Source organism: Bacteroides sp. HMSC067B03, assembly GCF_001811315.1.
In the GTDB taxonomy this organism is placed as follows: domain Bacteria; phylum Bacteroidota; class Bacteroidia; order Bacteroidales; family Bacteroidaceae; genus Bacteroides; species Bacteroides faecis.
Map to the genome: position 1 here is coordinate 1 of NZ_KV804297.1, position 57,671 is coordinate 57,671.

The following is a 57,671-nucleotide window of genomic DNA, read 5'->3' on the forward strand; positions in this document are numbered from 1 at the left end:
ATTAAAGAAAAGACGGCATCGCCGAGACGCTTACCTAGAATCGCTTCATTTCAGTCTATCCCTCACTCTTTTTGGGGGTATCTCTCATTCCATTTCTTTGCCTTTTACGTAAGTAGTTGCCAAATGGATCTCGCATCTTGGTTGCTGTTTACTTGTTGTTTATATATTATGTTACTTATCTCTATGGCATTTGATACCTTTATTCGTGTGTTATTTTACCGACATCTTCATCGTTCCACCCGGGTGAACCGATCGTTGCACCCTTGTAAACAGGTCTGCGCACCTAGGTAGACATGCTTGTTCACCCGGGTGGAACGATGAAGAACTCCCTTTGAAAATACGACAATAATAGTTGTAAAGCAGGTTATTATAGGGTTGTTTGCATACTATTGAACGGTAAACGAAATGTGCTTAAAGGCTTTTCCGGGAAAGGGAAAGTATATCGGTATGCAATTATCTGGCGGATATCGGAAAGCAGAATGAGATACCCTGTTTTCATGGGCTTGAATTAAATTAATTCCGCCAACAGGTATGTTTTAGTGAGAATGTAGCGGTATTACTAGATAGATATAGAATAAAATTAGTAGCTTTGCTGAATAATTTATTGAACAAAGCTATGATAGAAGTTATGGAGTCCGCTTTACAGAAAGCTGCGGGCGAAGGAATGGATGAATTTATCCAGGTATTTACTGATAAATATAAGGAAATAATCGGTGGTGAACTGACTGCTGACACAATGCCGTTGTTGACAGGTGAACAGCATTCATTGCTGGCTTATCAGATTTTTCGTGATGAAATAATGTTCGGCGGATTCTGTCAGTTGATTCAGAACGGTTATGGCGGATATATCTTTGATAATCCTTTTGCAAAAGTTATGCGTCTGTGGGGAGCGGAAGAGTTCTCTAAATTGGTATATAAAGCCAAGAAGATATATGATGCCAACCGGAAGGATCTGGAAAAAGAACGGACGGATGATGAATTCATGGCGATGTATGAGCAATATGAGGCTTTTGATGATTTGGAAGAGGCATATTTAGATATGGAGGAACAAGTGACAACACTGGTTGCCAGCTATGTAGATAATCACCTGGAACTTTTTGCAAAAATAATAAAGTAAACGATGCAGTATTTTTTAAGTATCTGCATTTATTAATTGTGAATTAGAATTTATATCTTTGCAAACTCTAAAAAATATGTTTATGAAACAAATGAAATTTTTATTAGTAGCTTTAATGACGGTTTTAATGGGGATGTCTGTTACTTCTTGTATGAATGGGGATGATAATACGATATATACCGGACCTGCGTTCGCTAAATGTACAAACTATTTTCCTGCTACATTTGAATTGGCTAATGGGCAGAAATTAGTTGTGAATGAATTGTCAATGCCTAACTTGAATATAGGAGAGATCTATTTCTTTTACTATCAGTTTGACACAGCGCAACAGCCAGGGAATTCTCAGACTCTTGATGTAACACTTTATGCAGGAAGTACTCCGACTTCTATTAGTGCAAAATCTAATGAAGGACCAGAGAAAGCGGCAGATTATAACGAAGCTACTGCACCTTTATATACTTTTAATAGCGATACATCAACTCAGCCGGGAATACTTTTTGATCAATATCTTGTAATTCCTATTATGTATTGGGTAAAAGTAGAGAGTACAGACGAAAAGCAGAAAGAAGAACTTAATAAGCATTCTTTTATACTCACATATGATTTTGATGAATTGGCATCAGGGGCAACTGAACTTGTATTGAATCTTAATCATGTGATTAAAGATGGTTCAGAAGAAACTGTAGATCGTAATAAATATACTTCTACTTATAAGGCATATAATCTGTCTAGTGTTATTTATGCATTCAAACAAGCTACTGGAGTAGAACCGACTAAAATAAAAGTAAATGCAAAGACCAACTCCTCAAAGAATTCTTTGGATGGTGCCGCAAATTCAACGTGGAGTGAAACACTTAAAACAAATTGAACTACAAAGAATTATTTAATATAGCAATGAAATTGATTTCCTCTCCGGCCAAGGCCTGGGAGGAAATTTCTATGGAAGAGGATAGGCGAAAAGTTTTTATGGCTTTTGTCTATCCTATGATTGGTTTATGCGGTTTGTCCGTCTTTATCGGCTCTTTGCTGACGAATGGATGGGGAGGACCGCAAAGTTTTCAAATAGCTATGACCAATTGTTGTGCCGTAGCTGTGGCATTGTTTGGTGGTTACTTTCTGGCGGCCTATGCAATTAACGAAATGGGAGTAAGAATGTTTGGTATGCCTGCCAATGCTCCGTTGACACAACAGTTTGCCGGATACGCACTTGTTGTCCCCTTCTTGCTTCAGATTGTGACCGGACTTTTACCTGATTTTAGAATTATTGCCTGGTTATTTCAGTTCTACATTGTCTATGTAGTATGGGAAGGAGCTCCCATATTGATGCAAGTGGAGGAAAAAGTACGATTGAAATACACCCTTTTCTCATCAGTTTTGTTAATACTATGTCCGACGGTGATTCAAATTGTATTTAGTAAGTTGATAGCCATACTTAATTAATGTGTAAAGATGAAACAACCTTCTGTAAATATCAAGAATAAACGTGCTACATTTGACTATGAGTTGATGGATACCTACACGGCAGGTATCGTATTAACAGGCACGGAAATTAAATCCATTCGTTTAGGAAAGGCAAGTCTGGTGGATACGTTTTGTTATTTTGCGAAAGGCGAATTATGGGTAAAGAATATGCATATCGCCGAGTACTTCTATGGTTCGTACAATAATCATACAGCTCGTAGAGACAGAAAGTTGTTGCTTAATAAGAAAGAATTGGAGAAAATTCAACGGGGAATGAAAGACCCCGGTTTTACTACCGTTCCTGTGCGTTTGTTCATCAATGAAAAAGGTTTGGCGAAACTGGTCGTTGCTTTGGCGAAAGGTAAAAAACAGTACGATAAACGGGAATCAATTAAAGAAAAAGATGACCGCAGAGACATGGCCCGAATGTTTAAGCGATAAGATGGCTTTATAGCGTAATAGTAAGATAAGATCGTGATAGGTCTAAGATAGGCAGAGTGACAATTAGGTGTTAATGTAATAAGGTAAAAATGAAAAAGACAATTTCTCAGATTGTATCCGAGCGTATTCTGATTCTGGATGGCGCAATGGGCACAATGATCCAACAATATAATCTTAAAGAAGAAGACTTTCGTGGTGAACGTTTTGCGCATATTCCCGGTCAGTTGAAGGGGAATAATGATTTGTTGTGCCTGACCCGCCCCGATGTCATTCAAGATATCCATCGTAAATATCTGGAAGCAGGTGCGGATATTATCGAGACCAATACATTCAGTTCTACAACTGTCTCAATGGCGGATTATCATGTAGAGGAATATGTGCGCGAAATCAATCTTGCCGCTATCAGACTGGCACGTGAACTGGCGGACGAATATACGGCAAAGAATCCGGATAAACCGCGTTTTGTTGCAGGCTCCGTTGGACCTACTAATAAAACCTGTTCCATGAGTCCGGATGTGAACAATCCGGCGTTTCGTGCCTTGTCTTATGACGAACTGGCTGCCTCTTACCAGCAGCAAATGGAAGCCATGCTGGAAGGTGGGGTGGATGCCATTCTTATCGAAACCATATTTGATACGCTGAATGCGAAAGCTGCCATCTTTGCAGCCGGACAGGCTATGAAGGTGACAGGAATAGAAGTTCCTGTTATGTTGTCTGTGACGGTATCCGATATCGGCGGACGTACATTGTCCGGACAGACTTTGGAAGCTTTCCTTGCTTCTGTGCAGCATGCCAATATATTTTCAGTCGGATTGAATTGCTCCTTTGGTGCCCGTCAGTTGAAGCCTTTTCTTGAACAGTTGGCTTCGCGTGCACCTTATTATATCAGTGCTTATCCTAATGCGGGCCTTCCGAATAGTCTGGGGAAATATGACCAGACTCCCGCAGATATGGCTCATGAAGTGAAGGAGTATATTCAGGAAGGATTGGTTAATATTATCGGTGGTTGTTGTGGTACGACAGATGCCTACATTGCAGAATATCAGGCACTGATAGCAGGTGCCAAACCTCATGTTCCGGCACCCAATCCGGATTGTATGTGGCTTTCCGGACTCGAACTGCTGGAAGTGAAACCGGAAATCAACTTTGTGAATATAGGTGAGCGTTGCAACGTAGCAGGCTCACGCAAGTTTCTTCGTCTGATTAATGAAAAGAAATATGATGAAGCCCTTTCCATAGCTCGTCAGCAAGTAGAAGACGGAGCTTTGGTTATTGACGTTAATATGGATGATGGTCTGCTGGATGCCCGGACTGAGATGACCACTTTTCTGAATCTCATCATGTCCGAACCGGAAATAGCCCGTGTACCTGTTATGATCGACTCTTCCAAATGGGAAGTGATCGAAGCCGGATTGAAATGCCTGCAAGGCAAATCAATCGTAAACTCGATCTCTCTGAAGGAAGGGGAGGAAGTATTTCTGGAGCATGCCCGGATCATCAAGCAATATGGAGCGGCAACTGTCGTGATGGCTTTTGATGAAAAAGGACAGGCGGATACTGCTGCCCGCAAGATAGAAGTGTGCGAACGTGCATATCGTCTGCTGGTTGATAAAGTTGGATTCAATCCTCATGATATTATTTTCGACCCGAATGTGCTTGCGGTGGCTACAGGAATCGAAGAGCATAACAATTACGCCGTAGACTTTATAGAAGCTACCGGATGGATCAGGAAGAATCTTCCCGGTGCACACGTCAGCGGTGGAGTGAGCAATCTTTCTTTCTCTTTCCGTGGCAATAATTATATTCGTGAAGCAATGCATGCGGTATTCCTTTATCATGCCATCCAGCAAGGGATGGATATGGGAATCGTCAATCCGGGAACTTCCGTACTCTACAGTGATATTCCTGCAGATACGCTGGAAAAGATAGAGGACGTTGTCTTGAATCGTCGTCCCGATGCTGCCGAGCGTCTGATAGAACTGGCGGAAGCATTGAAAGAAACGATGGGCGGTACTTCCGCTCAGGCAGCTGTGAAGCAGGATGCATGGAGAGAAGAATCCGTACAAGAGCGTTTGAAATATGCTTTGATGAAAGGAATCGGTGATTATCTGGAACAGGATTTAGCGGAAGCTTTACCTTTATATGATAAAGCTGTAGATGTAATTGAAGGTCCGTTGATGGATGGAATGAATTATGTCGGCGAGCTTTTTGGCGCAGGAAAAATGTTCCTGCCTCAGGTCGTGAAGACTGCCCGTACTATGAAGAAAGCCGTAGCTATACTGCAACCGATCATTGAATCAGAAAAAGTGGAAGGATCATCTTCTGCCGGAAAAGTTCTGCTTGCCACCGTAAAAGGGGATGTGCACGACATCGGAAAAAATATAGTTGCCGTCGTAATGGCGTGCAACGGTTATGATATAGTTGACTTGGGAGTGATGGTTCCGGCAGAAACCATTGTTCAGCGTGCCATCGAAGAAAAAGTCGATATGATCGGTTTGAGTGGCTTGATCACACCTTCTCTGGAAGAAATGACTCATGTGGCTGCCGAACTGGAGAAAGCCGGACTGGATATTCCTCTGTTGATTGGCGGAGCCACTACTTCAAAGATGCATACGGCACTGAAAATCGCACCTGTATATCATGCACCGGTTGTACATCTGAAAGATGCTTCTCAGAATGCCAGTGTTGCTTCCCGGCTGTTGAATTCGCAGATGAAAGCCGAACTGATTAATGAGTTAGATGCAGAATATCAGGCACTTCGTGAGAAGAGCGGACTATTACGCCGTGAAACAGTATCGTTGGAAGAAGCCCAGAAAAATAAGTTAAACCTATTTTAAAGACTTGTCACAATGAAAAAGATTTTTTCTTTCTTGTGTATGCTCATGGCAATGACTGCTATGATCTCGTGTTCTTCCTCAAAAGAGGAAAAAGGAACAACCGGCACCGGAAATGCCGCTTTGGATAATATCTTTGAGCGTAAGAGCGTGCGTACTTACTTGAATAAAGGGGTAGAGAAAGAGAAAATTGATTTAATGCTTCGTGCTGGAATGTCTGCTCCATCGGGAAAGGATGTTCGTCCCTGGGAGTTTGTGGTTGTTTCCGACCGTGCGAAACTGGATTCTATGGCGGCGGCTCTTCCTTATGCCAAGATGTTGACACAAGCCCGTAATGCGATTATTGTCTGTGGTGATTCTGCCCGTTCTTTTTATTGGTATTTAGACTGTTCTGCTGCAGCACAGAATATTTTGCTGGCTGCTGAAAGTATGGGGCTGGGTGCTGTATGGACAGCTGCTTATCCGTATGAAGATCGTATGGAAGTCGTTCGCAAATATACCTACCTGCCCGAGAATATTCTTCCTCTTTGTGTCATCCCTTTCGGCTATCCTGCAACAAAAGAGCAGCCGAAACAGAAATATGACGAGAAAAAGATACATTATAATCAGTATTAGTAAACAAAAGTTTTGTCTTTTCAATAAATTCCTTACATTTGCGGCTTAATTGATTAAAATCTGATACGCAAATGTTTGGAATAGATGACCCTTTTATAGTCTTGCCATATATCCTCTCAGTGATATGTGTGATTTTTGCTGCCTGGTTTGGGCTGAAATATTGGAATAAGGACGACGATAAAGACGAAACGCGATGAATACATTTACTCTTGGCTTGATTGTGATAGCTTATCTGCTGTCATTGGCCTACCTCGGTTTTTTAGGATATAAGAAGACTACGAATACCAGTGATTATCTGGTTGGCGGACGTCAGATGAATCCGATAGTGATGGCGCTTTCTTATGGTGCTACGTTTATCTCTGCGTCTGCTATAGTTGGTTTTGGCGGAGTAGCGGCTGCTTTCGGTATGGGTATTCAGTGGCTGTGTTTCCTCAATATGTTTGTCGGGGTAGTTATCGCCTTCATATTCTTCGGTTTGCGTACGCGGCGCATGGGAGCAAAACTGAATGTCAGCACTTTTCCGCAGTTATTAGGCCGTCATTTTCGTTCCCGTAATATACAGGTGTTCATTGCAGCCGTCATATTTATAGGTATGCCGCTGTACGCTGCTGTGGTAATGAAAGGGGGCGCTGTATTTATTGAACAGATTTTTCAGATTGATTTTAATATATCTCTGCTGATATTTACGTTAGTCATTGCTGCGTATGTGATTGCGGGAGGAATGAAGGGGGTGATGTATACGGATGCTTTACAGGCAGTTATCATGTTTGGCTGTATGTTGTTCCTGTTGTTCTCTTTGTATCAGGTGCTTGGCATGGGTTTTACGGAAGCAAACAAGGAATTGACAAATATAGCCCCTCTGGTTCCGGAAAAGTTCAAGGCATTGGGGCATCAGGGATGGACCGCAATGCCTGTGACAGGTTCTCCGCAGTGGTACTCATTGGTTACCTCTCTTATTTTGGGAGTAGGAATCGGTTGCCTTGCACAGCCTCAGTTGGTGGTACGTTTTATGACGGTAGAAAGTAGCAAACAGTTGAATCGTGGCGTATTTATCGGTTGTTTTTTCCTGATTATAACGGTAGGAGCTATCTATCATGCCGGTGCATTAAGCAATCTTTTCTTCTTGAAGACAGAAGGAGCTGTTGCTACGGAAGTGATACAGGATATTGATAAAATCATTCCTTATTTCATCAATAAAGCTATGCCGGACTGGTTTGCCGCTTTGTTTATGCTCTGTATCCTTTCTGCAAGTATGTCTACGCTTAGTTCGCAGTTCCACACAATGGGAGCATCGGTTGGTTCTGATATTTATGGTACTTATAAGCCCCGTTCTCGTGGCAAATTGACAAATGTGATTCGTTTGGGAGTACTTTTCTCTATTTTGGTCAGCTATATTATTTGTTATATGCTGCCACACGATATTATCGCTCGCGGAACTTCTATTTTCATGGGTATCTGTGCTGCTGCATTTCTTCCTGCCTACTTTTGTGCATTGTACTGGAAGAAAGCGACGAAACAGGGAGTTATGGCAAGTCTCTGGGTAGGAACTTTAGGCAGTGCTTTTGCATTAATATTCCTTCATCAGAAAGAAGCTGCCGCAATGGGAATATGTAAATTCCTGTTTGGCAAGGATGTATTGATTGAGACATATCCGTTTCCGGTAATTGACCCTATTCTCTTTGCATTACCATTGTCTATACTGGCTATTGTTGTGATTAGCCTTTTGACGGGCAGAAACAAGTAATAGGTATTAAGTAATAAGTATTAAGTATTAGTCGTAGCAGCACAACTGTTGATCCGCATGGCTTAATACTTATTACCTATTTTATCTTTTTTTTGTACGATTCGAACCGGGACTGAATATCACGTACGAAGTTGAACGTTTCTATGCCACGGAAATATCCATTTTTACAAACAGGGTCGGTGAAGTATTCCTCATTACTTTTGAGCAGAATGAAGTTTTCGACATTATCTTTCCATACGAGGTTATTTTTTCCGTATTTTTTCGCTAGTGCCATGGCATCGTAAATATGTCCTAGACCGGCATTGTAAGAAGCCAGTATGAAGTTGAGTCGTTCTTGTTTGTCAGAGATCATATTGAAACTTCGGTCTGTTGCGGCAATGTATTTAACGGCTGCTTTTATACTTTCTTCCGGGTTTTGTTCTTTACCTGCGGGTACGCCCATTGCGCGTGCAGTGGCAGGCATCAATTGCATCAATCCTTTGGCTCCTGCCCAAGATACGGCTGTTGTGTCAAAGTTTGATTCTGTATAGGCGAGGGATGCCAGCATTCGCCAGTCCCATCCGATCTCTTGGGCGTATTTCTTGAATAAATCGTCGTAATGTGATATTTTTCCTTCTTTAAGTGAAAGGATGGGGGAGTGAGGCATCATTTTACTATTCTCGAAGTAACGCTTCATACTTGCCGTATAGGCAGGAGAGGTCATATTTTCTTTATGCCAGTTTGTGGCGGCGGCTGCCAGTTCGGGACTGTCTTTTCGTACAGCCCATGAAGAACGCTGGTCAAAACTGATAGAAAGATTGATATTCAGATTGGGATAGTAAGTTTTATTCAGTTTGGCTAAATCATTATCGGCTACGGTATAGGGAATCTTACCTTGTGCTACCTGGGTGATTAAGTCTTCCGCGGTAACGCTATCTCCCGTTATTTTATGAATATGGATACCACCTCCCAGTTCGTTGTTCAGATTCACGAGGCGATCGTAATATTTGCCTGGTTTGACATATATATCTTTGCCGATAAGTTCCGTTACATCTTTCAATGGTTTATGCTTTCCATTTCCTTGCTGGACGATAACCTGATGGGTGATTATGTCTTCTCCGCAATACAAAAGGCTGTCTTTCCATTCTTTGGTAATCGGCAGGTTGTAGGCGATCATATCTCCTTCGCCTGACTGTAATTTCTGAATCAATTCACGGACATTTCTGGCTACCTCGATTCTGAGTTTCAGTCCCAGACTTTTAGCGAACTGTTCACTGAGTTCGTATTGGAATCCCATTTCCTGTCCGCGATAAATGAAATATGAAGTAGAACTATAGAGTGTCAGCACTACCAGTTCCCCACTGTCTTTAATCTGCGGAAGATCACGTGCCGTTTCATTCTTTTCGCCATGATGTTTGTTCCGGCATCCGAATACACAGCACAAAAGTATAAGAAACAAGGGGAGGATCAGTGTCTTGGCACTCATTCTGAACTCTTTATCTTTCATTCTTCATTTTTCAAATGTTTCTTGATATACATTGTCAATATATCGATAGCTACGGCATTGCTGCCGCCTTCCGGAACGATAAGGTCCGCATAGCGTTTGCAGGGTTCGATGAATTGCAGGTGCATCGGCTTCAGAACGCGGGTATAGCGTTCCATGACAGCTTCCGCTGTCCGTCCTCTTTCGATGACATCCCTTTGGATGACACGTATCAGGCGTTCATCGGGATCGGCATCTACAAATATCTTTAGGTCCATCATATTGCGTAGCTTCTTGTCGCACAAGGCAAGGATACCTTCAATAATGACGACTTCACGAGGCTCGATGTGGATGGTTTCCGGTTGGCGGGTACAAGTCAGATAAGAATAGGTCGGCTGCTCGATGCTTTTTCCTTCTTTCAGCATCATCACATGTTTGGAAAGCAAGCTCCATTCAAAAGCATCCGGATGGTCAAAGTTGATATTCTGACGTTCTTCAACCGGCACGTGACTACTGTCTTTGTAGTATGAATCCTGAGGTAATAGTACTACTTCTCCAACGGGGAGGCTTTCTATTATTTTTCGTACGACGGTGGTTTTTCCGGAGCCCGTTCCACCTGCTATTCCTATTATTAACATCTCTTTATAGTGTTATTTGAACCAAATAGAGTAATTTTGCATTAGTAATGTAATGCATTGACAAGACAAATATAGAAACAATTCATTAAAATAACAACGTAATGGTGAAACACATTGTATTATTTAAGTTAAAAGACGAAGTTCCCGAAGCGGAGAAACTCGTAGTGATGAATAAATTTAAGGAAGCTATCGAAGCGCTCCCCGCCAAGATTTCAGTGATCCGTAAGATTGAGGTCGGACTGAATATGAATCCGGGAGAGGCTTGGCATATAGCTCTCTATAGCGAATTTGACACGCTGGAGGATGTGAAGTTCTATGCAACACACCCTGATCATGTGGCAGCCGGAAAGATTATAGCTGAAGCAAAGGACAGTCGTGCATGCGTGGATTATGAATTATAACCCCCAATAATGAAAATGAGAAAATTAATTTCTTTTCTGCTTTTAAGCTTTGTAGCCTATACATTGCAGGCGCAGATTAAAGATCCGGTAAAGTTTAAAACAGAACTGAACTCTCTTTCTGATACAGAAGCGGAGATCGTGTTTACGGCTGCCATTGACAAAGGGTGGCATGTTTATTCTACCGATCTTGGAGACGGAGGACCTATTTCTGCCACATTTAATGTGGAGAAGAAGTCCGGTGTAGAACTGGTAGGTAAATTGAAGCCTGTCGGCAAGGAAATAGCTACTTTCGACAAACTGTTCGAAATGAAAGTGCGCTATTTCGAGAATACTGCCAAATTCGTGCAGAAAGTGAAGCTGACTGGTGGGGCTTATGCGATAGAAGGTTATCTGGAATATGGAGCCTGCGACGATGAGAGTTGTCTGCCTCCGACAGAAGTTCCTTTTAAGTTTTCGGGTGAAGCAAAGGCCGGAACTACGGCTGCTCCTGTAGCCAAAGCTGATAAGCCGGAGACAAAAGAGGCGGAAGAGGTAACTGCTCCTGCTGCGTCCAAAGACTCTGCTGCGATGATGGAACTGGTTCCTGCTTCTGCTACGGATGCAAATGCCGATATTCAACCTGCTGTAGCTTCCGGTGACCTTTGGCGTCCGGTAATCAGTGAATTGCAGGCACTGGGCGAGGAACATACTCAGGGAGATATGTCCTGGATTTATATTTTCGTGACAGGTTTCCTGGGTGGATTACTGGCTCTGTTCACTCCTTGTGTATGGCCTATTATCCCGATGACAGTCAGTTTCTTTCTGAAACGTAGCAAAGATAAGAAGAAAGGTATTCGTGATGCGTGGACTTATGGTGCTTCCATTGTCGTTATTTATGTGGCATTAGGATTGGCTATCACACTGATATTTGGTGCCAGTGCGCTCAATGCTTTATCGACGAATGCTGTCTTTAATATCCTTTTCTTCCTGATGCTGGTAATCTTTGCCGCTTCATTTTTTGGAGCGTTTGAGATTAGATTACCGTCAAAGTGGGGCAATGCGGTAGATAGTAAAGCGGAATCGACTACCGGTCTGCTGAGTATCTTCCTGATGGCATTTACACTTTCACTGGTATCTTTCTCTTGTACAGGTCCGATTATCGGATTCCTGCTTGTACAGGTTTCTACTACAGGAAGTGTGGTGGCTCCGGCTATCGGTATGTTGGGTTTTGCCATTGCATTGGCATTGCCGTTCACACTCTTTGCTCTGTTCCCGTCATGGCTGAAATCTATGCCGAAGTCGGGCGGATGGATGAATGTGATCAAAGTGACGTTAGGATTTCTGGAACTGGCATTTGCGCTTAAATTCCTGTCGGTTGCCGATCTGGCTTATGGCTGGAGATTACTCGACCGTGAAACCTTCCTCGCTCTGTGGATTGTCATTTTTGCATTGCTGGGTTTCTATTTGCTTGGTAAAATCAAGTTTCCGCATGACGATGATGACAATAAGGTGGGAGTGACTCGTTTCTTTATGGCGCTTATCTCTCTGGCGTTTGCCGTATATATGGTTCCCGGTTTGTGGGGAGCTCCGTTAAAAGCCGTGAGTGCTTTTGCTCCTCCTATGCATACGCAAGACTTTAATCTGTATAAGAATGAAGTACATGCGAAATTCGATGACTACGATTTGGGTATGGAGTATGCACGTCTGAATGGCAAACCAGTGATGCTTGACTTTACAGGCTATGGATGCGTGAACTGTCGTAAGATGGAAGCCGCTGTATGGACGGACCCGAAAGTGAGTGATCTGATTAATAATGATTATGTGCTGATTACTCTGTATGTGGATAATAAAACTCCGTTGACCGAACCTGTGAAAATCGTAGAGAACGGCAAGGAACGTACTTTGCGTACAGTCGGTGATAAGTGGAGCTATCTGCAACGTGTGAAGTTTGGTGCTAATGCACAGCCTTTCTATGTATTGCTGGATAATCAGGGAAGTCCTTTGAATAAGTCTTATGCTTACGATGAAGACATTCCCAAATATATTGAATTCCTGCAAACTGGACTGGAGAATTATCGGAAGGAAAAATAATCCGAAGATATAACTATCAATGAGAAACGGTCTCACTCTGTAGAGTGGGACCGCTTCATTTAAATAGAATAGAATAAAACTAGAAATAATGTTTTTTACATGGGTACTTCCATTACCAGAAGTTTGGTTCCTTTGGTAGCGCGGATAGAGAAACTTTTGGTATCCCATATTCCGATGCCGTCACGTTTGGCCAGATGTTCATCGGCCACGCTGATCTCTCCTTCTATCACAAACAGATAAGCTCCGTTACCTTCCTGATGCATACAATATTCGATGCTTCTTTCCGTATCGAAGTCTCCCATAGAGAACCAGGCATCCTGTTTGATGGAGGCCGGTGTCTTGCCGTTCGGTGAAATGATCAGAGATAACTCGTTCGGTTTCAGCAGCGGACGTATATCGAAATTGTTATATTCGGGTTTCGTATTCTCGATTCGGGGGAATACCCATATTTGCAGGAATTCCAATTGTTCCTCATCGCTGTCGTTATACTCACTATGATAGATACCACTGCCCGTACTCATCACTTGGATATCACCGGGAGTAATCGTTTTCGTATTTTGTACACTGTCGCCATGTCTCAGATACCCTTTCAACGGAATGGAAATTACTTCCATATTTTTATGTGGATGAGTATCAAATCCCATCGACGGGTCTACACTGTCATCATTCAGCACTCGCAAGGCTCCGAAATGGATTCTTTCCGGATTGTAATAGTTGGCAAAACTGAATGTGTGGTGGGTTTTGAGCCAGCCATGATTAAAATAGCCTCTTGATGAAGCTCTGTCGATTACTTTTTTCATAATCTTCCTTTCTTTTTTATAGAACTTTGTTGTGTGCTTTGTTCGCACTTTTATAATAGGACAACAATTAAAGAGTACACAAAGTTCTCGGCCGGAAACTCAATAAGAAAGAAGGTTATTTTTTTATTTCAGAAAAAATACATACGTTTGTAACATCATAACAATACCTTTGTGCCCAAAAGTAAAGAAAATATGTACGCAACAGACACGCTTATGGACGAACGGGAGTTAGTTCTCCGTCTGATAGACGGCGATGAGGATGCCTTTTGCGAACTCTATGCCGCCTATAAGAATCGCTTGCTGTATTTTGCGATGAAGTTCGTCAAATCTCGTGAGTTTGCCGAAGATATTTTTCAGGACGCGTTTACGGTTGTATGGCAAAGCAGGCGTTTTATCAATCCGGATGCGTCTTTCTCCTCCTACTTATATACGATTGTACGCAATCGTATTCTTAATCAGATACGGGATATGGCGAATGAAGATAAGCTGAAAGAGCATATCCTTTCTCATGCGGTTGATTCGGCCAATGAAACGAATAATAAAATATTGTTCGATGATTTGAAGGATGTCGTTAGCCGCGCACTGGAACAATTGACTCCCCGTCAGCGTGAAGTCTTTAATATGAGCCGCGATTTGCAGATGTCCCATAAAGAAATTGCGGAAGCGCTGGGAGTCTCTGTCAATACCGTACAGGAGCATATTTCTGTTTCGTTGAAAGTGATTCGTGCCTACTTGACTAAATATTCGGGTACTTCTGCTGACATACTGCTGATTCTACTTTGTCTGAATTTATAATAAATGTTAATCACACCCTAGCTGTTTCCTGCCTTTGTGTATTACTAATACGAAGGGGAGAAATCAGCACCCTTATTTGAATATATGATGAAAGATACGAAGACAGAAAAAAATAAATTACGTCGCTATCTGGATGATATGTACATCCGGGAGGAAGCATCGCAGTTACTGGAAAGTATGAGAGATGCTGACCATAAAGATATATTGGATGAGTTGTCTGCCGAAGTCTGGGAGGAATCCGTCAGCCAGCAGCCTGTTACTGACTTGGAGCGTGAGAAGTATAAAAAGGAGGCTCGCCAGTTGCTGAAACATATTGAACATAAGAAACGTACCTGGTTCCGTCGGGTAATGACGATTGCAGCCAGTGTGGCGGCTGTAATAGCCATCGTGACAGGAAGTATCAGTTATTTCCGGTATATGAGTGAGCAGCAGATAACTTTCGCTGAAATCTCAACCTCTTTTGGAGAGAAGAAACGGGTGGAATTACCGGACGGAACTATATTAGTGTTGAACTCTTGTTCACAAGTACGTTATCCTGATTCTTTTCAAGGGGATATCCGGAAAGTGGAACTGGAAGGAGAAGGATATTTCAGGGTTGCCCATAATGAAGATATGCCGTTTATTGTACAGACGAAGCGACTGGATGTTCGTGTTTTGGGAACCCGGTTTGATGTAAAATCTTACTCTACGGATGAAATCGTATCGGTAAGTGTAGAGAGTGGCAAAGTACAGGTTGATCTGCCGGAAGCAATGATGCGATTGACTGCAAAAGAACAAGTTCTGATAAATACCGTTTCCGGTGAATATAGTAAGAAGAAGGAAGAACGTGGGGTAGCAGTCTGGATCAAGGGAAGCCTGCGTTTTAACAGTACTCCGATCCGGGATGTGGCAAAAGAACTGGAACGTGTTTATAATTGTCAGATAACCTTTGCTTCCGGACAGGAATTTGATAATCTGATTACCGGTGAACATGACAATAAGAGTCTGGAGTCCGTACTTAAATCCATCGAATTTATCAGTGATATCAATTATAAGAAAGAAGGCAGGAATATACTTCTTTATAAAAAATGAGAATTAAAAAATAGATCAATGTTTAACCCGTTAATAAGGACAGAATGAAAGCATCACCCTCATAGAAACTCCCTAAAAAGATAGAAGCACTCCTAAGGAATGCTTCTATCCGCAACCCGGACGGATATTCATTCGCTTCGACCCAAATGAATAACGTATCGCACGTTGCTTGTTTTTAATAACTTTAGTCAATTACTAAAACGCACAAATTTATGAATAATCTTCTTATTTGTAAAGGAAAAAGTAGAAATAGCTGCTCGTTTTTAGCTTTTTTACTATTCACCTTCCTTTTAGTTGCTCCGACTGCTGCTCAGACATTGAAAGAGAACAACATTACGCTCCGTGTACAAAACGAGCCGGTAGAAAATGTTTTCAATAAAATCAGTGAACAGACCAACTTTAAATTTATCTACGATCAGGAAACGGTAAATAACGCTCCGCATGTTTCTTTTGATGTAAAAAACGCTACGCTTAAACAAATTCTGGGAGTGATAACTACTCAGTCAAAACTTTATTTCAATAGGACCGATAATACAATTGCTGTCAGTAAACAGCCGCTTAAAGAAGAAAGCGCTCAACGTACACGTACCGTTCAGGGAGTAGTCGTAGATGATAAGGGAGAGCCAGTTATTGGTGCCAGTGTCCAGATCAAAGGAGAGGGCAGTGGTACGATTACCGATATGGACGGACGATATTCGTTGATGAATGTACCGGAATCGGCTACATTGACAATTTCCTATATTGGCTATAAGACCGTCAGCCTTTCTGCAAAAGATAAGAATACGGCTAAGATTACGTTGACCGAAGACAGCAAGATGATCGATGAAGTAGTAGTGGTAGGATATGGTGTACAGCGGAAACGGGATGTGTCTACTTCCATCTCTTCCGTGAAAGCCGAGCAGATTGCGGAGGTTTCTGCTTCCGACTTTCGTCAGGCATTAGCTGGAAAGATGCCGGGAGTGCAGGTGACTCAGCCGAGCGGTGACCCGGAAGGAAGTGTCAGTATCCGTGTTCGTGGTATCAGTACAGTCAATGCGGGGAGTGATCCTCTCTATATCATTGACGGTGTACCTGTGGAGCGTGGCTTTGCCAATCTGAATAATAATGATGTCGAGTCGGTAGAGGTACTTAAAGATGCTTCGTCTGCTGCGATTTATGGTAGCCGCGGATCAAATGGTGTAATTATTATCACTACCAAACAAGGGCAGTCGGAAAAAATGAAAGTACAATATGATGGATATTATGGTATCCAGAGTGTTTCGAAAAAACTTCCGATGTTGAATGCTTATCAGTTTGCGGAGTTTGCCAAAGACGGGCATGATAATTCTTATCTGGATGCTAATCCCGATGGTTCGCCCAATGACCCTAATGGTATGCGTCCGAATTCATGGGAACGGATTCCTACAGAACTTTTTCCTTATCTGAACGGCGATCAGGGATTAACGGACACAGACTGGCAGGATGCAATTTTCCGTAGTGCGGCTACAACCAGCCATAATATTTCTATCTCCGGCAGAGGAAAGACCGTTGGTTATTTTATTTCTGCTAATTATTATGATAAAGAAGGTATTATCATCAATTCTGATTTCAAGAAATATAGCATGCGTATGAATCTGGACGGAAAATATAAAAGACTGAAATTCGGTCTTAATTTCTCTCCTTCTTATTCGACTTCCAATCGGGTGGATGCTTCCGGATCGAATGGTATTGTTCAGTCGGCCTTGATGATGCCTCCTGTGTGGCCGGTATATAATTCCGACGGTAGTTATAACTATCAGGGAAATGGCTATTGGAGAATTGGCAATGACTATCAGCACAATGCGGTATTAAACCCTGTGGCAATGGCCAATCTGCAATCGGACGTAGTAGACCGTATGGCAATTGTAGGGAAAGTCTTTGCCGAACTGGAACTTTTCAAGGGACTTACTTATAATATTTCTTTCGGTGGTGATTATTATGGTTCTCATAATGATCAGTATCGTTCGTCAGAACTACCCTTACTGGGCCAGAAATATTATGATATCAAGTCGAACCCTACTGCATACAGCTCCTCCGGTTTTTATTTCAATTGGCTGATTGAGAATAAGATTAATTATAATACAGTGATTAATGAAGATCATTCGATTAATGCGGTTCTGGTGCAATCTGCACAAAAAGAAACTTATAAAGGAGATAATGTGACGGCTACCGATTTTCCGAATGATTATATACAGACGATCTCCGGTGGAACAGTTATAAAGGGGGCGTCTGATAAGACCCAATGGTCGATTGCTTCCTATCTGGCTCGTGTGCAATATAGTTATAAAGGTAAATATATGGCTTCCGGAGCTATTCGTGCGGATGGTTCTTCCCGTTTCGGAAAAAATAACCGCTGGGGATATTTCCCGTCCGCATCATTGGCATGGAGAGTTAGCGGGGAGGATTTCTTCACGAAGGCGAAATTTCTCTCCTTTGTAGATGACTTGAAAATCAGAACCAGTTATGGTGTCACAGGTAACTTTCAGATAGGCAACTACGATCATCTGTCATTGATGGCTCTTGATAATTATATACTGGGTACGGGTAACGGGCAACTGGTACAAGGCTATAAACCCAATACTATTAAGAATGATGATTTAAGCTGGGAAAAGAATGCAATGGTCAATGTCGGTGTGGACCTGCAAATGTTCAAAGGATTATTGGGGATAACAGTTGATTACTATAATACCAATACCTCCAATATGTTGCTGAATGTTCCTGTTCCTCATCTGACCGGATACAGCACTGCCCTGATGAATATTGGAAAAGTAAATAACCGTGGTTGGGAAATAGCCTTGACATCTCAGAAAAATTTCACCAAAGACTTTGGGTATTCTTTTAATGCCAACTATGCTACGAATACCAATGAAGTAAAAGCTCTTGGTCCGGGAAATGCTCCCATTATCTCTACCGGAAGCGTAGATCATGCTTATTATATCACAAAAGTAGGCGAACCGATCGGATGTTACTATTTGCTGGTGCAGGACGGTATCTTTTCCAACGAAGAAGAATTGAAGAAATATCCTCATTTCAGCAATACTCAGCCGGGAGACTTCCGTTTTGTAGATGTGGATGGAGACGGTGTGATGGACTTGGACAAAGACCGTACAATAGTAGGTAACTATATGCCCGACTTCACCTATGGATTTGGTGGTAAAGTATGGTATAAAGGCATTGATCTTGACTTTAACTTCCAGGGAGTTTACGGTAATGAGATTCTGAATCTGAATCGTCGCTATATTGATAATCTGGAAGGAAACACCAATGGTACCACGATTGCCCTGAATCGCTGGAAAAGTGCGGATAACCCCGGAAATGGTCAGGTGAACCGTGCCAACCGCAAATCGAAAGGTTATAATGGCCGTACTTCAACCTGGCATCTGGAAGATGGTTCTTATTTGAGATTGCAGAATGTAACGTTAGGATATACTTTGCCTCAGAATCTGACACGTCGTTTCTTTGTGGAGAAGTTGAGAGTCTATGTCTCCGGACAGAACCTTTGGACATCTACCAACTACGGTGGATACAATCCGGAAGTAAATGCACGTCCGAGCAATTCACTTTCGCCGGGTGAGGATTACGGAACATATCCGCTGGCGAAAACTTTCTTGTTTGGATTAAATATAACACTTTAGTCATCCTTAAAAAATATACGGTATATGAAAATATATAGACAAATCCTATTCTTGGCAACTGCTTTTGTATCAGTGGCCTGTACAGATAGCTTTTTCGACTTGGAGCCAAGTAGCAGTGTGCCTACAGATAAAGTATACAAGACAGCAGACGATTTTAATGTAGCAGTGATCGGCTGTTATTCTAAATTGCAGGGACAGGTTTCCTACTTCACGGAATGCTGCGAATATCGGAGTGACAACCTGTCGTTGAGTGCTCCTACTGCCGGAACACAAGACCGTTATGATATAGATCAGTTTGCGGATAAAGCCTCTAATGGAATATTGGAATCCGCCTGGGCGAATTTTAATAACGGAGTATATCGCTGTAATTTGGTATTGGACAAAATAGACGCAGCTGACTTTGATGCTACGTTGAAGAAACAATATAAAGGGGAAGCGCTTTTCGTGCGTGCTCTTACTTATTTTAATATGTATCGCTTGTGGGGTGGAATTCCGATGACTGATAAAGTGGTGACGGTGGCTGAAGCTCTTAAAATCGGAAGAAGCTCAGAGCAGCAGGTCTTTGATTTTCTTACCGGCGATTTGAATCAGGTTATCAATGAGAATATGTTGCCTTCTTCTTATACGGGTACTGATATGGGACGTGCGACCTCCGGTGCTGCAATGGCATTGCTGGGAAAGATTTATCTGACTTTCCATAAGTGGACAGAGGCACGCAATGTTCTTTCGCAACTGATAGGCAGATATTCTTTGATGCCCACACCGGATAAAGTCTTTGATGTCGATAATAAAATGAACGATGAAATCATTTTCGCAGTGCGCTTTAATAAGGACGTTGAGGGTGAAGGACATGGCTATTGGTTTTCAATTATCAACCTGACAGATGATACTAACCAGACAAAGGCTTTGAAGGAGTGCTATAAAGACGGTGATAAACGCAAAGACCTGATCACTTATGTGAAAGTAGAAGATAAAGTCTGCGTAATGAATAAATTCAAGGATTTGAAAAGTGCGACATACAATACCGTCGGTAACGATCAGATTATTCTTCGTTATGCCGATGTACTGTTAATGTATGCCGAAGCACTGAACGAAATCAGCTATAGCAACTCTCAGACTTCTGATGCAATGGTTGCTTTGAATGCGGTACATACCCGTGCCGGCTTATCTCCGGTTCAGATTACGGAACTGGCAGATCAGGATAGTTTCCGTAAAGCCATTATGCTGGAACGCCAACAGGAATTTCCTTATGAGGGACACCGTTGGTTTGACCTTGTTCGCATGGGAGGTGCCAAGGAAGCTATGAAAGCGGAGGGACATACAATTCAGGATTTCCAGTTTCTGTATCCTATTCCTAAAACGGAATTGGAAAGAATCAACAATACTGAGTTGTTGTGGCAGAATCCGGGGTATTAATATGGTTAAACTTAAAGAATTCAGACGATGAAAAAAATAATATATAGCTTGTTGTTTGTCATTACGGCAGTTTGTGCAGCTTGTGACGAAGAACTGCCAAAAGCAAGTTTTGATTTATATGAATTAAAGACGCTTACGGCAACGGCCGGAGATATGAATGTGGCACTTTCCTGGGAAGCATATCCGGACGCCCGTCCTGATGAATATCTTATTAGCTGGACTTCGGGCTCTTCGGAAGCGGAAGGAGGGCAAATGACTGTGGAGGCTGAGGCTTCCGGTGCAACTGTCAGTGATCTTGTCAATGATGTTGCTTATACATTCTCCGTACAACCTCGCTATACCGGAGGACTGGCGAGTAAGCGATCTGCTTCTTGTACGCCAAAGAATGCAAGATATCCGGTGACTGGTCTGACTGCGTCAGCGGGAGACAAGAAAGTCCGGCTGAGATGGAAGAAGCCTGCCAGCGAACGGTTTACGAATTATCAGATTACCGTAAGTCCCGGCAATCAGGTTATCAAATTGGATGACACAACATTGGAAGAATATATGGTTGAAGGGTTGACTAATGATCAGGAGTATAAGTTTGATGTTGTTTGTATTTATCCGATGGGGAATTCTGTTTCGGCGGAAGCGGTGGCTACTCCGGGAATTATTTATCCGGTAGCAGTCAATACGGAATTGGTTGTCTGGGAGTCTGCTGTCTTTGCTTATAACGATATGTATTTTACTGGTGGCAATGTTAAATCCGTCAGCTGGGATTTTGGTGATGGTACTGCTTCTGCTGAAGCGACTCCATCGCATGCTTTTGCTGCTACTGGAACTTATACAGTTACTATTACAGTAACATATACGAATAATACGACGGAGTCAGGAAGTGTGGAAATTAATGTTGTCGGATATAAATGGGATAGTCTGAATCTGAATTTTAACGGATTAACAGGATATGTCAAGACGTCCAATCCTGTATTCTCCCCAGATGGAAAGACGATGTATATTCCGACTTCAACGCCTGCCGGGCATTTGTTTGCCTTAGATGTAGTCAGCGGCGAATTCAAATGGGTATTTGCCATTGATAAAATAACTTATGGCGGCGGTGCATTAGTGGGGTCTGACGGTACTATCTATCAGTGCGTGAGAGATGCTTCTATCAAGAATGTGTATGCCATAAATCCGAATGGTACTCAGAAATGGTCATTGCAATTAGACGGACCGATAGGTGCGTTCCCTGCTTTGTCTGCTGATGGTGTACTCTATTGTTTGACTAATAAAAGTACGTTATATGCACTCGATGTTGCGAATGGTGCGATTAAATGGCAACAATCTCTTGATGGGACAACAGGCAGTGCAGTGGCTATTGATAGAAACGGAAATATCTATGCAGGTACCAGTGAAGCTATTTATGCTTTCAGCGCAAATAAGGAAGAACTTTGGAAACTCAGTGGTGTCAATGTGACGGAGCAGGGAACTTTTGCTTTGAATGGCAACACGCTTTACGCAACTTTGAAGTCAAAGGCTGGACTTGTTGCTGTTGATATCACGAACGGAACCAAAAAATGGACCTATCCGACAACAGGCGGTGATGCTTATTTCCCTATCGTAGATAAGAAAGGTGTTGTTTACTTTACTGAAAAAGGCTCGCAAACAGTTTACGCCGTAGACGCTGACGGTTCAAAAGTATGGGTGAAGAAGGTAAATAATAACCTGAACTACAGTGGTGCTGCGTTGAGTACAGATGGTGTTCTTTATATCGGAACGCAGTCAAATAATAAGATTTTCGGACTTAATACGGCAGATGGAAGTACTGTTTATGAAGAATCTGTGGGTCAACAGGTAATGGCGTCCGTTTCGATTGGTCCGGACAAGCGTCTTTATTGTGGTACTATTGGAGCGAGCAATATAGGTTCTATAAAAGCGTTTGACATTAATAAAACGTTGGAAACAGATTCCTGGAGTATACGGGGTGGAGATATTCAAGGTACAAACCGACAAAAATAAACGGTGATGAGAAAATTGATTTTTATCGCATTTATGGTGATGTCTGTTTGTGGATATGCACAGAAATATGAAGTAGGTACTACGACAGCAGTGTGGAAAGCACCTGCTGCTGCCGATTTCCTTCATGCAAAAGCGACTGGTGTGAAGTATGTCGAGGTGGCCTTTAATCAATGTTATAGGGGAGTTCCTGTCGATGAAGTGATTCCACGTATAAAGGAAATGAAAGCGAAGATAGACAGTGCGGATATCGAAGTCTGGTCTATTCATCTTCCTTTCTCCCGAACGTTGGATATCTCAGTTCTGGATGATCGGTTAAGGAAGGAAAATGTAGATTTTATGGCAGAGATGATAGAATTGTGTGCCATGTTTCAACCGACTTGCCTGGTTTTGCATCCAAGTTCGGAACCGATAGCCGATAGTATTCGGGCGCAACGGATTGCCAATGCTTCGGAGTCTATTGCTTATCTGAAGAAATATGCTGATAGGATTGGCGCTCAACTTTGTATAGAGAATCTGCCCAGAACCTGTTTGGGAAATACTCCGGAGGAACTTATGAGGATTGTCGGAGATATCCCGGACGTAAAAGTGTGCTTTGATACAAATCACTATACCAAAGGCACGACAGAGCACTTTGTGGCAATAGTAGGTAGCCGTATCGGCACTATACATGCTTCAGATTTTGATTTGGTGAACGAATGCCACTGGCTTCCTACACAGGGAAATATAAAATGGGGAAAGTTGATGCACGATTTGGAGAAGACCGGATATAAAGGCGTTTTCATGTATGAAGCGACGAAGGATCACGAAAATAATAATGTGAGACCTGCTCTTGAACGGATTGCAGAGACCTTCGATAAAATAATTGATGACTATAAAACACTGAAATAATATGAATAATATAAGAAGAATACAATATTTCCTGTTTTGCCTGCTGGCAATAGGACTTGCAAGTTGTAGTGACGATGATAATAATGATAAGAAGACCGGGTACGAAGGAATTCTTACGGAACTGGCAGCAAAGGTAGATGCCACTACCCAACAGTTATGGGGAACTTCTCCATTAATTGTAAATACTGAGCGTGCCGATGCTTTGAGCACTATTCAGGGATATGCCGATAAATGTCTGGATGACTATTTTATCAGTTTTCTGAATGGTTTTGATCAGGCAAGTATGAGTATGGAGAAGAGTGAACCGATCTTATACTATTACCGGAGTGCTTTTGACCGGGTGATGGACGGAATTAAAAACTCCAAAGTAGAGAATGGCACAGCAGAAATCTGGTTGCTTTATAACATGGGATATATAGTTAAGACTCCTTCCGGATGTTTTGCTATTGATATTTCTCATCGCTGGGCGAAGGAACTTGCACCCTATATCGACTTCCTTTGTGTGACGCATAAGCATTCTGATCATTATAGTACAGATTTGATTCAGGCGATGTTTGATTTGGGTAAGCCGGTATTATCCAATTATTTGAAAGACACCACTTATCCCTACACGGCAAAGGGAGATAAAGATTATGAAATAGGTAAATTTAAAATCCGTACTTGTATTACCGATCATAATAATTCCGGATTATCCAATTTCGTAACTATCTTCCAGATAGACTGTGGAGATGATGCTGGAAATTTCGTCTTTATGCATGTCGGTGATTCCAATTTTAAACCGGAACAATATACAAACATTGCGCCACATGTCAATGTCTTGATTCCCCGCTATGCTCCTAATGCGCTGACTGAGAATAATATTTTAGGTACCGGAGCGGGACAGGTACAGCCGGATTATGTTCTGTTATCTCATATTCTGGAAATGGCTCATGCAGGTGTTGATGCATCCAGATGGTCATTGGACATGGCATTAGAACGGGCGTCCAAGATTAACTGTGACCAGACCTATGTGCCTATGTGGGGAGAAAAGATGGTCTGGAAGAACGGTAAGCTGAACTAATAATTTTAATATTTGAATTTATGAAACGAATTTATAACTTTATATTGCTTTTATGCCTGGTGCAACTGGCTGTTGCCCAAAATAGGATTGCGGAAATCAGAGAAAACCTGTTAGGAAATTATTCCGATAGAGTGTTGGTCGTTTCTCATCGTGCCGACTGGCGAAATGCTCCCGAAAATTCATTGCAAGGAATACAGAATTGCATTGATATGGGAGTGGATATGGTAGAAATAGATTTGAAGAAGACCAAAGATGGTCACTTGGTCGTCATGCATGATAAGACAATTAACCGTACAATGACGGGAAAAGGAAACGCTGAGGATTATACACTGGCAGAACTGAAAGCAATGCGACTTAAAAATGGAGCAGGCTGTAAAACCAGACATCAGATTCCTACTCTCGAAGAAGTTATGTTACTTTGCAAAGGGAAGATAATGGTGAATATCGATAAAGGTTACGATTATTTTCAGGAAGCTTATGCTGTACTTGAAAAAACAGGAACAATTGACCATTGTGTAATTAAAGCAGGACTCCCCTATGAACGAGTGAAAGCAGAAAATGGTGATGTACTTGATAAGGTTATTTTTATGCCTATTGTGAATCTGCACAAAGAAGGAGCGGAAAAGATAATCAATGATTATCAGTTGCACATGAAACCAACTGCTTATGAACTGGTATTTAATGATGATAATGAAGAAATGCTTCGCTTGATCAGGAAAGTACGTGATAGTGGTGCCAAGCTTTTCATTAATTCTTTGTGGCCTGAACTTTGTGGAGGTCACGATGACGATCGCGCGGTAGAACTACACCAACCGGATGATAGCTGGGGATGGATTTTGAATCAGGGGGCTAAGCTGATTCAAACAGACCGCCCGGCATTATTACTCGAATATTTGCGTAAAAAGAAACTGCACGACTAAAGATATTCCTTCATGTTGAAACATCTTATAAATTTTTACAAGGTCTCTTCACTGGGACCTTGTAACGAAGACGTTATGTCTTCATCCGGCAAGCGTCGGTTGAAATATCTGCAATGGTCTACCTTTCTTTCGGCAACTTTCGGATACGGTATGTATTATGTTTGCCGGTTGAGCTTGAATGTAGTAAAGAAACCGATTGTAGACGAGGGAATCTTTTCTGAAACGGAACTCGGAATAATCGGTTCGGTGCTGTTCTTTACGTATGCGGTGGGTAAATTTACGAATGGATTTCTGGCAGATCGAAGTAATATAAATCGTTTTATGACTACCGGCCTGCTTGTTACCGCATTGATTAATCTTTGTCTCGGTTTCACCCATTCATTTATTTTGTTTGCTGTTCTTTGGGGAGTCAGCGGCTGGTTTCAGTCTATGGGGGCTGCTTCGTGTGTAGTCGGACTTTCCCGTTGGTTCACGGATAAAGAACGTGGCTCTTATTATGGCTTTTGGTCCGCCAGTCATAATATTGGTGAAGCACTGACATTTATAATTGTAGCATCTATTGTTAGTGTTTGTGGCTGGCGTTATGGTTTCTTTGGGGCAGGTATGGTAGGATTGCTGGGGGCATTAATCGTATGGCGTTTTTTTCATGATAGTCCCGAAAGTAAGGGCTTTCCTCCGGTCAATGTTTCGAAAGAAAAGAAAACGATGAGTGCTTCTGAAACGGCAGATTTTAATAAAGCTCAACGGCAGGTTCTGACAATGCCTGCTATCTGGATACTTGCTTTATCAAGCGCATTTATGTATATCAGCCGATATGCGGTAAACAGTTGGGGAGTTTTTTATCTGGAAGCACAGAAAGGATATTCCACTTTGGATGCCAGTTTTATTATTTCCATTAGTTCTGTTTGTGGGATTATCGGCACCATGTTTTCCGGTGTAATTTCTGATAAACTGTTTGGTGGCCGGCGTAATGTTCCGGCTTTGATTTTCGGACTGACGAATGTTTTAGCATTATGTTTGTTCTTATTAGTGCCAGGGGTACACTTTTGGCTCGATGCTGTGGCAATGATCCTCTTTGGACTGGGCATCGGAGTACTGATTTGTTTCTTAGGTGGGCTGATGGCTGTTGATATTGCTCCTCGCAATGCTTCGGGAGCTGCTTTGGGAGTTGTTGGGATTGCCAGTTATATCGGAGCCGGGCTGCAAGATGTCATGAGCGGAGTTTTGATTGAAGGACATAAAACGATCCGGAATGGGGTAGAGGTTTACGACTTTACTTATATCAATTGGTTTTGGATCGGATCGGCTATATTGTCGGTATTTTTCGCTTTATGGGTGTGGAATGCGAAGCAAAAATAAAGCATTGATTATCAGTGGAGTATAAAATAGGTACTTTTTCTTTTAAAGGAACGGGCTCTTGGTTTAAAACCAACGACCTGTTCCTTTAAAACCAACGGGGTGTTTCTTTTAAAGGAATGAGCCTTGATATTTCAGAATTATTTCAGTATCATAATTTTTCTTTGCGGGAGATTTATTATCTTTGTACTTTTAACCCGGTAATCGATGAGTAGAATATTTGCAATTAATAAAATACTGCTGTTTGCGCTATTGGCTGGAATGACTTCCACTGCATTTGCACAAAGCGATGATTTCACTACATGGACTAAATTCAAAGTGAACTATAAGATCGATCCCCGATTTTCACTTTTAAGCAATCTGGAGTTTCGGACAAAGGATGACGTAGGTAGAATGGACCGTTTGGGATTGACCATTGGAGGCGAGTATCGGGCTTATTCATTTTTGAAACTGGAAGCCGGATATGAAACTCATTTCCGGAATTTGGGAGATTCGGAATGGAAATTCAGACACCGTTATAACTTTGGAGCAACTGCAAGTTTTCAATATCAGTGGTTGAAAATTGCTTTGAGAGAAAGGTTTCAGCAAACTTTTGACCGTGGAGATTCAAAAGCTCGCCTTCGTTCCCGCTTAAAATTAGCTTATGCACCTGAAAAAGGAATCGTTTCCCCCTACTTCTCAATTGAAATTTATCAAAGTTTGGATGATGCTCCTTTTTGGAGAGCAGATCGTATGCGTTATCGGCCTGGAGTAGAGATAGCTTTGGCTAAACGATGGGCGTTAGATGTTTTTTATTGTTATCAGTATGAGTCTCCAAAAGGTAAACATATTGCCGGGGTAGAAATAGGCTATTCTTTTTGAAAATGTTAGATTACTAATATAATAATGTGTAAGCCTATTTGGTTTTGAAATATCCCTGATTCATAAAGTGCTACTAATTTGATACTTATGAATGAATATAAATATTATTTAAGAAAATGAAGTATTGGTTGGTTTATGATTTATACTTTTGCTTTTGACATTTCAGAATGAAATGTTGGAGTTGATGATTCTCCAGTCGCAACAGACGTGTTGTGTGGAATCTCATAACTGAAAGTGAATACTTCCTCTTATGTCCTTCTTTCTGCCCAATCAAAGATTTCTTATTATTTATATTTAAATAAAGAGGACATGAATATTTTGTTTAGAATGGAAAAAGGAATCGCTGTATGTCTTTTTTCTTCTTTTTTTGTATTAGCATGTGTAAGTCATATTCCGGGAGAGAAAGCTGCAGTCAGCAATGGAGATATTCCATTGAAATTTACTGCTGATATTCATGAAGCGACATATACACGTGTTGCTGGCAATGGCTTTGAAGAGAATGATGAAGTGGGAGTATTTGCCCTTGTAGGGTCCTCCACCATGAAGGAAGAACGTTATGCGGATAATTTGCGTTTCTTTCGTACTTCCGAAAAAGTTTTTGAGTCCAGTGAGCCGATTTATTATCCTGATGATGAGGTAACATTACGTTTGATCAGTTATTATCCTTATCAGGAAGAGGGAGTGAATATGGGAGAAAGTACGATGTCGGTGGCGGTAGAAACAGATCAAAATCTTTCTGCCGGCTATTTCTGCTCTGATTTTCTGGTTGCTTCTCAAAATCTGCAATCAGCTCCTAAAGGAGCCATCGCCCTGCATTATGATCACAAATTCTTCAAATTAAAAATCGCTTTGGTAGGAAAGGAAGGTGAAGAATTGCAGGGTATACTGGATGCTGACCCAAAACTTTCTGTTTGTGGTTTTTATACTAAGGCGATTTATGATTTCCAAAAAGAAACTTATTCCGCTTTTTCTAATGAGAAAAGCATTACTCCTGCCGGAAAATGGGAGATACAGGGAGATCGGTTGAGCGGAAAAGAAGTAATCCTTATTCCGCAGGAAACCACTTTGGGCTATCAATATATCGTATTGGATGTTGGAGGTAAGATATATACCAGCCCATTGCCCTCTTCATTGCAGTTGCAGAGTGGTAAGCAGAGTGAGCTGGCGATTTCCTTCATCCCGACCGAAGATGTTTTGATAAGTAAAGTCGAAGGAGAAATCAATAGTTGGGAAGATGGAAATACAGGGCAGTCCGGGTCCGAAGTCTTCCATAATTATGTGGATGTGTCAAAATTGGTATTTGATGATTCGAAGGTGTATAAAGTGTTGAGTGCTGGGCAGCAGGTAGCAGAAATATGTAAAGAATATCTGGTGACCCCTGATTTTTCTTCACAGGCAATTGTCGTTTATCCGATGAAAGATAACCATGCGGTTGACTTATCCAAGGGAACGGTAGTACAATTGGTCGGACATGCAGATAAAGTGCACGGCGGAACTGTAGCGTGGGATTTGAAAGAACATTCATTGAAATATACTCCTGGAAATCAGGCTGCTCGAAGTAAGGTGTATATTTTGCCTGACGGACAAATTGCATTGTCTATGCCTGAAGAAATGTTGCCCGTATTGGCCATGAAAGATATAATGCGTGATGTGCGTGGGAGTAGTATTCACAATTACCCGATAGTGAAAATTGGTACGCAGTATTGGATGGGAAGTAATCTGAAAACATCATTATATATAGATGGAGAAGAAATTCCGAAACTGGAGATTATGAATGCCGGAGCGACAGGTTATCTATTGTCTCAAACAGATAAGAGTTATTATTTTTATAGTTTTGGAACAATTGTCAGTAATAAGCTGCTTCCTGTGGGGTGGAATATGCCTGATTGGAATGATTGGAATATGCTGAAAACTTATTTGAGCAATGATGCCTCTTTGTTGAAAACCGGGACATGGAAAGCAATAAGCACCGGTGCCGGTGCAATAGTAGGAACTGCTACCAATCTCACGGGTTTTGATGGATATCCGGTAGGAATGTATGCCGGCAAGTTTCAGTCTGCCTATGAAGGAAAATATCTTTCTTATTGGACTTTGAATGAAGCAGGGACAGATGCGGATGAGAAAATATTCTTGTTGAGAAGTGATAAAAACGAAATAGCAGAGGGAAACACCGGGTTGGATAAAGCTTACGCCATCCGTTGTATCCGAAAGTAAATCGTGGAAAATTGTTCTTCTTTTTTATATTTTGCTTATATTTGGGAAGTGAAACTTAAATAGAAGTCATAGATTATGAAGAAAATAATAAATCCCTGGAAAGGGCTGGAAGGGTACAATTGCTTTGGTTGCGCCCCTAATAATGAAGCCGGAATAAAGATGGAGTTTTATGAAGATGGCGACGAAGTGGTAAGTATCTGGAAACCCCGTCCTGAGTATCAGGGATGGATCAATACCTTGCATGGTGGTATTCAGGCTGTTCTCATGGATGAAATCTGCGCTTGGGTGATACTTCGTAAATTGCAGACAACGGGAGTAACTTCAAAAATGGAGACTCGTTACCGCAAGTCGGTCAGTACTACTGATTCCCATATTGTGTTGCGTGCTTCTATTAAGGAAGTCAAGCGGAATATTGTGATTATTGAAGCTAAGTTATATAATAAGGATGGCGAAGTATGTACCGAAGCGGTTTGTACGTACTTTACGTTTTCGCACGAAAAGTCGAAAGATGAAATGCACTTTGATAAGTGTGATGTAGAGCCGGAAGAGATATTATCTTTAATTTGAAATAAAAACTGAACTTTTTGTGATAAATGTTTGGAAGTATCAAACGAATGCTTTACTTTTGTCGCATTAAATAAAAGAAATATGAAATATACAGTTGCACATCATCATCATCATTTTCCTAACGAATAACTCGGTGGGCGTGATTGATAGTGTGTATAACTCTATAAAGATAACGAAGGCTTACCGAATACGGTAAGCCTTTTTTTATTTCTGAATTGTTCGAATTGTAAATCATAAAATAATAAATAAAATCATGTTAAGAATCGCAGTACAAGCCAAAGGACGTCTCTTCGAAGAGACTATGGCACTTTTAGGAGAGTCGGATATTAAAATCAGTACAACGAAGCGCACCTTGTTGGTGCAGTCTTCTAATTTTCCTATCGAAGTTTTATTTCTTCGTGACGATGATATCCCGCAAACAGTAGCTACCGGTGTAGCTGATTTGGGAATTGTCGGTGAGAATGAGTTTATGGAGAAAGAAGAGGATGCAGCAATCATAAAGCGATTGGGATTCAGTAAGTGTCGTTTGTCACTGGCTATGCCCAAAGACATTGAGTATCCGGGATTGTCTTGGTTCAATGGTAAGAAAATAGCAACGTCTTATCCGGTTATTCTGAAAAACTTTCTGAAAAAGAACGGTGTAAATGCGGAAATACATGTTATAACAGGTTCGGTAGAAGTATCTCCGGGCATCGGACTGGCTGATGCTATTTTTGATATTGTAAGTTCCGGTTCTACATTGGTCAGCAATCGTCTGAAAGAGGTGGAAGTCGTGATGAAATCTGAGGCGCTGTTGATTGGTAACAAGAACATGACTGATGAGAAGAAAGCGGTGTTAGAAGAACTTCTGTTCCGTATGGATGCTGTGAAGACTGCTGAAGATAAGAAATATGTATTGATGAATGCACCGAAAGACAAACTGGAAGAGATTATCGCTGTATTACCGGGTATGAAGAGTCCTACCGTTATGCCGTTGGCACAGGAAGGCTGGTGCTCTGTTCATACGGTATTGGACGAGAAACGTTTCTGGGAAATTATAGGAAAATTGAAAGGGCTTGGAGCAGAAGGTATTTTGGTATTGCCCATTGAAAAAATGATCGTTTAATTATTATGAACTCTGAATTCTAATTTGACCGATGAAATTAATTAAATATCCATCCAAAGAACAGTGGGCAGAACTCCTGAAACGTCCGGCATTGAATACCGAGAATCTGTTTGATACGGTTCGTGCCATTATAAATAAGGTGAGGGCAGAAGGGGATAAGGCTGTTCTGGAATATGAAGCTGCTTTTGATAAAGTGACTTTATCTTCTCTCGCAGTGACTACCGAAGAAATAAAGAAAGCTGACGAACTGGTGAGTGACGAACTGAAGGCTGCTATATCTCTGGCTAAAAGAAATATTGAAACTTTTCACTCTTCCCAGCGTTTTGTAGGTAAAAAGGTAGAAACAATGAATGGAGTGACCTGCTGGCAAAAAGCAGTGGGTATTGAAAAGGTAGGTCTTTACATTCCGGGAGGAACAGCACCGCTCTTTTCAACAGTACTGATGTTAGCTGTTCCCGCTAAAATTGCAGGATGCAAGGAAATTGTACTTTGCACTCCTCCGGATAAGAATGGAAATATCCATCCGGCTATTCTTTTCGCTGCACAGTTGGCGGGAGTTAGTAAAATCTTCAAAGCAGGAGGTGTGCAAGCCATTGCTGCAATGGCATATGGAACGGAAAGTGTTCCCAAAGTCTATAAAATCTTTGGTCCGGGAAATCAATATGTGACGGCTGCCAAGCAGTTGGTAAGTTTGCGTGATGTAGCGATCGATATGCCTGCCGGTCCTTCTGAAGTTGAAGTACTGGCCGATGCATCTGCCAGTCCTGTTTTTGTCGCTGCAGATTTGCTTTCGCAGGCTGAGCACGGAATTGACAGCCAGGCTATGCTGATAACTACTTCTGAGAAACTTCAGATGGAAGTGATGGAAGAAGTAGAGCGGCAACTGGCAAAATTGCCCCGTCGGGAAATTGCAGCGAAGTCTTTGGAAAATAGTAAGCTGATTCTTGTAAAAGACATGGACGAGGCATTGGAGCTGACAAATGCATATGCTCCCGAACATTTGATTGTAGAGACCGAAAATTATATGGAAGTTGCTGAGAGAGTAACGAATGCCGGTTCTGTTTTCTTAGGTTCCTTGACTCCTGAAAGTGCCGGTGATTATGCGTCCGGAACCAACCATACTCTGCCGACAAATGGCTATGCAAAAGCATATAGCGGAGTAAGTCTGGATAGCTTCATTCGAAAAATCACTTTCCAGGAGATTCTTCCGGAAGGAATGAAGGCGATTGGACCGGCTATTGAAGAGATGGCGGCAAACGAGTTGTTGGATGCACATAAGAATGCCGTTACTGTTCGTCTGAGTTCCTTGAAATAAAATGATCAAGTAGTGACCGTAATAAAAGAAATCATATATGAAAACATTACAAGAACTGACTCGTCCGAATATCTGGAAGTTAAAGCCTTACTCTTCGGCACGCGATGAATATAAAGGAGTGACAGCCTCTATTTTTCTGGATGCAAACGAAAATCCATATAATATGCCTCACAATCGTTACCCTGATCCTATGCAATGGGATCTGAAAAAACTGTTGGCAAAAATAAAGAAAGTGGCACCCGAACATATCTTTCTAGGCAATGGAAGTGATGAAGCCATTGATCTGGTTTTTCGTGCTTTTTGTGAGCCGGGAATAGATAATGTCGTTGCTATTGATCCTACTTATGGTATGTATCAGGTTTGTGCGGATGTGAATAATGTGGAATATAGGAAAGTCTTATTGGATGATAACTTTCAGTTTTCGGCAGATCAGTTATTGGCAGCTGCAGATGATCATACTAAAATGATTTTCCTTTGTTCGCCTAATAATCCGACAGGCAATGATTTGCTCCGGTCTGAAATAGAAAAGCTTCTGAAAGAATTTGAGGGGCTGGTTATTTTGGATGAGGCTTATAATGATTTTTCGGAAGCACCGTCTTTCTTGGAAGAGTTGGATAAATATCCGAACCTGATTGTATTTCAAACCTTCTCTAAAGCTTGGGGATGTGCTGCTATCCGTCTGGGAATGGCATTTGCGTCTGTAGATATTATCGGTATTCTGAGTAAGATCAAATATCCTTATAATGTCAATCAGCTCACGCAACAGCAAGCAATAGCCATGCTGCATAAATATTATGAGATAGAACGTTGGATAAAAACATTGAAAGAAGAGCGTGATTATTTGGAAGAAGAATTTTCAAAGTTGCCTTGCACTGTCAAAATGTTCCCTTCCGATGCAAATTTCTTTTTGGTGAAAGTGACAGATGCTGTGAAAATCTACAATTATTTGGTTGGGGAAGGAATTATTGTGAGAAATCGCCATTCTATTTCCCTTTGCTGTAATTGCCTGCGTGTAACGGTAGGTACACGCGTCGAGAATTATAATCTTATCGCTACTCTCAAGAAATACCAAGTATAACTTATGAAGAAGAAAGTCTTATTTATAGATAGAGATGGTACCTTAGTCATAGAACCGCCTGTAGACTATCAACTCGATTCGTTGGAGAAATTAGAGTTTTATCCGAAGGTTTTTCGTAATCTGGGATTTGTCCGTAGCAAATTGGATTTTGAGTTTGTGATGGTGACTAATCAGGATGGATTGGGAACCTCTTCTTTTCCGGAAGAGACCTTCTGGTCTGCTCACAATTTAATGTTGAAAACATTAGCAGGAGAAGGGATTACCTTTGATGATATTCTGATCGACCGCAGTTTTCCGGAAGATCATGCACCGACTCGTAAACCGCGTACCGGAATGTTGACGAAGTACATCGATAATCCGGAATATGATTTGGCAGGAAGTTTTGTAATTGGTGACCGCCCTACCGATGTCGAATTAGCGAAAAATTTAGGTTGTCGTGCTATCTATTTGCAAGATTCAGTGGCTGGTTTGCAAGAAAAAGGATTGGAAGAGGTATGCACACTTGCTACTACGGACTGGGATCGGATTGCTGAATTCCTCTTTGCGGGAGAACGGAAAGCGGAAGTTCGTCGTACTACTAAAGAAACAGATATTTACGTGGCTCTGAATCTGGACGGAAATGGAAATTGCAACATTGCTACCGGACTTGGTTTCTTTGATCATATGCTTGAACAGATAGGCAAGCATTCTGGTATGGATCTGACTATTCAGGTAAAAGGAGATTTGGAAGTAGACGAACATCATACCATTGAAGATACTGCTATTGCTTTGGGGGATTGTATCTATCAGGCTTTGGGAAGTAAGCGTGGAATAGAACGCTATGGTTACGCATTACCTATGGATGATTGTCTGTGTCAGGTATGTCTGGACTTTGGAGGTCGCCCTTGGCTGGTATGGGATGCGGAATTTAAACGTGAGAAAATAGGGGAGATGCCCACGGAGATGTTTCTTCATTTCTTTAAATCGCTTAGTGATGCTGCAAAAATGAATCTGAATATCAAAGCAGAAGGACAGAATGAGCATCATAAGATAGAAGGAATCTTTAAAGCGCTTGCACGTGCCTTGAAAATGGCATTGAAAAGAGATATTTATCATTTTGAGCTCCCGTCGAGTAAAGGAGTATTATAACTATCTTATGAGATTGCTGTATGATAGTCAATAATAAACGAATCTGGCTTAGTTTATTTATCGGGATAGTGGTTTCTTTTTCGGCTTTTGGTCAGAATATGACTGCTGAAAAGATAGCTGTTCCCGGTAGTAAACTGGATAATTTATATAAGATAGACTCGGGCGTATATCGTTCGGAACAACCGTCGGATACAGACTTTAAGGCTTTGGAGAAATATGGTATTCGTGAAGTGCTGAATCTCCGCAACCGGCATAGTGACGATGATGAGGCGGCAGAAACAAAGATAAAACTTCATCGGCTAAAAATGAAAGCGCATTCAGTCAATGAAGAACAACTGATAAAAGCGTTGCGCATTATCAGGAACCGCAAAGGCCCGATCGTTTTTCATTGTCATCACGGTTCCGATAGGACAGGGGCGGTGTGCGCTATGTATCGTATCGTATTTCAAGGAGTATCCAAGCAAAAGGCTATTCAGGAAATGACCGAAGGAGGCTTCGGTTTTCATCGCATTTATAAGAATATCATTCGTACCATTGAGAAGGCTGATATAGAACGTATCAAAAGAGAAGTATTATAATCTTGTGACATTTTTGATTTTCCCCGTATAATACTTAGAATAAATACAAAAATGTCACAGAAGAAAGAATATGAGTGATTATAAATTCTCAATTTCTTTGAGCCAAATCGCTGAACTTGCGTCACTTGGCATCCGCCAGTCGCCTCTCGGACTTATAGAAATACTACCCACTTTGGGACCGTCGGGCAGACAAGAACGCTTGAACTGCTGATTGAAGAAGCGTCGGAAGAAAGTGGACAACCATTTCTTGATCGTTTCTTCATCATATACTCCTTTGAAAGCAACATTAGCTAAATAGAAAATTTTCGAAGGACGGAATCCAAACCGCATAAAATAATAAAGGAAAAAATCATGCAATTCATAGGGGCCTACCAAGTCTTCAGTCTTTTGCTTGATCTCGCCGTTTTCATCCGCAGGAATCAGTTCCGGACTGATTGGCGTATCCACAATGTCCAGTAAAGTCGCTTTGGAAGTATCATCCACTCCATTTTCTGCCACCCATTGTACGAGGTATTTCACTAATGTTTTAGGAATGCTTGCATTGACGCCATACATTGACATATGGTCACCATTGTATGTAGCCCATCCCAATGCCAGTTCCGATAAATCGCCGGTGCCTACGACCATACCCCATGTCTGGTTGGCAATATCCATCAGTATTTGTGTACGTTCGCGTGCCTGAGAATTTTCGTAGGTGACATCGTGTACATTTATATCATGGTTAATGTCCTTGAAATGCTGGATACATGCTTCTTTAATACTGATTTCACGAATGGAGATACCTAAAGATTTCATTAAGTCCAATGCATTATTATAGGTACGGTCGGTAGTGCCGAAGCCAGGCATGGTAATTCCTAAAATATCTTTTCGGGATAATCCTAGTTTATCAAAGGTCTTGACGCAAACTAATAATGCCAGCGTAGAGTCTAGTCCTCCGGAAATTCCGACTACAGCTGTTTTTGCTCCGGTGTGTACCAGGCGTTGTGCCAGACCGGCTATCTGAATAGAGAATACCTCTTCACAACGTTCATTTAGCTCTTTCCCTTGTGGTACAAAAGGATGTGGATTGAATTTACGCGTTAAAACCAGCTCTTTGCTATTAACAAATTCTGTTGCAATAGAAATTTTCTTTTTATCTCCAAGATTTCCCTGATTAGCAGCAAAGGTCGTATTAATTCTACGCTCAGCTCGTATACGTTCCACATCGATCTCACTGATAATCAACTGCTCCTGCATGCTGAAACGTTCGCTACGTGCCAAGAGTGTACCATTCTCATAGATTAATCCGTTTCCTGCAAAAACGACGTCTGTAGTAGACTCCCCGAATCCACAGGATGAAAAAACATAACCTGCTATGCAGCGGGCAGATTGCTGGCTGATCAGTGAACAGAGATAATGATTCTTTCCAATACCTTCATTGTCAGCAGACATGTTAAAGATAATTTCAGCTCCTTGCAGGGCTAGTGAGGAACTGGGGGGAATGGTCGCCCACAGGTCTTCACAGATTTCAACTCCAAAAGTTGTATCTGAAGTCTCGAAAATTAAATTGGCTCCTATTGGAATTATTTGTCCGCATAGACGTACGGTATTTTCTGTCAACTGAAGTGCGGAAGTAAACCATCGTTGTTCGTAAAACTCTTTGTAATTAGGCAGATAAGTTTTAGCTGCAACACCTAACACTTTTCCTCTTTGAATTACGACAGCAGCATTTATCACTGTTGAGTTTGCGATAACAGGCATACCGACGATAGAAATAATATCTAATTGACGGGTGTTGTTTAAAATCTGCATTAATCCCATTTCTGCTTCTTCAAGCAAAATTTGCTGTCCGAACAGGTCTCCACAGGTATATCCGGTAATGCTCATTTCCGGAAATACAATGACTTGCACTCCTTTGCCTTCGGCTATTGCAATCAGACTCTCTATTTTCTCTACATTGAATTTGCAGTCAGCCACTTTAACGTGTGGCACAGCCGCAGCTACTTTTACGAATCCGTAATTCATCTTGTACCTTATTTATATATAGTGGGTGCAAAAATAGGAAATATAATTGGAATTTTGTCTTTTCAGTAGTGAATCCTTAAAAATCACTCTTATAGATAGTTTTGCTAACTGTTGTTTAGACAATTAATTGATCTGACAATTTGAAATCTATTTTATGCCTATTTTGATATATATTCTTTGTTACACGTGAATTTTCGATAATATTTGGTTAAATAAACGATAAAAGGATATATAGAGGAAATTTAGTATAAAAAATGCGACTTTTAGTTTCTTTCATTTAACTTTTATAATTATATTTGTAACCGATATAAAGCAATTTTATAGGTTAATAACACCTAAACAAACGATAAGCACTAATATTTTATAACATAAGAGAGATGGATAGACACTTATTTAGCATTGACGCAGCAACAACACAAAAAATCTATTTAGACATTTGGCGTAATATTAAGAACCAGCCGAGTTAACTTATCCTATCCTAATTTATTAGAGATTAATAAAATAGCCTATTCTGAGGTGGTGGAAAAGGTATGCCTTCAAATCATCTCGAGGGACGGGTGTATTATTACTTCATGCGTGAAGATAATGTACCGAATTCTTGTTTGTAGATCATTCTATAAAAATAAATCAATTTCATTAATTTAAATTCAAGTATCAAAGATGAGAAAATCAATTCTCTTGTTTGTACTCTTTGCTCTACTGAATATTCCTCTTATGCTATTTGCACAAGGTGGATATAAGGTAACAGGACATGTCGTTTCGGCGGAAGATAACGAGCCGATGATTGGTGTGTCTATATTGCAGAAGGGTACTACAAATGGTGTGATTACCGATATTAATGGTAATTACACTCTTGAGATTAAGGGGACAGCAAGTACTACCTTGTCGTTTTCTTACATCGGTATGCAATCTCAGCAACATGAAGTCAATGCCCGAACAGGCACACTGAATGTTCGTTTAGTTTCGGACGCCGCATTAATAGATGAAGTAGTGGTAGTGGCGTATGGAACTCGCAAAAAAGGAACGATTGCCGGTGCCGTAGCTACCGTGAAAGCGGAAAAAATGGAAAATGTACCGGCAGCAGGCTTCGATCAGTCATTACAGGGACAGACACCGGGCTTATCTGTAATTTCCAACTCGGGAGAACCTAGCAAAGCGGCTGTTTTCCAGATTCGAGGCACTAACTCTATCAATTCGGGTACGGCTCCGTTATTTATTTTGGATGGCGTACCAATTTCCAGTGCTGATTTTAATACAATTAGTCCGGGAGATATAGAGTCTATTTCGGTGTTGAAGGATGCTTCTTCAACTTCTATTTATGGTGCCCGTGCTGCAAATGGTGTAGTTGTTATCACTTCTAAACGTGGATTGGCAATGGATAAGGCGAAAGTGACCTTGCGTGGGCAATGGGGATTTTCACAATTGGCGTCGGATGATAACTGGATGATGATGAATACTCCGGAACGTATTCAATTTGAGAAAGAAATAGGTTTGGACGCAGGAAAAGACTATAACTTACTTTCTCGTACTGATGTCAATTGGTTGGATAAAGTATTCAATGATCGTGCTCCGTTGCAGAGCTATGAATTATCTGTAAATCGTGCAACTGATCGTCTGAACTACTACGTTTCAGGGGGATTTTACGATCAGGATGGTATTGCTCAAAGTTCAACTTTTCGCCGTTATAACATGCGCACCAATGCGGAGGTGAAAGCTAGTAACTGGTTGAAGATAGGAACTAATACAATGATGGCTTATGAAGAAGTGTCGCAGGCTGAAGAAGGAGATATGGCGCTTTTTTCTCCTATTTCCGGTTCACGCTTTATGTTGCCTTACTGGAATCCTTATAATGCGGATGGTTCTTTAGCTTCTGAAAATAATGGAACTTGGAAAGGAATAGGGCAGAATCCTATTGAATGGATGGCGAATAATCCTGTAAAACATGAAAAATACAAGTTATTGTCAACTGTTTTTGCAGATGTTACTCCTCTGAAAAATTTGACGATTCACGCGCAGTTTGGTGTTGATTATGCGCATTCTACATCTTTCATGCAATCTTATCCAAGCTATCTTATAAATAATAAGTCAGGTCGTGCAGGACGAAGCACGTCTGATATGCTTAATTTGACTGAAACTCTTACGGCAAATTATCGTTGGGCATTGAATGATGATCATTCTTTTAATTTTTTATTGGGACAAGAAGGTGTAGATTATCGTTCTGCCGGATTTCAGGTGGTTACGAGAGGACAGACCATTGACCGATTAACCAATATAGCTTCTGGTACTCGGGCATCTTCGTGGCAAGATGCCAGTACTGCCTATTCTTATTTATCACTTTTCTTCCGTGGAGAATACAATTATAAGGATTTGTATTATGCGGAAGTTGCAGCACGTACGGATGCTTCTTCCCGTTTTGGTAAAGACCATCGTTGGGGTGCTTTTTGGTCGTTAGGGTTTATGTGGAATATCAAAAATGAAGTTTTTCTGAAAGATGTGGAATGGTTGACCAATGCACAGATAAAATTGAGCACCGGTACTTCTGGTAACTCAACTATCCCTGATTACGATCATCTTGCGCTTGTTTCGGGAAATGCCAATTATTACGATCAAGCTGGTATTTACCCTATGCAGAGTGGAAACGAAGACTTAGGCTGGGAGCAGACTTGGGCAAATAATGTGGGCCTGAGTTTAGGACTCTTTAATCGTGCTAATGTAAATATCGATTTTTATCATAAGAAAACTACCAATATATTAATGTCTGTTCCCCAATCATACGCTGTAACAGGTGAAGGCAATCGTTGGGAAAATATTGGTGCTATGATGAATAGGGGTATTGAAGTAGCGATAGATGGTGATATAATCCGTATGAATGATTTTACTTGGAATCTTAGCGCTAATTTCTCATATAATAAGAATAAATTGCTGGAACTCTACAATGGGGTAGAAGAGTATGTAAACTCAACGACAGGTTTGAAGTATATGGTCGGGCATTCTGTGACTGAGTATTTCTTGAATCGTTATGCTGGTGTGAATCCGGCTAATGGCGATGCTCTATGGTACACTGCTGACGGAGAGCTGACAACGGAATTTCGCGAAGATGATAAAGTGATGACTGGCAAGACTTATGAATCTCCGTGGGCTGGTGGTTTTGGAACTACTTTCATTTGGAAGGGTATTTCCTTGTCGGCACAGTTCAGTTGGATGGCTAAGCGTTATGTGATGAATAATGATCGCTTTTTCGAAGAAAGCAATGGAATATATAGTACTTACAATCAGTCTAAGCGACTATTGTATAATCGTTGGAAAAAGCCTGGTGATATTACGGATATTCCTCGCTATGATGTACCAGCACAACTTGATGATCGTTTTCTTGAAAACACTTCATTTCTTCGTTTGAAAAATTTGACAGTGGCTTATTCACTTCCGCAGTCGTTGCTGAAGAAAAGTAATTTTTTCGCAGCAGCACGTGTCTACTTACAAGGACAGAATTTGCTGACTTGGACTGGTTTTACAGGACTTGACCCGGAAGTTGCAACTAATGTTTATAGAGCTCAATATCCGGCTTCACGTCAATTTACTTTAGGTGTTGAAGTTTCATTCTAAATAGTATACTAAAGAAAGATGATTAAGAAATTTAAATTATATATCCTGTTGGTTGCCGTGGCATTTTCCACCGTTTCTTGTTTGGATAAAATGCCTGATGACTCAATTCCTTTTGATGAGTCTATCCGGACGGTAGATGATGTGAATCTGGCAGTGATAGGTATCTATGATACATTCAAAAGTAGTGCCTTATACTCTGGAAATCTTACGTTGTTGCCTGATCTACAGACTGATTTTGTGTATGGGGTAAATGGAAATACGAATACTTACGGAGATATCTGGCGGTGGAAAGATATCCTTGCTACCAATACAAGTATTGAGGCGGTTTATGCCGCATTATATAATGTTATCAATCGTTGTAATTTTCTGCTCGATCGTGTAGACAGAGTCAGAAGAAATACTACTGATGATGACGACTTGGATCAGATTGACCAATGTTGTGGTGAAACTTATTTTGCCCGTGCACTTGCTTACTCGGAATTGGTAAAACTCTTTTGTAAGGCATATGAGAGTGATGAGGACGCAGCCAATCAGTTGGGAGTTATCTTGACCAAACATTATTTGGGAGATGAAGAAATGAGGCGTGCTTCATTGAAAGATTCTTATCAGTTTATTCTTGAAGATCTTGATCGTGCTGCTGAGTTGTTGGCGTTGGACAAGAACTACAATCCGTCTACTGATGGTGCATTGTTTAATAGTGCTATCTATTTCAATGAATACACTGTTTACGCTCTGCGTGCACGTGTAGCTCTCTATATGAGAAAGTGGGATGAAGCTATTAAGTACTCTAGTAAAGTAATAGACAGTGATTATTTTCTTTTGTCCAGTTGTACAAAAAATATTTCTAGTGGTGTCAGCTATTATAAGTATATGTGGACTAACGATCTTGCTACTGAAGTCATTTTTAAAGTTGGTTTCACTGTCAATTCTTATGGTGGTGCTTTAGGGCAGATCTTCTTTAATTATGACTACAGCACTTTCCGTCCCGATTATGTACCAGCAGCTTGGGTTATTAATTCGTATGATAATAATGACTTACGTGTGTCCACTTTCTTTCAGACATACACTACCGGTTATAGTCATGGTCTTTCCTGGCCTTTGCTGATAAAGTATTTTGGTAATGAAACATTCTATGACACTAAAATTCTTCATGTTTCTATGCCGAAAGTGCTTCGTCTATCAGAACAGTATTTAATACGTGCTGAAGCTTATGTACAACAGGCGCAACCTGATTATGGTCGTGCCGGAAAAGATATTACTGCTTTACGTACGGCACGGTATTCAACTTATGGTGGCTCCACATCTCTGACGGCTTCCAATGCGATGGATGTCATCGAGGCTGAACGCGTAAAAGAACTCTATATGGAGGGTTTTCGTCTTCACGATTTAAAACGTTGGCATAAGGGATTCGAGCGTAAGCCACAAGACCAGTCATTGGCAAACGGTAGTAGCTTGAAAGTAGAGGCTGACGATCCTTTGTTTGTATGGCCTATACCGCAGCACGAATTGGACGCTCCGGGTTCGCAAATCCAACCCAATGAAAGTAATAAATAAGATTAAAAGCATACGATAATGAAGAAATTATTAATAGGATGTATGGCAGCCATTGCTGCTCTGATAGCTCTTTCCGGATGCGATCAGGACAAGGTGTTATACAACGGGTCCAGTTATCTTATGTTTTCTGACACGCTTTATACTTATGCCGTGCAAGAAACGAATGAGATATTTAAAGTTCCTGTCTCTGCTACTAAATCCGTTGACTACGACCGTACTTTTGCTGTTGAGGTAATAGACCGGGAAAGTAACGCTGTTGAAGGTAAACATTACAAGATTTTATCGAATACCGTTACCATCAAAGCTGGTGAAATGAGTACTAATGTAGAAGTACAAGGTATTTATAAGAATATAGGCATTACTGATTCGCTGGGTTTTGCTTTGCAGCTTGTGATTCCCGAAACCGAACAGTGGAGTATGTATGGAAGTGAGACAAAAGTGGTGATGCAGAAAGTTTGTCCATTTGATATCAAAAACTTTACCGGATTTTGCAAAGTCACTTCTACTTATTTGTCTTCGGACTACTATCCGAAGAAAGTGGACTTGCGTTTGATTACTTCTGATATTGTAGAAGGCAAAGAAAATACGATTGCTATACATGGCCTGTACTTTGACGGTTATGATACGGAAATCAGTTTTAATCGGGATGATGTTTTGGAACCATTGGTTGAAATGGAGAAAGATCAAGTTTGCGCTACAACGGGAGAGGCTTTCAATACGATTCATGGTGATGGTAAGCTACGGATTAGTCAGCCTACTGCTTATACTTCTTTCTATAGTACTAACGAGAATTTTGTCTTCCAATATGCTACGCTAAGTGTGAACAATAAGGACGGTTCATTATATGGTGTAGTGGGCACATTCATTAATATTATTGAATGGATAAGCAAAGCGGAAGCAGAAAAATTAAAAGAACAAGGATATTAAAAAAATAAGTAATATAAATAGATATGAAAAAGTTTAGTTTAAAACCACTGGGAGATTCCGGCATGAAGGTATTATGCAAGAGTTGCTTCTTTATTGGCTTGCTCATGACTTTTAGCCTGACGGCATGTTCGGATGACGATGATGATACGGTAGCTCCGGTATTCCCTGAAAAGCAGAATATCGTCTGTAATGCCGGTGAGAAAAAAGAATTCACTTTTACAGCTAATACTAACTGGAGTTTGGCATCTTCTGCTATTTGGTGTAAGTTTCAAACCAATGATACAGAAGAATATATTGTATCTGGAACTGCCGGAACACAAACGGTAACAATTATAGCTACTGATGACAATCAGAAAGTGGATAACATAAGCGTGGCCAAATTGGAGTTAACAATGGGGGCTCAGACAATTGTAATTGGAGAAGTGACTCGTTCGGCTGTGGGATATGAACTGAAAATATATGATGAGGAAGGTAATGAGATTCAAGAACTTAATGTGGGATATCAAACTTATGCTTCATTTAAAGTAAAAGCTAACTTCCGTTTTGCTGCCACTAATTTACCGGGATGGGTCGATCTGGAAGGAAATGCACTTGTGGGGGCAGTTGATCAAGAAATAAAGGGCGGTCTAAAAATTATAGAAGATGAGAACCGAGAAAAGTATCCAGTTAAGGCTAGTGAGCAAAATGTAATTACATTTTCAGATGAAAGTGGAAAAGCGTTCTATTCTTTTCCTGTTTTTTATAATGGTATGACTCCTGAAAAAATTGATATCCAAACTCCAACAAGTTATGCGACTAATTGGATTGTATCAATGGACGGAAAGACGTTTACTCAAAAAAGTACAGGAGGTAGTACAGGTGATGCAACTATTCAAAAAAGAATGCCGTTTACCATCAAAACTTTGAATGACGATTATGTGCTTGTTTATATGGAAGGATGGGAAGATATGGGAGGTAATAAAAATATTTCGGAAATAGATGCCTCTATGTTATGGATGCAATGTGATGGTGAGAAAGGTAAGATAAATCTTATGATTGATGAATATAGTCCTAATACATCTTGGGGAGAACCTGAGTCTAGAACTGGCTATGTTCTTGCATTCTCACGTGCTGAATATGAAGATATCAAAGATAATTTGGAAGAAACTATCGTTGAAAATGGAGAAATAGCCTACAAATATGAACAGAGAAATCTTTTAATTGCTTTTATACAGAAAGAAGTGAAAGAAGAGACTGAAGATAAAAGTTTTAAAATAAAAAAAGGCGGATGGGAAGATGTTACACCTAGTAAAACGACCGACCAGTCTATTCTGGAATTACTCAAAGGAAACTATTACATTGATGATGTTTATTCAATATCTGCTAATGCAGGGGAATATTTCTCGATTTATCCACTATTATCAGAAAGCGAATGGAGTGGTACAGCCTATGTCATTAATACTAGAGATGAAAATGTAACTGTAAATACAGAAGTGTCAATGGATGGGGACGGAATGTATTTTGGAATCACATTGCCTAATTCTTTTGAGGAAGATTTAATTGTTGTTTTTAAAGGCACTGATATGCTCTTTAAGAAAGCTTTGGTGATTACTCCTGCCTATTAATTAATTTAGATAGTCAAGTAAATGAATTTACATAAATTATATTCAATATTCTTCCTACCTCTTATTGTCAGTTTACTGACAATAGTGGTAGCGACAGGATGTTCCGATGATGATGAGGCACTGCAAAGTCAATATGGCTATGTGCAGTTTAAACTCTACAAGAGTACCTCTTTTGATAAAGGGACAGTTACCCGTAGTGTGACAGATAAACTGGAATCATTGTCCAGTGCACAGAAGATAATGGTTGTGATGACGCATAACGGTACAACCGTTTCACAGACTTTGCCTTTGAACGCATACAATGCGAACAATGCGGAATATGGTCTGCGTAGTGATAAATTGCAGTTACTGGCCGGTACTTATAAGATTATCGGTTATTATCTGTATGACAAACTCGACAAAGTTTTACTAGCCGGACCTGCTGGAGAAGATAATGAATTTACTGTTGTCAGTGGCGGGCTTCAAGAACAAACGCTGACTGTAGATGCCGTATCACGTGGAACTGTTACTTTTAAATTGACCAAAGAAGGACTAAGTACACGTGCTGCCGGTGAATATCTGTTCAGCAATATTCGTTTTATTGACGTTACAGTGATGAATACTTTCACTCGTGTAACTACGGGACTCAAGGGCATGAAAGTCACTTACGAAGAAGATTCTAAAGAAAATCAGAATCCTGATAATGTCAATGATAAGTATATGGATATAGGTGTGGCAACATGTGACTCTGCTGTATGGCTTCCTGCCGGTACTTATCAGGTAGTGGCATATACTACTTATTCACAGAGTGGTAGCACAAAACCGGAATTGGAAACGCAGTCTGTAAGAGGAGAACCCTTTATCGTAGAAGATAATAAATTGACCGAAGATGCCAATGTTCCTATTCAATTGAAAGAAACCGCAGAGTATATAAAAGACTATAAGGCTTTGAAAGCTATCTGGGAAGCATTAGATGGCAAGAATTGGAAATACAATAGTGGTATAGTGGATAACACTGTTCACCCTTCGAACTGGAACTTTAACAAAGAATTAGACATGTGGGGAGACCAGCCAGGTGTTGACTTGGATGCTAATGGACGTGTTACAGGACTTTCACTTGCAGGATTTGGTGCCAAAGGTAGAGTGCCTGATGCGATTGGGCAACTGACAGAATTGAAAACACTTGCCTTCGGTACTCATGGTGAGACGTTGAGTGGAAGACTATTCGGTGAAGATAAGTTGGCTCCGGATATGACTGAAGAACAGAAGCAGAGAATACGTATGCATTACAAAAGAATGTTCCTTGATTACGATCCTCGTCTGAACATGTCAGAGCTACTTCAAGATGGCATAAATCGCCATCCGAAATTGCAACCGATAAAGAAAGATAACCGTATAACATTGAAGGATACACAAATTGGTGGCCTTACTAATCGTATCACATTTATTTCAAAGGCTGTTCAACGATTGACTAAGTTACAGAACCTTTATTTGGCTAATTCGCCTATTACTTACGATAATATTGCGACCGATTGGGAAGATGCTACTTCAGAATATGCTAAACAGTATGCAGATGAAGAGTTGAGTTGGAGCAATCTGAAAGATCTGACAGATGTAGAGTTGTATAATTGTCCGAAGTTGACACAGATTCCTGAATTTGTATATGATTTGCCGGAGCTGCAATTATTGAATGTTGCTTGTAATAAGGGGATTAGTGCTGATCAATTGACTGCTGACTGGAAGAGATTAGCTGATGATGAGGATACAGGCCCTAAGGTTCAGATTCTTTATTTAGGCTATAATAATCTGGAAAAATTCCCGGAATCTGAGTCTTTACGAAAGATGGTAAAACTTGGTTTGCTTGATTGTGTGCATAATAATGTAAATCACCTGGAAGCTTTCGGCACAGATGTTAAATTGTCTGACTTAATGTTGAGTTATAATCAGATTGAGGAGATTCCGGATGAGTTTTGTGCATTTACAGATCAGGTTGAAGGCTTAGGCTTTTCTCATAATAAGTTGAAATATATTCCGAATATTTTCAATGCGAATTCGGTATATGTTATGGGATCTGTAGATTTCTCATATAATGAAATAGGTTCGGAAGGTAGTAACATAAAATGCTCGATGGACCAATATAAAGGAATTAATGCCAGTACGGTAACTTTGTCATACAATAAAATAAAGAAGTTCCCTACAGAATTGTTTGCGTCTGGTTCTCCTATTTCAACTATTGACTTGAGTAACAACCTAATGACATCGATTCCGGAAAACTCGCTTAAACCGAAAAATGGAAACTATAAGAATACGTATCTGCTGACTATTATCGACTTACGGTTCAATAAATTGACAAGTCTGTCCGATGATTTCCGGGCAACGACTTTGCCTTATTTAAGTAATATGGACGTTAGTTACAATTGCTTCTCCAAGTTCCCGACACAACCGTTGAATAGTAGTCAATTGAAAGCTTTTGGGATTCGTCACCAACGTGATGCGGAAGGAAATCGTATTTTGCGTGAATGGCCGACAGGCATTACTACTTGTCCGAGTTTGATCCAGTTACAAATAGGCTCGAATGACATCCGTAAAGTAGATGAAAAGTTGACACCGCAACTTTATATATTGGATATCGGAGATAATCCGAATATATCTATTGACGTGACTAGCGTATGTCCTTATATTGAGGCAGGCATGTATGTGCTGATCTATGACACTACGCAGGATATTCGTGGTTGTGATGCTTTGGGTATTGAACGATAATTATAAAAGATTCTATTAATGAAATATATTATAAAAATAACATTAGGACTGGTGCTTTGTGCGGGGTTTGTAACCTCGTGCAAAGATGACGATGAACCGGGAATCGATGGTATTACGGTAGATAAAGAAGAAATTACTATTGGTGCCGAAGGAGGAACGGAGAAGATTGCTGTTTCGTCCAATACTCAATGGGTGACACGTGCATCGGAGCCTTGGATTGCCATTTCTCCGGCAAATGGTATCGGTTCAGCGGTATGTGATCTTGCTATAGATTCTACCCTGATGAATACAGCACGTACTGCGCAGATACGTTTTTCTGCAGATGGACGGGAATCCAAATTGGTCACGGTTACACAGTTCGGTTTTGGCAAGCAAATCTTGGTGAGGGAACCGGAGGTGAAAATCCTTAGTTCAGATACTTATAATAAGCGTCATTTCGAGGCCATTATCTCTACTAATATTGCATTCAAAATCGGCAGTGTGGATTATTTTTTTGCTGAAGAAGCGAACATGAGTGATGAGGAAAAAGAGGAGGTAAAGGGTGAGCGTAGTGATTGGTTGACATTGCCGAAAGATAAAGATTTGGAGATGGACTTCGATAGGGGAGCACGCCCACGTACTATAAAAGTGGATTTTCGTTGGGGGATGAACGTAGCTCCTTATACCCGTGTGGCAAAAATAAATTTGGTTCCAGTTAATTCTGAAGACAAACTGGTAGATGATAATGGCAATAAAATAGATGCGGTAGTGTTGACTGTAACGCAAGAAAAGGCTATGAAAATTGAAGATAATCGTGCGGGGGACTCATTGGCAATTATCACTATCAATAGCAAACTTCAGTCTATGATGTCTTTTGATACTAGTGAAAGCATGCTGAACTGGGATTTTGTGACGCTTTGGGAATCAACAGATAAAGAAATAAAGAGTGGTGAGCTTCCTGCTGAAGCTATTGGACGTGTACGTTCTGTTAGTTACGCTATGATTGATTTGCAGGATGGTGAATCATTGCCAAGAGAAATTCGTCATTTGAAATATCTGGAGTCATTCTCGGTTCAGAGTAATGGTAATAGGCAGCTACGTACTATTTCTTTGGGAGAGGAAATCTGTGGATTAGAATACTTGAAAAATCTAACGATATTCTCTGTAGGTATAAATACCCTTCCGGAGAGCTTTATTAAATTAGGCAAGAAGTTGGAAAATCTGGATCTGACAAGTAACAACTTCCCGACGTTATCGGTGGTTACAAATATTGTGAACGAAGATAATTTCCCGAATCTGAGATACTTATCATTAACCGGATGTCGTGCTACGGAAACATTGAGAGATTTGAGTTTGGTTGATGGAAACAATCAATATAACGGTAGAAATATTGGTTTGCATGTGGACATTTCTCAAGGTCAAGAACAAAGGACAGCATTCTTGAAATTGCTGACATGGGATAAATTGATTTCGTTGGAATTGGCTTATAATTTCATTGAAGGAGAACTTCCAACGGATGCAGAGGTTACAGCTGCATTGATGGCTGCAGGAAAACCTGTATCTTATCAGAATGATGATTTCTTTAGTGAAGAAGAATTAGCTGCTACTCCGTCTGTTTTCCTTGATAAGATATCAAGTGATACTTGCCAATGGTTGTTAACGACTGACAATCCGGTTACATATCTGGAGCAATCTCCAGTGAGAGGACAGGATATTCCACGTGTATTACCATTTGCCCGTGAAGTTCGTCTTAATCTGAACTTCCTGACTGGTGAAATACCGAACTGGATTTTATTCCATCCTTATTTTGCATATTGGAATCCGATAAGTTTGGTTTTTAATCAGCAAGAAGGGGGTAAAAATACAGCAGGAAAGACAGTTGGATTTAATAATGTAGACCTCGTGAACTATGATTATTCTTATTATTATGGAAAGAAAGATCCGGGTACAGATCAAAAAGTCGACGGTGTGGCCTATCCATTGTATTACAGAAAATTTGTATTATCGGAGACTACAAATTAAGATAGCGTGAAACGAATATCATTAACAAGAATAATTTTAAAAAGGAACAATGAAGAAAAAATTCTTATATACAGCACTGTTTGCCTTGATGCTGGCTGCGTGTTCGGAACAAGAACTTACTGAACAACCGTCTACCCCTATAGGGGGGACGGAGGTTCAGCTTCCGACTGATGTCACTTCCGGTGAATTGCTGATTAAATTCGATCCTGCAATGAGCGAAATCCTCGACCGGACTCTCAAAGTTGCAACCAGAAGTGGTGGAGCTATGACTCGTTCCGGGATTCCATCTACTGATGAGGTACTGGATATTCTGGGAACATATCATTTTGAACGTATATTTCCGGTAGATGCAAAGAATGAGGAGCGCACTCGTGCTGCCGGTCTGCATTTGTGGTATCGTGTAAAGTTTGATGAAAACACAGATTTACGGGAGGCTGCTAATCGTCTTGGTAAACTGGGTGAAATATCAAAAGTACAGGGGAATGGGCACATTCAACGTGCTTATAAAAAACAAAATTACCGGAGCTATATTAGCGAGAGTGCTTTACAACAGAAAGTAGCTTCGCGTGTTGTAATGGCAGGAAATTCTTTTTCAGATCCGGGGCTTGCTACTCAATGGCATTATGCCAATAGTGGAAGTAATCTTTTTGATTATCAAAATGAATTGGGAAACGGTTCGGAAATAGGATGTGATGTCGGTTGTATGGAGGCTTGGAAAAAGTGTACAGGCGATCCGTCTATTATTGTTGCTGTGCTGGATGAAGGTGTCATGAATACTCATCCAGACTTGGCAGGTAATATTTGGGTGAATGAAGGAGAAGAACTTTATGCCGATACTGATGCTGATGGTAACGGATATAAGGATGATAAGTACGGCTATAATTTCGTAAGTAATACAGGAATTATTTCATGGACGGAAGCAAGTGATACGGGACATGGAACACACGTTGCCGGAACTATTGCCGCTATGAATGGTAACGGTATAGGTGTTTGTGGAATAGCCGGTGGTGATGGTTCTGAAAACTCTGGTGTGAAGCTGATGTCATGTCAGGTGTTTTCAGGTGATGCAGGGGTTACGTTGGATGCTGAGGCTAGAGCCATCAAGTATGCGGCTGATAATGGTGCTGTAATTCTACAATGTAGCTGGGGGTACAATTCTTCCCTGGCTAGTATAATTGAAGGATATACTCCTGGCCCGGGGTCAGAAGAAGAGTGGGAGAGTCTTTATCCGTTGGAAAAAGAAGCATTGGACTATTTTATTAATAATGCCGGTTCTCCCAATGGGGTAATTGACGGAGGGCTGGTTATTTTTGCTTCTGGCAACGAATATGCAGGAATGCCTGCCTTTCCAGGTGCTTATTCCAAATGTGTATCGGTAAGTGCGGTAGCAGCCGATTTTACTCCGGCTTCTTATACCGATTATGGGAAAGAAGTGACTATTTCTGCTCCCGGTGGCGATACGGAATATTATAATCCGGTAGGAAAAGATGATCCGGAAAGCTGGACAGATGGTATATATTCCGGTTCAATTCTTTCTACGTGGATACAAAACGGTACTGCTGCTTATGGATTTATGGATGGTACGTCCATGGCTTGTCCACATGTGTCAGGAGTTGCGGCATTGGGATTGTCGTATGCTGTTAAACAACGCCGTCACTTTAAAGCAAGTGAATTTATTGAACTGTTGAAGGCATCTACAAAATCGCTGGATAGCTGGTATGGTAATGGTAAAGTGAAAACGTATTATCGTAATCATCTGTCTGCCGGAGCTTCTCCCACAAGAGTGGAGTTGTCGAAATACATAGGTAAAATGGGGGCCGGACTGGTTGATGCCGGAATGTTACTGAATAATATAGAAGGCAGTGGATCAGACATGGTAGTGCCGAATATATATGTGGCAGAAAGTGCAACATCGACTCTCGATCTTGCCTACTACTTTGTAAATGGTGAAACATTAACCTATACTTGTACATCAAGTGATCCTGCTATTGCTACAGTAACTGTAAGCGGTACGCTGATGAAGGTGTCCGGTGTAAAAACTGGTGCGGCTCGTATTGTAGTGAAGGTAAGCAACGGAAGCGAACAGACCATAACCGTCACTGTTCGTAAGAAGGCCAATGATAACGGTTGGATGTAACTTTGATATTCGATGAAACCAATTACTTGGATACGGTTGTTTTTATTCTGTGTGGTCGTCGGATCATTCCGGGTGGTTGAAGCCCGGGATGTCCGTTCCATGCTACAGGAGAAAACTGATACGCTGATAAATCCGCCGTTGATGAAGCAGGGGGAACAAATCCTGCGTTTTGACAAGACTGTGCTGAATATTGGGACAATGACTGAGGATGATGCTCCAAAGATTTATCATTTCACATATACTAACGTAAGTGATAAAACGATCAATCTGACTCATGTAAGAACAACCTGTGGATGTACAGTGGCAGATGTTCACACCGGAGAAATACTTCCTGGTGAATCGGGCGTTATTGCACTGACTTACAATCCGAAAAACCATCCCGGGACGATAGATACGAATGCTTTCGTTTATTTGTCTCTTTCGGACAAAATGCCTGTGGCACGCCTCACTTTGACAGGTAATGTGTTGCCCGGAGCGGATGAATGGGGACGTTATCCCTACGTGATGGGGAAACTGAGGCTGAAGCAGAACCGGATTGAATTTAGGGAGATAGCGTTTGGAAAACATGCTTCGGAACGAGTCCTGTGTGGTAACAGCGGAGATCAATCATTGCATTTGACGGCCCTCGGCCTTCCTGCATTTGCTGCTTTTCGCACGGAACCGGAAGTTATCAGCCCGGGTAGTGAAGCTGACATAGTGGTCACGATAGATACCTCTTTGATTCCTGCAGAAAAGGTTGGTTCGTTTACCTTTCCTATTATAATAGAAGGAGTGGATGGTCAACAGACTGACCGAACATTGAATATTAAAGTAAACTATATTAAGTAATGATAAAAATAAAAAGAAGACATGAAGAATATTCTTAATTTAATGGCTCTATTCGCATTCGTGCTTTGTTGTGTGTCTTGTGATGACGATGAGAAGGCAGAGATTCCTACATTACCGGTCACTGCTGCCAACTTGAATGGAACTTGGCAACTTGCTGAATGGAATGGACAGCCTATGACAGAAGGTACATATTGCTATATAACGTTTAATCGTAGGGAGCTAACCTTTGAGATGTACCAAAAGTTCGATAGCATGTATGCACGCTATATTACTGGTAGTTTCAGTCTTGAAAATGATCCTTATTTGGGATATGTTATCAGTGGAGAATATGATTTTGGTAATGGGGACTGGAATCACGATTATATTGTCACCGATTTGTTGGAATCCGGTTCTATGATTTGGACTGCAAAAGACGATGACAACGATGTGAGTAAATATGCTCGTTGTGAGAAAGTTCCTGAATCAATAATAGAAGAAGCTAAGGCAGATAAAGATTAAGGTGGAAGCAGGAATATATTAATGTATAAAGGTCATCTTTCGAAAGATGGCCTTTATTGTTTGAATGAATTTTGTAATATATATCTGCAAAAAAGTATTGAATTTATTTGGAAATGATATTGGGACTTTCTATATTTGCATCGGATTTATAATTGTAATGAATACAACTTTGAAAAAGAAGGAGAACTTATGAAACCATATGAACGATTGTTAGAGCATAATATAAAGCCTTCTATGCAGCGCATAGCGATTATGGAATATTTAATGAATCATCCGATTCATCCATCGGCTGATGATATCTATACAGCGTTATCTCCTTCCATGCCGACGCTTTCGAAGACAACGGTTTACAATACTTTGAAATTGTTTTCGGAACAGGGGGCTGCTCTGATGCTTACGATTGACGAGAAAAATACAAATTTTGATGCAGATACTTCTGTTCATTCTCATTTTCTATGCAGACGTTGCGGACATATTTACGACTTAAAATGTCCGGAGGCGGTGAAGAAAGTTGAAAGTTTGGAAATGGATGGTCATCAAGTAACGGAAGTTCATTATTATTATAAAGGTATATGTAAGAATTGCTTGAGAAAAGATAAAGAAACACGTATTGACTAATTAATTTAAAATTGAGAAGAAAATGAAAAAATTTAGATGTACTGTATGCGGTTACGTTTATGAAGGTGACGCAGCTCCTGAGAAGTGTCCATTGTGTAAAGCTCCTGCAAGCAAGTTCGTAGAAGTTGTTGAAGTAGAAGGTGGTGCATTGTCTTTTGCTGACGAACACGTTATCGGTGTTGCAAAAGGTTGTGACGAAGAAATGATCAAGGATCTGAACAATCACTTCATGGGTGAATGTACTGAAGTAGGTATGTATTTGGCTATGAGCCGTCAGGCAGACCGCGAAGGTTATCCTGAAGTTGCTGAAGCTTTTAAACGTTATGCTTGGGAAGAAGCAGAACACGCAGCTAAATTTGCAGAATTGCTGGGTGACTGTGTTTGGGATACAAAAACTAACCTGCAAAAACGTAAAGATGCTGAGCAAGGTGCATGTGAAGATAAGAAACGTATCGCAACTCGTGCTAAGGCTTTGAATCTGGATGCTATCCACGATACTGTACACGAAATGTGCAAGGACGAAGCTCGTCACGGTAAAGGTTTTGAAGGACTTTACAACCGTTATTTCGGAGATAAGAAATAATAAAGCCTTATAAATAACTTTTAAAAGGTCTGTATTCTAAAGTGAATGCAGACCTTTTTTGTTTATATTTGCCTATCAACATTTAAATACCACAGTTATGAGAAAAGTACAACTATTTTTAATTTGTCTAGTATTGTCGGCTACTGCTTTTGCTGCTGATAAAGTAATTAAATTGCCAAAGCCGAATTTGAATCGTGCAGGTACTGTCATGAAGGCATTGTCCGAACGTCACTCCGCTCGGGAATATGCTTCGAAGGCATTGAGTCTTGCTGACTTGTCGGATTTGTTATGGGCTGCTAACGGCATCAATCGTCCGGACTCAGGAAAGCGGACTGCCCCGTCAGCTATGAATAAGCAGGATGTGGATGTATATGTGATCTTGCAGGAAGGTAGCTATCTGTATGACGCAAAGAATCATCAGCTGAATTTGGTTGCTGAAGGTGATCATCGTGGAGCAGTGGCAGGAGGGCAGGCTTTTGTGAAAGTGGCTCCGGTATCTTTGGTATTAATTAGTGATGTTTCTCGTTTGGGTGATGCCCGGAAAGCACAGACTCAATTGATGGGAGCTGTAGATGCAGGCATTGTTTCGCAGAATATTTCTATATTTTGTTCAGCTGCTAAATTGGCTACCGTTCCGCGTGCATCAATGGATGCTGCTCAATTGAAGAAAGTTTTGAAACTGAAAGAGAGTCAGATTCCTTTGATGAATCACCCCGTAGGATACTATAAATGACACTTATCTGGTATCTAAAAATAGTGACGCTATCCCGACCGGATAGCGTCACCATCTTTTTTCTTTATTTCAGTAGAAATTCATCGATCGCTTTCTTATAAGTCGCTTTGTCTGCGGCTCCTCGGAAAAGCTGTGGATCTCCTTTCATAGGAATGAATACAAACAAAGGAATACTTGTTGCGTTAAACAGGGCAGCTAATTCTTTCTGTTTATCTACATTTACTTTGTAGATTGTGATCTTCCCTGCATATTCCTTTGCCAATTCTTTCATGATCGGGGCTGTTTGACGACAGGGACCACACCAATCAGCATATAAATCTATAATGGCGGGTTTATCACCTTTGTATTTCCATTCTTTGGATTTCTCATAATCGAAGACGTCTTTCAGAAACATTTCCTTGTTCATGACGACAACTTCACCGTTACCTGTTACTTCTTGTTTGCCTTGATTGGTATCTGGTTTGTCATTGAAAGCGTATACGATAACGCTCAACATGACAAAAGCTACCATTGCTAATACTTTCTTCATTCGCTGTTTTCTTTTTTATGCATAATTTTGTTCGATGACTCCTTTTAATTCGCTGCTGTGAATAACTCCGGAATGTCTCCACACGGGTTCTCCATTTTTGAACAAAATAAAAGTCGGAACTGCCTGTATACGATATTTAGTGGCCAAATCCTCATGTTGGTCAACGTCTATCTTTACTATACGGGCTTTATCACCTACCATTGTTTTCAGTTCTTCTAAAACTGGTTTCATCGCTTTACAGGGGCCACACCATTCTGCAAAAAAATCAACTAAAACTGGTACCGGTGACTGTATTAAATCTTCAAACTTTTCCATAATCTTTCCTTTCTTAAATTTAAATATCAGTCTTTGAAGACTGCAAATATAATTTCTATTTTAATAATATAACGTGAAAATGCGGTTTTTGTTCATAAAATAGTAATTGCAGAGTCATCTTAATGTAATCTGGAAAAAGGAACTTTGCGTAACAAAAAACAAATGAATAAGAAATAAACTAATAACAATAGCCTCATGAAATTTTTATTTATTGTACAAGGTGAAGGTAGGGGACATTTGACGCAAGCTATCACTCTTGAAGAAATGTTGTTGCGCAATGGACATGAAGTGGTGGAGGTATTAGTTGGCAAGAGTTCATCACGTACGCTGCCCGGATTCTTCAACCGGAACATTCATGCACCGGTCAAACGCTTTATCAGTCCGAATTTTCAGCCTACAGCAGATAACAAACGGGCTGATCTAAAGAAAAGTTTTGCTTATAATTTACTACGTTTTCCGGAATATTTTCGTAGTATGTGCTATATTAATCAGCGGATTAAGGAGACGGGGGCGGAAGTAGTGATCAACTTCTACGAGCTTCTGACGGGACTTACCTATGCACTCTTTCGTCCCTCCATTCCGTATGTTTGCATTGGACATCAATACTTGTTTTTACATCAGGATTTTGACTTCCCGGATAAAAGTTCCATTCAATTATGGATGCTGCGTTTCTTTACCAGGATGACAGCTTTGAGATCCTCGAAGAAACTGGCTCTCTCTTTCAAAGAAATGGACCAGGATGATGAACAACATATTGTAGCGGTTCCTCCCTTGATTCGTCAGGAAGTGACGGCAATCCAGGCAGAAGAAGGAAACTACATCCATGGATATATGGTGAATGCTGGTTTTTCCGATAGTGTGGAGCAGTTTCATGCAATGTATCCGGAAGTACCTTTGAAGTTTTTCTGGGATAAGGCGGATGCGGAGGAGGTGACCCGGATTGATGAAACGCTGAGTTATCATCAGATAGATGATCTGAAATTTCTAAATGGGATGGCCGGGTGCCGTGCTTATGCCACTACTGCCGGATTTGAATCAATTTGTGAAGCGATGTATCTGGGTAAACCTGTACTAATGGTTCCAGCACATATCGAACAGGATTGCAACGCATATGACGCAATGAAAGCAGGAGCAGGTATAGTCAGTGATTCTTTCAATTTGAAATCTCTGCTTCGTTTTGCCGGTTCGTACTCTCCGAATCGTAATTTTGTTCGTTGGGTACGTAGTAGTGAACGTCGCATTATTATCGAACTGGAAAAACTTGCTGCATCACAATCAGCAGTAAATTCAATACCAACATTTACTAATTATTTACCGATATGAAATTGAATAAGACAGATTATGTGCTTGAACGTGCGTCAGACGGCGGTTACTATGCCTGGTTGACTGTAAACATGCAATGCAATGCTTATGGA

General features: G+C 40.8%; 47 protein-coding genes (1 of these 47 running past the window's edge). 41 read left to right on the plus strand and 6 right to left on the minus strand.

Annotated features, from left to right (window positions below; all coding sequences use genetic code 11):
- Positions 1-616: 616 nt before the first annotated feature.
- The 8 genes from HMPREF2794_RS05230 (at position 617) to HMPREF2794_RS05260 (ending at position 8,212) form a co-directional block, all read left to right on the plus strand.
- Positions 617-1,117, plus strand: coding sequence for a DMP19 family protein (locus HMPREF2794_RS05230; protein WP_032841243.1), 501 nt, complete (start codon positions 617-619; stop codon positions 1,115-1,117).
- 82 nt (positions 1,118-1,199) lie between these two features.
- Positions 1,200-1,985 carry a hypothetical protein gene (locus HMPREF2794_RS05235; protein ID WP_070751099.1) on the plus strand — a complete coding sequence of 262 codons (786 nt, stop codon included), beginning with the start codon at positions 1,200-1,202 and terminating at the stop codon, positions 1,983-1,985.
- 26 nt (positions 1,986-2,011) lie between these two features.
- Positions 2,012-2,557, plus strand: coding sequence for a Yip1 family protein (locus HMPREF2794_RS05240; protein ID WP_008760494.1), 546 nt, complete (start codon positions 2,012-2,014; stop codon positions 2,555-2,557).
- Positions 2,558-2,566: 9 nt separating this feature from the next.
- Positions 2,567-3,019, plus strand: a complete 453-nt coding sequence (smpB, locus tag HMPREF2794_RS05245) for an SsrA-binding protein (protein WP_008760495.1) — start codon at positions 2,567-2,569, stop codon at positions 3,017-3,019.
- A gap of 89 nt (positions 3,020-3,108) precedes the next feature.
- Positions 3,109-5,856 carry a methionine synthase gene (gene metH, locus HMPREF2794_RS05250; RefSeq protein ID WP_070751073.1) on the plus strand — a complete coding sequence of 916 codons (2,748 nt, stop codon included), beginning with the start codon at positions 3,109-3,111 and terminating at the stop codon, positions 5,854-5,856.
- A gap of 12 nt (positions 5,857-5,868) precedes the next feature.
- Positions 5,869-6,468 carry a nitroreductase family protein gene (locus HMPREF2794_RS05255; protein ID WP_070751075.1) on the plus strand — a complete coding sequence of 200 codons (600 nt, stop codon included), beginning with the start codon at positions 5,869-5,871 and terminating at the stop codon, positions 6,466-6,468.
- Between the two features lie 71 nt (positions 6,469-6,539).
- A complete protein-coding gene (locus tag HMPREF2794_RS29895; RefSeq protein WP_008766705.1) occupies positions 6,540-6,665 on the plus strand; it encodes a symporter small accessory protein in 126 nt (41 codons plus the stop codon).
- Positions 6,662-8,212 (plus strand): sodium:solute symporter family protein, encoded by a 1,551-nt coding sequence (locus tag HMPREF2794_RS05260; protein ID WP_055269222.1) that lies wholly within the window; start codon positions 6,662-6,664, stop codon positions 8,210-8,212. Before HMPREF2794_RS29895 ends, HMPREF2794_RS05260 begins: the two co-directional genes overlap by 4 nt.
- A 76-nt stretch (positions 8,213-8,288) precedes the next feature.
- On the opposite strand, the gene HMPREF2794_RS05265 is transcribed toward HMPREF2794_RS05260, so the two are convergent.
- Complete coding sequence (locus HMPREF2794_RS05265; protein WP_070751101.1) at positions 8,289-9,677, minus strand: MltF family protein; 1,389 nt, start codon at positions 9,675-9,677, stop codon at positions 8,289-8,291.
- 17 nt (positions 9,678-9,694) lie between these two features.
- On the minus strand, positions 9,695-10,312 hold the full coding sequence (gene udk / locus HMPREF2794_RS05270; RefSeq protein ID WP_008760501.1) for a uridine kinase: 618 nt from the start codon (positions 10,310-10,312) through the stop codon (positions 9,695-9,697).
- A 101-nt stretch (positions 10,313-10,413) separates the two neighbouring features.
- Between udk and HMPREF2794_RS05275 the strand changes: the two genes are divergently transcribed.
- A complete protein-coding gene (locus HMPREF2794_RS05275; RefSeq protein WP_008760502.1) occupies positions 10,414-10,713 on the plus strand; it encodes a Dabb family protein in 300 nt (99 codons plus the stop codon).
- 15 nt (positions 10,714-10,728) lie between these two features.
- The gene (locus HMPREF2794_RS05280) at positions 10,729-12,783 is read left to right on the plus strand and encodes a protein-disulfide reductase DsbD family protein (protein ID WP_016267980.1); all 2,055 of its coding nucleotides are present in this window, start codon (positions 10,729-10,731) and stop codon (positions 12,781-12,783) included.
- Between the two features lie 95 nt (positions 12,784-12,878).
- Here the strand turns inward: HMPREF2794_RS05280 and HMPREF2794_RS05285 are convergent, their stop codons facing one another.
- Positions 12,879-13,583, minus strand: coding sequence for a pirin family protein (locus HMPREF2794_RS05285; protein WP_010537476.1), 705 nt, complete (start codon positions 13,581-13,583; stop codon positions 12,879-12,881).
- A 192-nt stretch (positions 13,584-13,775) separates the two neighbouring features.
- Between HMPREF2794_RS05285 and HMPREF2794_RS05290 the strand changes: the two genes are divergently transcribed.
- The 17 genes from HMPREF2794_RS05290 to HMPREF2794_RS05370 all read left to right on the plus strand — a co-directional run bounded on the left by HMPREF2794_RS05290 (position 13,776) and on the right by HMPREF2794_RS05370 (position 35,583).
- Positions 13,776-14,378, plus strand: a complete 603-nt coding sequence (locus tag HMPREF2794_RS05290; RefSeq protein WP_008760504.1) for an RNA polymerase sigma-70 factor — start codon at positions 13,776-13,778, stop codon at positions 14,376-14,378.
- Positions 14,379-14,462: 84 nt separating this feature from the next.
- Entirely contained in the window at positions 14,463-15,449 is a 987-nt protein-coding gene (locus HMPREF2794_RS05295) for a FecR family protein (RefSeq protein WP_008760505.1), read from the plus strand.
- A gap of 212 nt (positions 15,450-15,661) precedes the next feature.
- Positions 15,662-19,102 (plus strand): TonB-dependent receptor, encoded by a 3,441-nt coding sequence (locus HMPREF2794_RS05300; RefSeq protein WP_070751077.1) that lies wholly within the window; start codon positions 15,662-15,664, stop codon positions 19,100-19,102.
- Between the two features lie 24 nt (positions 19,103-19,126).
- Positions 19,127-20,518: a RagB/SusD family nutrient uptake outer membrane protein gene (locus HMPREF2794_RS05305; protein ID WP_070751079.1), complete on the plus strand. Its 1,392-nt coding sequence runs from the start codon at positions 19,127-19,129 to the stop codon at positions 20,516-20,518.
- 27 nt (positions 20,519-20,545) lie between these two features.
- Positions 20,546-22,513 carry an outer membrane protein assembly factor BamB family protein gene (locus tag HMPREF2794_RS05310; protein WP_010537480.1) on the plus strand — a complete coding sequence of 656 codons (1,968 nt, stop codon included), beginning with the start codon at positions 20,546-20,548 and terminating at the stop codon, positions 22,511-22,513.
- Positions 22,514-22,519: 6 nt separating this feature from the next.
- Positions 22,520-23,401: a sugar phosphate isomerase/epimerase family protein gene (locus HMPREF2794_RS05315; protein ID WP_055269218.1), complete on the plus strand. Its 882-nt coding sequence runs from the start codon at positions 22,520-22,522 to the stop codon at positions 23,399-23,401.
- Between the two features lies 1 nt (position 23,402).
- Complete coding sequence (locus HMPREF2794_RS05320) at positions 23,403-24,461, plus strand: MBL fold metallo-hydrolase (RefSeq protein WP_055269217.1); 1,059 nt, start codon at positions 23,403-23,405, stop codon at positions 24,459-24,461.
- A 20-nt stretch (positions 24,462-24,481) separates the two neighbouring features.
- Entirely contained in the window at positions 24,482-25,381 is a 900-nt protein-coding gene (locus HMPREF2794_RS05325) for a glycerophosphodiester phosphodiesterase family protein (protein WP_010537483.1), read from the plus strand.
- A 12-nt stretch (positions 25,382-25,393) separates the two neighbouring features.
- Positions 25,394-26,740, plus strand: a complete 1,347-nt coding sequence (locus tag HMPREF2794_RS05330; RefSeq protein ID WP_010537484.1) for an MFS transporter — start codon at positions 25,394-25,396, stop codon at positions 26,738-26,740.
- Positions 26,741-26,944: 204 nt separating this feature from the next.
- Positions 26,945-27,598 carry a DUF2490 domain-containing protein gene (locus HMPREF2794_RS05335; protein WP_022301758.1) on the plus strand — a complete coding sequence of 218 codons (654 nt, stop codon included), beginning with the start codon at positions 26,945-26,947 and terminating at the stop codon, positions 27,596-27,598.
- 309 nt (positions 27,599-27,907) lie between these two features.
- Positions 27,908-29,812, plus strand: coding sequence for a fimbrillin family protein (locus HMPREF2794_RS05340; protein WP_022301757.1), 1,905 nt, complete (start codon positions 27,908-27,910; stop codon positions 29,810-29,812).
- A 75-nt stretch (positions 29,813-29,887) separates the two neighbouring features.
- Positions 29,888-30,379 carry a PaaI family thioesterase gene (locus HMPREF2794_RS05345; RefSeq protein ID WP_010537487.1) on the plus strand — a complete coding sequence of 164 codons (492 nt, stop codon included), beginning with the start codon at positions 29,888-29,890 and terminating at the stop codon, positions 30,377-30,379.
- Positions 30,380-30,632: 253 nt separating this feature from the next.
- Complete coding sequence (gene hisG, locus HMPREF2794_RS05350; protein WP_010537488.1) at positions 30,633-31,484, plus strand: ATP phosphoribosyltransferase; 852 nt, start codon at positions 30,633-30,635, stop codon at positions 31,482-31,484.
- A gap of 31 nt (positions 31,485-31,515) precedes the next feature.
- Positions 31,516-32,799 carry a histidinol dehydrogenase gene (gene hisD / locus HMPREF2794_RS05355; RefSeq protein ID WP_010537489.1) on the plus strand — a complete coding sequence of 428 codons (1,284 nt, stop codon included), beginning with the start codon at positions 31,516-31,518 and terminating at the stop codon, positions 32,797-32,799.
- A gap of 37 nt (positions 32,800-32,836) precedes the next feature.
- Positions 32,837-33,877 carry a histidinol-phosphate transaminase gene (hisC, locus tag HMPREF2794_RS05360; RefSeq protein ID WP_070751081.1) on the plus strand — a complete coding sequence of 347 codons (1,041 nt, stop codon included), beginning with the start codon at positions 32,837-32,839 and terminating at the stop codon, positions 33,875-33,877.
- Between the two features lie 3 nt (positions 33,878-33,880).
- Positions 33,881-35,005, plus strand: a complete 1,125-nt coding sequence (gene hisB / locus HMPREF2794_RS05365; protein WP_010537491.1) for a bifunctional histidinol-phosphatase/imidazoleglycerol-phosphate dehydratase HisB — start codon at positions 33,881-33,883, stop codon at positions 35,003-35,005.
- A gap of 20 nt (positions 35,006-35,025) precedes the next feature.
- Positions 35,026-35,583 (plus strand): dual specificity protein phosphatase family protein, encoded by a 558-nt coding sequence (locus HMPREF2794_RS05370; RefSeq protein WP_010537492.1) that lies wholly within the window; start codon positions 35,026-35,028, stop codon positions 35,581-35,583.
- A gap of 78 nt (positions 35,584-35,661) precedes the next feature.
- On the opposite strand, the gene HMPREF2794_RS05375 is transcribed toward HMPREF2794_RS05370, so the two are convergent.
- Entirely contained in the window at positions 35,662-37,587 is a 1,926-nt protein-coding gene (locus tag HMPREF2794_RS05375; RefSeq protein ID WP_010537493.1) for an NAD(+) synthase, read from the minus strand.
- Between the two features lie 660 nt (positions 37,588-38,247).
- Here HMPREF2794_RS05375 and HMPREF2794_RS05380 point away from each other — a divergent pair.
- The 12 genes from HMPREF2794_RS05380 (at position 38,248) to HMPREF2794_RS05435 (ending at position 55,412) form a co-directional block, all read left to right on the plus strand.
- Entirely contained in the window at positions 38,248-41,190 is a 2,943-nt protein-coding gene (locus tag HMPREF2794_RS05380; RefSeq protein ID WP_055269214.1) for a SusC/RagA family TonB-linked outer membrane protein, read from the plus strand.
- A gap of 18 nt (positions 41,191-41,208) precedes the next feature.
- Positions 41,209-42,744: a RagB/SusD family nutrient uptake outer membrane protein gene (locus HMPREF2794_RS05385; protein ID WP_010537495.1), complete on the plus strand. Its 1,536-nt coding sequence runs from the start codon at positions 41,209-41,211 to the stop codon at positions 42,742-42,744.
- An 18-nt stretch (positions 42,745-42,762) separates the two neighbouring features.
- A complete protein-coding gene (locus HMPREF2794_RS05390; RefSeq protein WP_022301755.1) occupies positions 42,763-43,671 on the plus strand; it encodes a DUF4984 domain-containing protein in 909 nt (302 codons plus the stop codon).
- Positions 43,672-43,694: 23 nt separating this feature from the next.
- Positions 43,695-45,275: a DUF5003 domain-containing protein gene (locus tag HMPREF2794_RS05395; protein WP_010537497.1), complete on the plus strand. Its 1,581-nt coding sequence runs from the start codon at positions 43,695-43,697 to the stop codon at positions 45,273-45,275.
- 21 nt (positions 45,276-45,296) lie between these two features.
- A complete protein-coding gene (locus tag HMPREF2794_RS05400) occupies positions 45,297-48,014 on the plus strand; it encodes a DUF4458 domain-containing protein (RefSeq protein WP_070751083.1) in 2,718 nt (905 codons plus the stop codon).
- A gap of 18 nt (positions 48,015-48,032) precedes the next feature.
- Positions 48,033-50,015 (plus strand): BACON domain-containing protein, encoded by a 1,983-nt coding sequence (locus HMPREF2794_RS05405; RefSeq protein ID WP_010537499.1) that lies wholly within the window; start codon positions 48,033-48,035, stop codon positions 50,013-50,015.
- A gap of 49 nt (positions 50,016-50,064) precedes the next feature.
- A complete protein-coding gene (locus HMPREF2794_RS05410; RefSeq protein WP_070751085.1) occupies positions 50,065-52,152 on the plus strand; it encodes a S8 family serine peptidase in 2,088 nt (695 codons plus the stop codon).
- Between the two features lie 12 nt (positions 52,153-52,164).
- Positions 52,165-52,980, plus strand: a complete 816-nt coding sequence (locus tag HMPREF2794_RS05415; protein WP_022301752.1) for a DUF1573 domain-containing protein — start codon at positions 52,165-52,167, stop codon at positions 52,978-52,980.
- A gap of 21 nt (positions 52,981-53,001) precedes the next feature.
- On the plus strand, positions 53,002-53,478 hold the full coding sequence (locus HMPREF2794_RS05420; RefSeq protein ID WP_010537502.1) for a lipocalin-like domain-containing protein: 477 nt from the start codon (positions 53,002-53,004) through the stop codon (positions 53,476-53,478).
- A gap of 189 nt (positions 53,479-53,667) precedes the next feature.
- Positions 53,668-54,096, plus strand: a complete 429-nt coding sequence (locus HMPREF2794_RS05425; RefSeq protein ID WP_010537503.1) for a Fur family transcriptional regulator — start codon at positions 53,668-53,670, stop codon at positions 54,094-54,096.
- Positions 54,097-54,118: 22 nt separating this feature from the next.
- Entirely contained in the window at positions 54,119-54,679 is a 561-nt protein-coding gene (locus HMPREF2794_RS05430) for an NADH peroxidase (protein ID WP_010537504.1), read from the plus strand.
- A 97-nt stretch (positions 54,680-54,776) separates the two neighbouring features.
- Positions 54,777-55,412, plus strand: a complete 636-nt coding sequence (locus HMPREF2794_RS05435; protein ID WP_022301751.1) for a SagB/ThcOx family dehydrogenase — start codon at positions 54,777-54,779, stop codon at positions 55,410-55,412.
- Positions 55,413-55,476: 64 nt separating this feature from the next.
- Here the strand turns inward: HMPREF2794_RS05435 and HMPREF2794_RS05440 are convergent, their stop codons facing one another.
- Together HMPREF2794_RS05440 and trxA are read right to left on the minus strand one after the other, a co-directional pair.
- Positions 55,477-55,941 (minus strand): thioredoxin family protein, encoded by a 465-nt coding sequence (locus tag HMPREF2794_RS05440; protein ID WP_010537506.1) that lies wholly within the window; start codon positions 55,939-55,941, stop codon positions 55,477-55,479.
- A gap of 15 nt (positions 55,942-55,956) precedes the next feature.
- Positions 55,957-56,256, minus strand: coding sequence for a thioredoxin (gene trxA / locus HMPREF2794_RS05445; protein WP_010537507.1), 300 nt, complete (start codon positions 56,254-56,256; stop codon positions 55,957-55,959).
- A 195-nt stretch (positions 56,257-56,451) separates the two neighbouring features.
- On the opposite strand from trxA, the gene HMPREF2794_RS05450 reads away from it, so the two are divergent.
- Positions 56,452-57,579: a glycosyltransferase family protein gene (locus tag HMPREF2794_RS05450; protein ID WP_010537508.1), complete on the plus strand. Its 1,128-nt coding sequence runs from the start codon at positions 56,452-56,454 to the stop codon at positions 57,577-57,579.
- Positions 57,576-57,671, plus strand: the 5' portion of a protein-coding gene (locus HMPREF2794_RS05455) for a type II toxin-antitoxin system HicB family antitoxin (RefSeq protein WP_008760535.1). The gene runs 87 nt beyond the window's last position; only the first 96 of its 183 coding nucleotides appear in the window; it begins with the start codon at positions 57,576-57,578; its stop codon lies beyond the right edge, outside the window. Before HMPREF2794_RS05450 ends, HMPREF2794_RS05455 begins: the two co-directional genes overlap by 4 nt.

What these genes read in the sequence shown, in the direction of transcription:
- HMPREF2794_RS05230 (WP_032841243.1), top strand. Translation starts at nt 617, where the DNA reads ATGATAGAAGTTATGGAGTCCGCTTTACAGAAAGCTGCGGGCGAAGGA.
- HMPREF2794_RS05235 (WP_070751099.1), top strand. Translation starts at nt 1,200, where the DNA reads ATGAAACAAATGAAATTTTTATTAGTAGCTTTAATGACGGTTTTAATG.
- HMPREF2794_RS05240 (WP_008760494.1), top strand. Translation starts at nt 2,012, where the DNA reads ATGAAATTGATTTCCTCTCCGGCCAAGGCCTGGGAGGAAATTTCTATG.
- smpB (WP_008760495.1), top strand. Translation starts at nt 2,567, where the DNA reads ATGAAACAACCTTCTGTAAATATCAAGAATAAACGTGCTACATTTGAC.
- metH (WP_070751073.1), top strand. Translation starts at nt 3,109, where the DNA reads ATGAAAAAGACAATTTCTCAGATTGTATCCGAGCGTATTCTGATTCTG.
- HMPREF2794_RS05255 (WP_070751075.1), top strand. Translation starts at nt 5,869, where the DNA reads ATGAAAAAGATTTTTTCTTTCTTGTGTATGCTCATGGCAATGACTGCT.
- HMPREF2794_RS29895 (WP_008766705.1), top strand. Translation starts at nt 6,540, where the DNA reads ATGTTTGGAATAGATGACCCTTTTATAGTCTTGCCATATATCCTCTCA.
- HMPREF2794_RS05260 (WP_055269222.1), top strand. Translation starts at nt 6,662, where the DNA reads ATGAATACATTTACTCTTGGCTTGATTGTGATAGCTTATCTGCTGTCA.
- HMPREF2794_RS05265 (WP_070751101.1), bottom strand. Translation starts at nt 9,677, where the DNA reads ATGAGTGCCAAGACACTGATCCTCCCCTTGTTTCTTATACTTTTGTGC.
- udk (WP_008760501.1), bottom strand. Translation starts at nt 10,312, where the DNA reads ATGTTAATAATAGGAATAGCAGGTGGAACGGGCTCCGGAAAAACCACC.
- HMPREF2794_RS05275 (WP_008760502.1), top strand. Translation starts at nt 10,414, where the DNA reads ATGGTGAAACACATTGTATTATTTAAGTTAAAAGACGAAGTTCCCGAA.
- HMPREF2794_RS05280 (WP_016267980.1), top strand. Translation starts at nt 10,729, where the DNA reads ATGAGAAAATTAATTTCTTTTCTGCTTTTAAGCTTTGTAGCCTATACA.
- HMPREF2794_RS05285 (WP_010537476.1), bottom strand. Translation starts at nt 13,583, where the DNA reads ATGAAAAAAGTAATCGACAGAGCTTCATCAAGAGGCTATTTTAATCAT.
- HMPREF2794_RS05290 (WP_008760504.1), top strand. Translation starts at nt 13,776, where the DNA reads ATGTACGCAACAGACACGCTTATGGACGAACGGGAGTTAGTTCTCCGT.
- HMPREF2794_RS05295 (WP_008760505.1), top strand. Translation starts at nt 14,463, where the DNA reads ATGATGAAAGATACGAAGACAGAAAAAAATAAATTACGTCGCTATCTG.
- HMPREF2794_RS05300 (WP_070751077.1), top strand. Translation starts at nt 15,662, where the DNA reads ATGAATAATCTTCTTATTTGTAAAGGAAAAAGTAGAAATAGCTGCTCG.
- HMPREF2794_RS05305 (WP_070751079.1), top strand. Translation starts at nt 19,127, where the DNA reads ATGAAAATATATAGACAAATCCTATTCTTGGCAACTGCTTTTGTATCA.
- HMPREF2794_RS05310 (WP_010537480.1), top strand. Translation starts at nt 20,546, where the DNA reads ATGAAAAAAATAATATATAGCTTGTTGTTTGTCATTACGGCAGTTTGT.
- HMPREF2794_RS05315 (WP_055269218.1), top strand. Translation starts at nt 22,520, where the DNA reads ATGAGAAAATTGATTTTTATCGCATTTATGGTGATGTCTGTTTGTGGA.
- HMPREF2794_RS05320 (WP_055269217.1), top strand. Translation starts at nt 23,403, where the DNA reads ATGAATAATATAAGAAGAATACAATATTTCCTGTTTTGCCTGCTGGCA.
- HMPREF2794_RS05325 (WP_010537483.1), top strand. Translation starts at nt 24,482, where the DNA reads ATGAAACGAATTTATAACTTTATATTGCTTTTATGCCTGGTGCAACTG.
- HMPREF2794_RS05330 (WP_010537484.1), top strand. Translation starts at nt 25,394, where the DNA reads ATGTTGAAACATCTTATAAATTTTTACAAGGTCTCTTCACTGGGACCT.
- HMPREF2794_RS05335 (WP_022301758.1), top strand. Translation starts at nt 26,945, where the DNA reads ATGAGTAGAATATTTGCAATTAATAAAATACTGCTGTTTGCGCTATTG.
- HMPREF2794_RS05340 (WP_022301757.1), top strand. Translation starts at nt 27,908, where the DNA reads ATGAATATTTTGTTTAGAATGGAAAAAGGAATCGCTGTATGTCTTTTT.
- HMPREF2794_RS05345 (WP_010537487.1), top strand. Translation starts at nt 29,888, where the DNA reads ATGAAGAAAATAATAAATCCCTGGAAAGGGCTGGAAGGGTACAATTGC.
- hisG (WP_010537488.1), top strand. Translation starts at nt 30,633, where the DNA reads ATGTTAAGAATCGCAGTACAAGCCAAAGGACGTCTCTTCGAAGAGACT.
- hisD (WP_010537489.1), top strand. Translation starts at nt 31,516, where the DNA reads ATGAAATTAATTAAATATCCATCCAAAGAACAGTGGGCAGAACTCCTG.
- hisC (WP_070751081.1), top strand. Translation starts at nt 32,837, where the DNA reads ATGAAAACATTACAAGAACTGACTCGTCCGAATATCTGGAAGTTAAAG.
- hisB (WP_010537491.1), top strand. Translation starts at nt 33,881, where the DNA reads ATGAAGAAGAAAGTCTTATTTATAGATAGAGATGGTACCTTAGTCATA.
- HMPREF2794_RS05370 (WP_010537492.1), top strand. Translation starts at nt 35,026, where the DNA reads ATGATAGTCAATAATAAACGAATCTGGCTTAGTTTATTTATCGGGATA.
- HMPREF2794_RS05375 (WP_010537493.1), bottom strand. Translation starts at nt 37,587, where the DNA reads ATGAATTACGGATTCGTAAAAGTAGCTGCGGCTGTGCCACACGTTAAA.
- HMPREF2794_RS05380 (WP_055269214.1), top strand. Translation starts at nt 38,248, where the DNA reads ATGAGAAAATCAATTCTCTTGTTTGTACTCTTTGCTCTACTGAATATT.
- HMPREF2794_RS05385 (WP_010537495.1), top strand. Translation starts at nt 41,209, where the DNA reads ATGATTAAGAAATTTAAATTATATATCCTGTTGGTTGCCGTGGCATTT.
- HMPREF2794_RS05390 (WP_022301755.1), top strand. Translation starts at nt 42,763, where the DNA reads ATGAAGAAATTATTAATAGGATGTATGGCAGCCATTGCTGCTCTGATA.
- HMPREF2794_RS05395 (WP_010537497.1), top strand. Translation starts at nt 43,695, where the DNA reads ATGAAAAAGTTTAGTTTAAAACCACTGGGAGATTCCGGCATGAAGGTA.
- HMPREF2794_RS05400 (WP_070751083.1), top strand. Translation starts at nt 45,297, where the DNA reads ATGAATTTACATAAATTATATTCAATATTCTTCCTACCTCTTATTGTC.
- HMPREF2794_RS05405 (WP_010537499.1), top strand. Translation starts at nt 48,033, where the DNA reads ATGAAATATATTATAAAAATAACATTAGGACTGGTGCTTTGTGCGGGG.
- HMPREF2794_RS05410 (WP_070751085.1), top strand. Translation starts at nt 50,065, where the DNA reads ATGAAGAAAAAATTCTTATATACAGCACTGTTTGCCTTGATGCTGGCT.
- HMPREF2794_RS05415 (WP_022301752.1), top strand. Translation starts at nt 52,165, where the DNA reads ATGAAACCAATTACTTGGATACGGTTGTTTTTATTCTGTGTGGTCGTC.
- HMPREF2794_RS05420 (WP_010537502.1), top strand. Translation starts at nt 53,002, where the DNA reads ATGAAGAATATTCTTAATTTAATGGCTCTATTCGCATTCGTGCTTTGT.
- HMPREF2794_RS05425 (WP_010537503.1), top strand. Translation starts at nt 53,668, where the DNA reads ATGAAACCATATGAACGATTGTTAGAGCATAATATAAAGCCTTCTATG.
- HMPREF2794_RS05430 (WP_010537504.1), top strand. Translation starts at nt 54,119, where the DNA reads ATGAAAAAATTTAGATGTACTGTATGCGGTTACGTTTATGAAGGTGAC.
- HMPREF2794_RS05435 (WP_022301751.1), top strand. Translation starts at nt 54,777, where the DNA reads ATGAGAAAAGTACAACTATTTTTAATTTGTCTAGTATTGTCGGCTACT.
- HMPREF2794_RS05440 (WP_010537506.1), bottom strand. Translation starts at nt 55,941, where the DNA reads ATGAAGAAAGTATTAGCAATGGTAGCTTTTGTCATGTTGAGCGTTATC.
- trxA (WP_010537507.1), bottom strand. Translation starts at nt 56,256, where the DNA reads ATGGAAAAGTTTGAAGATTTAATACAGTCACCGGTACCAGTTTTAGTT.
- HMPREF2794_RS05450 (WP_010537508.1), top strand. Translation starts at nt 56,452, where the DNA reads ATGAAATTTTTATTTATTGTACAAGGTGAAGGTAGGGGACATTTGACG.